This is a genomic window from Streptomyces sp. NPDC007905 (assembly GCF_042959345.1).
Lineage (GTDB): Bacteria > Actinomycetota > Actinomycetes > Streptomycetales > Streptomycetaceae > Streptomyces.
Map to the genome: position 1 here is coordinate 265,473 of NZ_JBIBKS010000005.1, position 55,705 is coordinate 321,177.

At 69.7% G+C, this 55,705-nt stretch carries 54 protein-coding genes and 2 pseudogenes (1 of these 56 running past the window's edge); 35 read left to right on the plus strand and 21 right to left on the minus strand.

Annotated features, from left to right (window positions below; translation table 11 throughout):
- From ACFZDC_RS11710 to rfbD, 3 genes and pseudogenes are all read left to right on the plus strand, one after another.
- Positions 1–759: pseudogene (locus tag ACFZDC_RS11710) on the plus strand (collagen-like protein); the annotation flags it as partial.
- A 215-nt stretch (positions 760–974) separates the two neighbouring features.
- Positions 975–1,949 (plus strand): dTDP-glucose 4,6-dehydratase, encoded by a 975-nt coding sequence (gene rfbB / locus ACFZDC_RS11715; protein ID WP_391322641.1) that lies wholly within the window; start codon positions 975–977, stop codon positions 1,947–1,949.
- Positions 1,946–2,863 (plus strand): dTDP-4-dehydrorhamnose reductase, encoded by a 918-nt coding sequence (gene rfbD / locus ACFZDC_RS11720; protein ID WP_391322643.1) that lies wholly within the window; start codon positions 1,946–1,948, stop codon positions 2,861–2,863. The genes rfbB and rfbD overlap by 4 nt, the downstream gene beginning before the upstream one ends.
- Positions 2,864–2,954: 91 nt before the next feature.
- On the opposite strand, the gene ACFZDC_RS11725 is transcribed toward rfbD, so the two are convergent.
- From ACFZDC_RS11725 to ACFZDC_RS11735, 3 genes are all read right to left on the minus strand, one after another.
- Positions 2,955–4,229: a glycosyltransferase gene (locus ACFZDC_RS11725; RefSeq protein ID WP_391322645.1), complete on the minus strand. Its 1,275-nt coding sequence runs from the start codon at positions 4,227–4,229 to the stop codon at positions 2,955–2,957.
- Positions 4,226–4,846, minus strand: a complete 621-nt coding sequence (locus ACFZDC_RS11730; RefSeq protein ID WP_391322647.1) for a tetratricopeptide repeat protein — start codon at positions 4,844–4,846, stop codon at positions 4,226–4,228. The genes ACFZDC_RS11725 and ACFZDC_RS11730 overlap by 4 nt, the downstream gene beginning before the upstream one ends.
- A gap of 257 nt (positions 4,847–5,103) precedes the next feature.
- Complete coding sequence (locus ACFZDC_RS11735; protein WP_391322649.1) at positions 5,104–6,315, minus strand: aminotransferase class I/II-fold pyridoxal phosphate-dependent enzyme; 1,212 nt, start codon at positions 6,313–6,315, stop codon at positions 5,104–5,106.
- 127 nt (positions 6,316–6,442) lie between these two features.
- On the opposite strand from ACFZDC_RS11735, the gene ACFZDC_RS11740 reads away from it, so the two are divergent.
- Complete coding sequence (locus tag ACFZDC_RS11740; RefSeq protein ID WP_391322651.1) at positions 6,443–7,153, plus strand: hypothetical protein; 711 nt, start codon at positions 6,443–6,445, stop codon at positions 7,151–7,153.
- A gap of 142 nt (positions 7,154–7,295) precedes the next feature.
- On the plus strand, positions 7,296–8,129 hold the full coding sequence (locus ACFZDC_RS11745) for a trypsin-like peptidase domain-containing protein (protein ID WP_391322652.1): 834 nt from the start codon (positions 7,296–7,298) through the stop codon (positions 8,127–8,129).
- Between the two features lie 15 nt (positions 8,130–8,144).
- On the opposite strand, the gene ACFZDC_RS11750 is transcribed toward ACFZDC_RS11745, so the two are convergent.
- Together ACFZDC_RS11750 and ACFZDC_RS11755 are read right to left on the minus strand one after the other, a co-directional pair.
- The gene (locus ACFZDC_RS11750; protein WP_391322654.1) at positions 8,145–9,755 is read right to left on the minus strand and encodes an amidohydrolase family protein; all 1,611 of its coding nucleotides are present in this window, start codon (positions 9,753–9,755) and stop codon (positions 8,145–8,147) included.
- 8 nt (positions 9,756–9,763) lie between these two features.
- Positions 9,764–11,041, minus strand: coding sequence for an alanine racemase (locus ACFZDC_RS11755; RefSeq protein ID WP_391322656.1), 1,278 nt, complete (start codon positions 11,039–11,041; stop codon positions 9,764–9,766).
- Between the two features lie 138 nt (positions 11,042–11,179).
- Here ACFZDC_RS11755 and ACFZDC_RS11760 point away from each other — a divergent pair, with 138 nt between their 5' ends.
- From ACFZDC_RS11760 to ACFZDC_RS11785, 6 genes are all read left to right on the plus strand, one after another.
- Positions 11,180–12,403, plus strand: a complete 1,224-nt coding sequence (locus tag ACFZDC_RS11760) for a PfkB family carbohydrate kinase (RefSeq protein WP_391322658.1) — start codon at positions 11,180–11,182, stop codon at positions 12,401–12,403.
- A complete protein-coding gene (locus ACFZDC_RS11765; protein ID WP_391322660.1) occupies positions 12,400–13,164 on the plus strand; it encodes an IclR family transcriptional regulator C-terminal domain-containing protein in 765 nt (254 codons plus the stop codon). Before ACFZDC_RS11760 ends, ACFZDC_RS11765 begins: the two co-directional genes overlap by 4 nt.
- Positions 13,161–13,571 carry a Rid family hydrolase gene (locus tag ACFZDC_RS11770; RefSeq protein ID WP_391322662.1) on the plus strand — a complete coding sequence of 137 codons (411 nt, stop codon included), beginning with the start codon at positions 13,161–13,163 and terminating at the stop codon, positions 13,569–13,571. The genes ACFZDC_RS11765 and ACFZDC_RS11770 overlap by 4 nt, the downstream gene beginning before the upstream one ends.
- Before the next feature lie 108 nt (positions 13,572–13,679).
- Positions 13,680–15,155 carry a gluconate:H+ symporter gene (locus tag ACFZDC_RS11775; RefSeq protein WP_391322664.1) on the plus strand — a complete coding sequence of 492 codons (1,476 nt, stop codon included), beginning with the start codon at positions 13,680–13,682 and terminating at the stop codon, positions 15,153–15,155.
- 13 nt (positions 15,156–15,168) lie between these two features.
- Positions 15,169–15,411 (plus strand): hypothetical protein, encoded by a 243-nt coding sequence (locus ACFZDC_RS11780; protein ID WP_391322666.1) that lies wholly within the window; start codon positions 15,169–15,171, stop codon positions 15,409–15,411.
- A 68-nt stretch (positions 15,412–15,479) separates the two neighbouring features.
- A complete protein-coding gene (locus ACFZDC_RS11785) occupies positions 15,480–15,986 on the plus strand; it encodes a hypothetical protein (protein WP_391322668.1) in 507 nt (168 codons plus the stop codon).
- 3 nt (positions 15,987–15,989) lie between these two features.
- Here ACFZDC_RS11785 and ACFZDC_RS11790 read toward each other — a convergent pair whose 3' ends face one another.
- From ACFZDC_RS11790 to ACFZDC_RS11815, 6 genes are all read right to left on the minus strand, one after another.
- Positions 15,990–17,333 carry a M14 family zinc carboxypeptidase gene (locus ACFZDC_RS11790; protein ID WP_391322670.1) on the minus strand — a complete coding sequence of 448 codons (1,344 nt, stop codon included), beginning with the start codon at positions 17,331–17,333 and terminating at the stop codon, positions 15,990–15,992.
- Positions 17,334–17,539: 206 nt separating this feature from the next.
- On the minus strand, positions 17,540–18,796 hold the full coding sequence (locus ACFZDC_RS11795) for a DUF1266 domain-containing protein (RefSeq protein ID WP_391322672.1): 1,257 nt from the start codon (positions 18,794–18,796) through the stop codon (positions 17,540–17,542).
- Between the two features lie 205 nt (positions 18,797–19,001).
- On the minus strand, positions 19,002–19,514 hold the full coding sequence (locus ACFZDC_RS11800) for a lamin tail domain-containing protein (protein WP_391322674.1): 513 nt from the start codon (positions 19,512–19,514) through the stop codon (positions 19,002–19,004).
- 334 nt (positions 19,515–19,848) lie between these two features.
- Complete coding sequence (locus ACFZDC_RS11805; RefSeq protein ID WP_391322676.1) at positions 19,849–20,523, minus strand: hypothetical protein; 675 nt, start codon at positions 20,521–20,523, stop codon at positions 19,849–19,851.
- The gene (locus ACFZDC_RS11810) at positions 20,523–20,726 is read right to left on the minus strand and encodes a DUF397 domain-containing protein (protein WP_391322678.1); all 204 of its coding nucleotides are present in this window, start codon (positions 20,724–20,726) and stop codon (positions 20,523–20,525) included. Before ACFZDC_RS11810 ends, ACFZDC_RS11805 begins: the two co-directional genes overlap by 1 nt.
- Positions 20,727–20,735: 9 nt before the next feature.
- Positions 20,736–21,554, minus strand: coding sequence for a Scr1 family TA system antitoxin-like transcriptional regulator (locus ACFZDC_RS11815; RefSeq protein WP_391322680.1), 819 nt, complete (start codon positions 21,552–21,554; stop codon positions 20,736–20,738).
- A gap of 123 nt (positions 21,555–21,677) precedes the next feature.
- On the opposite strand from ACFZDC_RS11815, the gene ACFZDC_RS11820 reads away from it, so the two are divergent.
- Positions 21,678–22,085, plus strand: coding sequence for an ATP-binding protein (locus tag ACFZDC_RS11820; protein ID WP_391322681.1), 408 nt, complete (start codon positions 21,678–21,680; stop codon positions 22,083–22,085).
- 33 nt (positions 22,086–22,118) lie between these two features.
- The gene (locus ACFZDC_RS11825) at positions 22,119–23,039 is read left to right on the plus strand and encodes a hypothetical protein (protein WP_391322683.1); all 921 of its coding nucleotides are present in this window, start codon (positions 22,119–22,121) and stop codon (positions 23,037–23,039) included.
- 46 nt (positions 23,040–23,085) lie between these two features.
- Here the strand turns inward: ACFZDC_RS11825 and ACFZDC_RS11830 are convergent, their stop codons facing one another.
- From ACFZDC_RS11830 to ACFZDC_RS11850, 5 genes are all read right to left on the minus strand, one after another.
- Positions 23,086–23,439: a hypothetical protein gene (locus tag ACFZDC_RS11830; protein WP_391322840.1), complete on the minus strand. Its 354-nt coding sequence runs from the start codon at positions 23,437–23,439 to the stop codon at positions 23,086–23,088.
- Positions 23,440–23,826: 387 nt separating this feature from the next.
- Positions 23,827–24,234 carry a hypothetical protein gene (locus ACFZDC_RS11835; RefSeq protein ID WP_391322685.1) on the minus strand — a complete coding sequence of 136 codons (408 nt, stop codon included), beginning with the start codon at positions 24,232–24,234 and terminating at the stop codon, positions 23,827–23,829.
- Positions 24,235–24,268: 34 nt separating this feature from the next.
- Complete coding sequence (locus ACFZDC_RS11840; protein WP_391322687.1) at positions 24,269–28,963, minus strand: putative T7SS-secreted protein; 4,695 nt, start codon at positions 28,961–28,963, stop codon at positions 24,269–24,271.
- Positions 28,963–29,544 (minus strand): hypothetical protein, encoded by a 582-nt coding sequence (locus tag ACFZDC_RS11845; protein WP_391322689.1) that lies wholly within the window; start codon positions 29,542–29,544, stop codon positions 28,963–28,965. Before ACFZDC_RS11845 ends, ACFZDC_RS11840 begins: the two co-directional genes overlap by 1 nt.
- Positions 29,545–29,927: 383 nt before the next feature.
- Positions 29,928–31,640 (minus strand): glycosyl hydrolase family 18 protein, encoded by a 1,713-nt coding sequence (locus ACFZDC_RS11850; protein WP_391322691.1) that lies wholly within the window; start codon positions 31,638–31,640, stop codon positions 29,928–29,930.
- A 349-nt stretch (positions 31,641–31,989) separates the two neighbouring features.
- On the opposite strand from ACFZDC_RS11850, the gene ACFZDC_RS11855 reads away from it, so the two are divergent.
- The 14 genes and pseudogenes from ACFZDC_RS11855 to ACFZDC_RS11920 all read left to right on the plus strand — a co-directional run bounded on the left by ACFZDC_RS11855 (position 31,990) and on the right by ACFZDC_RS11920 (position 43,087).
- Positions 31,990–32,817 carry a hypothetical protein gene (locus ACFZDC_RS11855; protein ID WP_391322833.1) on the plus strand — a complete coding sequence of 276 codons (828 nt, stop codon included), beginning with the start codon at positions 31,990–31,992 and terminating at the stop codon, positions 32,815–32,817.
- 60 nt (positions 32,818–32,877) lie between these two features.
- Positions 32,878–33,582, plus strand: a complete 705-nt coding sequence (cpaB, locus tag ACFZDC_RS11860) for a Flp pilus assembly protein CpaB (protein WP_391322693.1) — start codon at positions 32,878–32,880, stop codon at positions 33,580–33,582.
- Between the two features lie 12 nt (positions 33,583–33,594).
- Entirely contained in the window at positions 33,595–34,827 is a 1,233-nt protein-coding gene (locus tag ACFZDC_RS11865) for an AAA family ATPase (protein ID WP_391322694.1), read from the plus strand.
- Positions 34,828–34,834: 7 nt separating this feature from the next.
- The gene (locus tag ACFZDC_RS11870; RefSeq protein ID WP_391322696.1) at positions 34,835–35,218 is read left to right on the plus strand and encodes a TadE/TadG family type IV pilus assembly protein; all 384 of its coding nucleotides are present in this window, start codon (positions 34,835–34,837) and stop codon (positions 35,216–35,218) included.
- A 1-nt stretch (position 35,219) separates the two neighbouring features.
- Positions 35,220–35,567, plus strand: a complete 348-nt coding sequence (locus ACFZDC_RS11875) for a TadE/TadG family type IV pilus assembly protein (protein WP_391322698.1) — start codon at positions 35,220–35,222, stop codon at positions 35,565–35,567.
- A gap of 18 nt (positions 35,568–35,585) precedes the next feature.
- On the plus strand, positions 35,586–36,923 hold the full coding sequence (locus ACFZDC_RS11880; protein ID WP_391322700.1) for an ATPase, T2SS/T4P/T4SS family: 1,338 nt from the start codon (positions 35,586–35,588) through the stop codon (positions 36,921–36,923).
- An 8-nt stretch (positions 36,924–36,931) separates the two neighbouring features.
- Entirely contained in the window at positions 36,932–37,876 is a 945-nt protein-coding gene (locus ACFZDC_RS11885) for a type II secretion system F family protein (RefSeq protein ID WP_391322701.1), read from the plus strand.
- Positions 37,877–37,889: 13 nt separating this feature from the next.
- Positions 37,890–38,777: a DUF5936 domain-containing protein gene (locus ACFZDC_RS11890; protein ID WP_391322703.1), complete on the plus strand. Its 888-nt coding sequence runs from the start codon at positions 37,890–37,892 to the stop codon at positions 38,775–38,777.
- 7 nt (positions 38,778–38,784) lie between these two features.
- Positions 38,785–40,167: a histidine kinase gene (locus ACFZDC_RS11895; RefSeq protein WP_391322704.1), complete on the plus strand. Its 1,383-nt coding sequence runs from the start codon at positions 38,785–38,787 to the stop codon at positions 40,165–40,167.
- Positions 40,168–40,180: 13 nt separating this feature from the next.
- Positions 40,181–40,939 carry a response regulator gene (locus ACFZDC_RS11900; RefSeq protein WP_391322706.1) on the plus strand — a complete coding sequence of 253 codons (759 nt, stop codon included), beginning with the start codon at positions 40,181–40,183 and terminating at the stop codon, positions 40,937–40,939.
- 113 nt (positions 40,940–41,052) lie between these two features.
- Positions 41,053–41,247 carry a Flp family type IVb pilin gene (locus ACFZDC_RS11905; RefSeq protein ID WP_391322708.1) on the plus strand — a complete coding sequence of 65 codons (195 nt, stop codon included), beginning with the start codon at positions 41,053–41,055 and terminating at the stop codon, positions 41,245–41,247.
- An 11-nt stretch (positions 41,248–41,258) separates the two neighbouring features.
- Positions 41,259–41,840 (plus strand): annotated as a pseudogene (locus ACFZDC_RS11910) (pilus assembly protein TadG-related protein); the annotation flags it as partial.
- A 34-nt stretch (positions 41,841–41,874) separates the two neighbouring features.
- A complete protein-coding gene (locus ACFZDC_RS11915) occupies positions 41,875–42,456 on the plus strand; it encodes a hypothetical protein (RefSeq protein ID WP_391322710.1) in 582 nt (193 codons plus the stop codon).
- Positions 42,457–42,463: 7 nt separating this feature from the next.
- Positions 42,464–43,087: an OmpA family protein gene (locus tag ACFZDC_RS11920; protein WP_391322711.1), complete on the plus strand. Its 624-nt coding sequence runs from the start codon at positions 42,464–42,466 to the stop codon at positions 43,085–43,087.
- 74 nt (positions 43,088–43,161) lie between these two features.
- Here the strand turns inward: ACFZDC_RS11920 and ACFZDC_RS11925 are convergent, their stop codons facing one another.
- Positions 43,162–43,530: a DUF192 domain-containing protein gene (locus ACFZDC_RS11925; RefSeq protein WP_391322713.1), complete on the minus strand. Its 369-nt coding sequence runs from the start codon at positions 43,528–43,530 to the stop codon at positions 43,162–43,164.
- An 89-nt stretch (positions 43,531–43,619) separates the two neighbouring features.
- On the opposite strand from ACFZDC_RS11925, the gene ACFZDC_RS11930 reads away from it, so the two are divergent.
- Both ACFZDC_RS11930 and ACFZDC_RS11935 read left to right on the plus strand, forming a co-directional pair.
- A complete protein-coding gene (locus ACFZDC_RS11930; protein ID WP_391322715.1) occupies positions 43,620–44,492 on the plus strand; it encodes an LLM class flavin-dependent oxidoreductase in 873 nt (290 codons plus the stop codon).
- Between the two features lie 62 nt (positions 44,493–44,554).
- The gene (locus ACFZDC_RS11935; protein ID WP_391322835.1) at positions 44,555–45,028 is read left to right on the plus strand and encodes a GNAT family N-acetyltransferase; all 474 of its coding nucleotides are present in this window, start codon (positions 44,555–44,557) and stop codon (positions 45,026–45,028) included.
- A 133-nt stretch (positions 45,029–45,161) separates the two neighbouring features.
- Here ACFZDC_RS11935 and ACFZDC_RS11940 read toward each other — a convergent pair whose 3' ends face one another.
- Positions 45,162–45,674, minus strand: a complete 513-nt coding sequence (locus tag ACFZDC_RS11940; RefSeq protein WP_391322837.1) for a DinB family protein — start codon at positions 45,672–45,674, stop codon at positions 45,162–45,164.
- A gap of 52 nt (positions 45,675–45,726) precedes the next feature.
- On the opposite strand from ACFZDC_RS11940, the gene ACFZDC_RS11945 reads away from it, so the two are divergent.
- The 5 genes from ACFZDC_RS11945 to ACFZDC_RS11965 all read left to right on the plus strand — a co-directional run bounded on the left by ACFZDC_RS11945 (position 45,727) and on the right by ACFZDC_RS11965 (position 52,180).
- Complete coding sequence (locus ACFZDC_RS11945) at positions 45,727–46,512, plus strand: methyltransferase domain-containing protein (protein ID WP_391322717.1); 786 nt, start codon at positions 45,727–45,729, stop codon at positions 46,510–46,512.
- 607 nt (positions 46,513–47,119) lie between these two features.
- On the plus strand, positions 47,120–47,893 hold the full coding sequence (locus ACFZDC_RS11950; protein WP_391322719.1) for an isoprenyl transferase: 774 nt from the start codon (positions 47,120–47,122) through the stop codon (positions 47,891–47,893).
- 383 nt (positions 47,894–48,276) lie between these two features.
- On the plus strand, positions 48,277–49,602 hold the full coding sequence (locus ACFZDC_RS11955; RefSeq protein WP_391322721.1) for a PhoH family protein: 1,326 nt from the start codon (positions 48,277–48,279) through the stop codon (positions 49,600–49,602).
- A 414-nt stretch (positions 49,603–50,016) separates the two neighbouring features.
- A complete protein-coding gene (locus tag ACFZDC_RS11960; protein WP_391322723.1) occupies positions 50,017–50,709 on the plus strand; it encodes a transglycosylase SLT domain-containing protein in 693 nt (230 codons plus the stop codon).
- Between the two features lie 157 nt (positions 50,710–50,866).
- On the plus strand, positions 50,867–52,180 hold the full coding sequence (locus ACFZDC_RS11965) for an AI-2E family transporter (protein WP_391322725.1): 1,314 nt from the start codon (positions 50,867–50,869) through the stop codon (positions 52,178–52,180).
- A gap of 27 nt (positions 52,181–52,207) precedes the next feature.
- Here ACFZDC_RS11965 and ACFZDC_RS11970 read toward each other — a convergent pair whose 3' ends face one another.
- Together ACFZDC_RS11970 and ACFZDC_RS11975 are read right to left on the minus strand one after the other, a co-directional pair.
- On the minus strand, positions 52,208–52,741 hold the full coding sequence (locus ACFZDC_RS11970) for a carboxymuconolactone decarboxylase family protein (protein WP_391322727.1): 534 nt from the start codon (positions 52,739–52,741) through the stop codon (positions 52,208–52,210).
- Between the two features lie 3 nt (positions 52,742–52,744).
- Entirely contained in the window at positions 52,745–53,299 is a 555-nt protein-coding gene (locus ACFZDC_RS11975) for a redoxin domain-containing protein (protein WP_391322728.1), read from the minus strand.
- Between the two features lie 134 nt (positions 53,300–53,433).
- On the opposite strand from ACFZDC_RS11975, the gene ACFZDC_RS11980 reads away from it, so the two are divergent.
- Positions 53,434–54,387, plus strand: a complete 954-nt coding sequence (locus ACFZDC_RS11980; protein ID WP_391322730.1) for a LysR substrate-binding domain-containing protein — start codon at positions 53,434–53,436, stop codon at positions 54,385–54,387.
- Positions 54,388–54,525: 138 nt separating this feature from the next.
- Here the strand turns inward: ACFZDC_RS11980 and ACFZDC_RS11985 are convergent, their stop codons facing one another.
- Positions 54,526–55,705: the 3' portion of an FtsX-like permease family protein gene (locus ACFZDC_RS11985; protein WP_391322732.1), read on the minus strand. Its footprint extends 1,121 nt past the window's final position; 1,180 of the gene's 2,301 nt are visible here — the last part of the coding sequence; the start codon falls outside the window, past its right edge — the gene reads right to left on this strand; the stop codon is at positions 54,526–54,528.

The window sequence follows — 55,705 nt, forward strand, 5'->3', positions numbered from 1 at the left end:
CAGGGTCCGCAGGGCTTCCAGGGTGACCTGGGTGTGCAGGGTCCGCAGGGCTTCCAGGGTGATCTCGGTGTGCAGGGTCCGCAGGGCTTCCAGGGTGACCTGGGTGTGCAGGGTCCGCAGGGCTTCCAGGGTGATCTCGGTGTGCAGGGTCCGCAGGGCTTCCAGGGCAACACGGGTGCCACGGGTGCCACGGGTGCCACCGGTCCGGTGGGCCCGCAGGGCGCCACGGGGTCGACCGGCCTGACTGGTGCCACCGGTCCGGCGGGCCCGCAGGGCGCCAACGGTGCGACCGGGGCCACGGGTCCGACGGGCGCACAGGGCGCCACGGGGTCGACCGGCCTCACGGGTGCCACCGGTCCGCAGGGTTCGCAGGGCGCCACCGGCGCCACCGGCCTCACCGGTGTGCAGGGTCCGCAGGGTGCGCTGGGTCCGCAGGGCTTCCAGGGTGCCGTCGGGGCCCAGGGTGCTACGGGGGCCCAGGGTGCCACCGGGGCTCAGGGTGCCGTCGGTGCACAGGGTGCAGTCGGTCCGCAGGGCACCCAGGGTGCGCAGGGTGCGGTCGCCACCACCGTCGTGACCGGGGCCCCGGGAGTCACGTCGACGGCCACCTGCCCCGCGGGCCAGTCGGCACTGGGTGGCGGGTACCAGGCCGCTGCCGGCTCCGCCGCGAGCGAGAACGAGCCGATCGGCACCACGGGATGGCAGGCGACCAGCAACGACGGCACTGTCCTCACGGCCTTCGTGATCTGCAGCCCGTGACCGGATATCCGGCCGCGCCATGAGCGACGGTGCCCCGAGGCCTCGGCCTCGGGGCACCGCCCACGTTCGGCCCGCCCAGCGGAATGCGACGACATCTGCCGGGAATCGGTTCGGCTTGCCGGGAACGTGCCGCGGCCTTGAGTAGCGTGGGGGCAGGTTCCGGCGGCCGGGAAAACCCCGGGTCCGAACGCGGGCGATAATAAAATCGGAGAATCATGCGTATCCTTGTGACCGGCGGTGCCGGATTCATCGGTTCGGAATACGTCCGCCGGCGGCTGAAATCCGACCCGACGGCACGGATCACCGTTGTCGACAAACTGACCTATTCCGGGGTCGAGGCCAATCTCGCGCCGGTGTCGGAACACCCCGGTTACTCCTTCGTCCAGGGCGACATTGGTGACCCCGACGTAGTCGATCAGGTGATGGCGGGCCAGGACGCGGTGGTTCATTTCGCCGCCGAGTCGCACGTGGACCGGTCGATCGACGGCGCCGGCCCCTTCGTCCGTACGAATGTGCTGGGGACCCAGGTGCTCCTGGACGCGGCCCACCGCCACCGCGTCGGCCGCTTCCTCCAGGTGTCCACCGACGAGGTGTACGGCTCGATCCGCGAAGGCTCGTGGACCGAGGCATGGCCGCTCGCGCCCAACTCCCCTTATTCCGCCTCGAAGGCCGGATCCGACCTGCTGGCGCTCTCCTACCACCGCACTCATGGCCTGGATGTGGTGATCACCCGGTGCACCAACAACTACGGGCCGTACCAGTTCCCCGAGAAGGTCATCCCGCTCTTCATCACCAACCTGCTCGACGGGAAGACGGTCCCCCTGTACGGGGACGGCCGGAACATCCGGGACTGGCTGCATGTCTCCGACCACTGCCGGGGCATCGACCTGGTGCTGCACGGTGGCACGGCCGGGGAGGTCTACCACATCGGCGGCGGGACCGAGCTCAGCAACCACAAGCTCACCGGCCTGTTGCTGGACGCGGTCGGCGCGGACTGGGACCGGGTCGAGCGCGTGGCCGACCGCAAGGGCCACGACCTGCGCTACTCGCTGGACGACGGCAAGATCCGCGAACAACTCGGTTACGCCCCGCAGGTCGACTTCGCCGAGGGCCTGGCCGGCACCGTCGCCTGGTATCGCGCACACCGGTCGTGGTGGGAGCCGCTCAAGGAGAGGGCCACGCTGCGATGAGCACCGAATGGCTGGTGACCGGTGCTCGCGGGCTCCTGGGGCAGGCGGTGCTGGCCGAACTCGCCACCGCCCCGGACGTCGTGGCGACCGCACTGGCCCGGGACCAGCTGGACATCACCGATCCGACCGCCGTGCGAGAAGCCGTCGAGGGCCGCCGTGTGGTCGTCAACTGCGCCGCCTGGACGGATGTCGACGGCGCCGAGCGGTCGGAGGCGGCGGCCACTGCCGTGAACGGCGCAGGCGTCGGCCACCTGGCACGAGCCTGCGCGGACAGCGGCGCGCTGCTACTGCACGTCTCCACCGACTACGTGTTCCCCGGCGACAACCGCCGACCCTATCCCGAGGACGCCCCGACGGGGCCCGTCAACGCGTACGGGCGCAGCAAACTGGCGGGGGAGCGGGCCGTCGCCGAACTGCTGCCGCACACCGGCTACATCGTGCGCACCGCCTGGCTCTACGGCGCGCACGGCCGCAACTTCGTGGCGACCATGCTCGAACTCGCCGCCCGGCGCGAGACGTTGGACGTAGTGGCCGACCAGCACGGCCAGCCCACCTGGTCCCGTGTGCTCGCCCGGCAGCTGACCGCTCTCGGCCGTGCGGCCCTGGCCGGGCGGGCACCCGCGGGCGTCTACCACGGCACGGCAGCCGGCCGGACCACATGGTACGGACTGGCGCGGGAGACCTTCCGCCTCGCCGGCCTCGATCCGGAGCGGATCCGCCCGGTGGGCGCGGAGAAGTTCCCGCGCCCCGCCGCCCGCCCGGCGTTCGGTGTCCTCGGCCACGACAACTGGGCGCGCTGCGGACTCGTACCGCTGCCGCGCTGGGACGACCAACTGACCGCGGCCCTCGCCGAGCCTCCCTTCGCCGCCCTGGCCGCCGTGGCGCGCACGAACAGCGCACGTCTGCGGGTTTGACCGGGGTACGGCCGGCGCCGGCACGGGCCCGAACGCCGAGGCGCCCTGCGGGACCTGACGGTCCGCAGGGCGCCTCCGTGGCGTACGGGCCCTAGACCAGCAGCGGACCTCCGCACCGCTCGGCGCCCTCCTTCATCGCGATGAGGTTGGCGACGACGTAGGAGATGTTGTTCTGGGAGTGCCACTCGGTGGGGAAGTAGGTGACCAGCCGCGACGACTGGAACTTGGCCTGGATCTCGGGCACGAACGTCCGGTACTGGTCGTCCGTGTAGTACCAGAACGAGTTCTCGTTGTAGAAGGCGACGTGGGTCGGGTCCTGGTACGCGCCGCGGCCGTCGGAGCTGGGCGTCATGGTCAGGAGCATGCCGCCCGGGGCCAGCAGCCGGTACAGTTCGTTGATCAGCGGCACCTTCGCGGGCACGTGCTCCAGGAAGTCCACCGCCCGCATCAGGCCGACGGAGTTGTCGGGCAGGTCCAGCTTGTCGGGCAGGGTCGCGACGATGTCGACGCTGTCTCCCGGGTACTGGTCCACGCCCAGATAGCCCGGCGGCTTCCGGTGGGCCGCGCCCAGGTCCAGCGCGAGCAGTCCGCGCCGGTGCGTCCAGGCGAGGGCGTTGGCCTCGATGTACTTGTCGTACAGGGCGACCGTCTCGCGCTGGATGTGCGCGTTGATCTGCGGGTCGCGCTGGGTGTTCGCGGGGTGCATCCGCTGCAGGTACAGACAGCGGGGAATGTGGTGGAAGTCGCCCAGGTGGAACAGCCGGCACATCAGGTCCTGGTCGTCCAGCACCGTGCGCGTGGCGTCGTACCCGCCGACCTTCTCGTAGCTCTCCTTGCGGAAGGCCCGGACGTGGTTCGGCGCGTACCAGATGTAGGAGACGTTGTGGGGCGTCGGCTCCATGGAGAGCGCCTGGAGCAGCTTGCGGCCGTCGACGCGCACGTCCTCGTACTTCCAGCCGTGTGCCTCGTTGAAGCGGGTGTCGTCCCGCTTGCCGTCCTCGGTGATCTGTGCGGTGTTGCTGTAGGCGAAGACGACCTCGGGATGCGCGTCGAACGCCTTGGCCAGCTCCGCCAGGCACCCCTTCGCCAGGAGGTCGTCGTGGTCGAGTTCGACGAGGATCTCGCCGCGTGCCAGTTCGCAGGCCCTGCGTTTGGCCGCCCCGACGCCGCGGATGTTGTCCGCGATCTCCACCCTGACCCGGTCGTCGTGCCGCTCCGGCCGCCACCGGGCGCCGCTGTTGAGCAGCACGACCCACTCCCAGTCCGCAAAGGTCTGCGCCTGCAGGGACTTGAGGCACTCGTCGAGGAAGCGGGGCTGGTGGCTGGGGGTGAAGACGGAGAACCTGGGTGTTGCAGTCGACGTCATTTTGTGGCACCTGCCTGGCTCGATGTCGGTGAGGGGCTTACGTCGTCCCGGTAGGGCTCCGGCACCTGGGAGTGCAGCGAGGGATCGGCCGCGACGGCACGGCGGAACTCGTCCTCGGCCTCGTCGTCACGGTCCTTGCTCGCCAGGATGAGGCCGAGCTGGAGATGTGCCGTGGCGGCCTTGGGGGTGGCGGTGATGGCACGCTTCAGGAGTTCGGCGGCCCGGTCGGGGTCGCTCGGCTTCAGCAGGACCGCCTCGTTGTAGAGGGCCGAGGCGTACTTGTGGTCGATCTGCAGCGCCTTGTCGTAAGCCTTGAGCGCGTCGGCGGTCTTGCCCTGCTGGTGTGCGACAACCCCCAGGTCGTACCAGGCGACCTTGTTGCGCGGCTCAATTGCCAGCACCTGTCGGAAGGTTCGGGTGGCCCCGGCGAAATCGTGGTACTGCGCCTGCAGATTGGCGGCCCGCAAAAGCGTGGCCACCTGTTGGGGTTTGGGGGTCGCCGACGTGTTACTGGCCACCGGGGACGCGGCCGGGTGGGCCAGCATCACCCAGACGGTCACCCCGGTGGCAAGCGCTGCGGTTCCGGCCAGTCCTGCCCACAATTTCCTACGTTTCACTTTGTCACATTTCGCGGCTGGGGAGGGACGGTTGGATGGGGCTGATCTCACCCTCATCCAGGCCGACGTTACGAGCCCGCTGCGGTGACACGGCCATTCGGCAGGTACTTGGAGCTGTGAACCACTCGAATGTACGCAAGGGAAATGTTTTTCCGGCCGGAGTCGATTCCTCAACCCCGAGTTCTCACCGGTTATTGAGCCCCCCGTCTCGGCAATTCTGCGGGGCTGCTCATCAATTCACCCGCCGGCGGTGGTGCTCAGGTCTGGCCGTAGCCGTCCAGGAAGCTCCCGATCCGGGTCACCGCGTCCCTGAGGTCGCCCGCGCTCGGCAGCGTCACCACCCGGAAGTGGTCGGGCTCGGGCCAGTTGAAGCCGGTGCCCTGGACGACCATGATCTTCTCCTGGCGCAGCAGGTCCAGCACCATCTGCCGATCGTCCTTGATCTTGAAGACCTTGGGGTCGAGACGCGGGAAGAGATACAGCGCGCCCCTGGGTCGTACGCAGCTGACGCCCGGGATTTGGGTGAGCAGCTCGTAGGCGACGTCCATCTGCTCCTTCAGCCGGCCGCCCGGCAGCACCAGGTCGTTGATCGACTGGCGTCCGCTGAGCGCGGCGACGACTCCGTGCTGGCCCGGCATGTTGGCGCACAGGCGCATGTTCGCCAGGATCGTCAGGCCCTCGATGTAGGAGTCGGCGTGGGCGCGCGGCCCGGAGATCGACATCCAGCCGACGCGGTAGCCCGCCACCCGGTAGGCCTTGGACATGCCGTTGAAGGTGAGGGTCAGCAGGTCGGGGGCGATCTTCGCGGTCGGGGTGTGCGCGGCACCGTCGTAGAGGATCTTGTCGTAGATCTCGTCGGAGCAGACCAGCAGGTTGTGACGGCGGGCGATGTCGGTCAGGCCCTTCAGCATCGCCTCGTCGTAGACCGCGCCGGTGGGGTTGTTCGGATTGATGATGACGATCGCCTTGGTGCGGTCGGTCACCTTGCGTTCGACGTCGGCGAGGTCGGGCATCCAGTCGGACTGCTCGTCGCAGCGGTAGTGGACGGCGGTGCCGCCGGAGAGGGAGACGGCGGCGGTCCACAGCGGGTAGTCCGGGGCCGGTACGAGCACCTCGTCGCCGTCGTCCAGCAGCCCCTGCATCGCCATCACGATCAGCTCGGACACGCCGTTGCCGATGAAGACGTGCTCGACGTCCGTCTCGATGCCGATGGTCTGGTTGTGCATGACGACCGCGCGGCGGGCGGCCAGCAGGCCCTTGGCGTCACCGTAACCGTGCGCGGAGGAGACGTTGCGGAGGATGTCCTCCAGGATCTCCGGAGGGCACTCGAAGCCGAAGGCGGCGGGGTTTCCGGTGTTCAGCTTCAGGATGCGGTGACCGGCCGCCTCAAGCCGCATCGCCTCCTCGAGCACCGGACCCCGGATCTCGTAACAGACGTTGGCGAGCTTGGTCGACTGGATCACCTGCATGCCCGTGAGCTTACGGCCCGGTAACGCCTCATGGGTCGTGTTATCCGCCACGTGAGACACGGAGATTTGCGTCGTTATCGCCGGTAGCTGTCTCAGCAGTCACTTGCGTCTCTAACAATTCCCGCCCATGTCCACCGAACGCGACCAAGGGGCGGGGGCGCACGGAGCGCACGGAGCGGGTGGCGAGCCGGGGATCCTGCCGAACGTGTACCACCCGCAGGCCGTCCCGGCCCCGTCGTTCGACGAGTACGCCGATCCCGCAGCGGCCCACGGCTGGCAGAACGCCTACGACGAGACCCGCGAGCTGCCGTCGGTGCCGGCGCTCCCCGTGCTGCCCGAGCCGCGTGATCCCGTCGAGGGGCGTGGCAGGGCCGATCTCAGGCGCCGGCGGAAGCGGGGCGGGCGCCGGCGGGTGGCGGTCGTCGCCGGGGCCCTCGGTGCCGCCGGTGGCGTCGCGGTGATCGCCGCGCTGGCGGGCTCGGGTTCCCCGGCCGGACGGCAGCACCCGGCGAGCGGGGGCCGTGTCTCCCCCGGCTCCGCGTCCGCGCGGCCGGACACCGCCTCGCCGACCGCCACGGCCGCCGCCGGCGCCCCCGGCAGGGCGTCCGCGTCGTCCCGCGCTCCCGTGCGCACGGCCACCTCGGCTACCGGTGCGGCAACCGTGACGGCCGGGTCGGCGACCGCGTCGGCCGGTGAGCCGACGAGCGGGGCCACCTCGCCGGAGGCCTCGACGTCAGCCGACCCCGAGCCGACAGTCACGAGTGCGTCGGCGACCGCTCCGCCCCCGGGTGGTCCCAGCCGGGGACATGGCCGAGGTGCCACCAAGAAGCCCCGCTGACCCATGAGTTGACGTTCCGTCGGGAAAACCGTTCGCATACAACTGCTTGCCCACCCATGCCCCTCTCGTGAGAATGCTCATGACAAGACAACGGGCGACCGGAAGATCTCCGGTCGCTTGCGTCTGCAGAGGGGACCCCCACATGAACAAGCCTCTCCTGGCCGCACTCTCCGCCCTGGCGATCGCCGGGGTCGGTGCGGCACCCGCGGTCGCCGCGCCGCAGGCCAAGGCGGTCAAGGCGGTGACCGTCAACTTCGCCGGGACCGTCTCGCTCAGCAACTGCTCCGGCTCGGTCATCCGCTTCCCGAACTCCGCGGACAGCGACCCGGCGCTCGTGCTGACCAACGGTCACTGCCTGGAGACCGGCTTCCCGGCTCCGGGCGAGGTCATCACCGGCCAGTCCTCCAGCCGCAGCTTCGGCCTGCTGAACTCCTCGGGCAGCCGGGTCGGCACGCTCCGCGCCAACCAGGTCGTCTACTCGACCATGACGGACACGGACGTCACGATCTACCGCACCACCACCACGTACGCGGCGATCAAGAGCTCGTACGGCATCAGCCCGCTCACCGTGCAGGACACGCACCCGACGGCCGGCAGTGCCATCAAGGTCGTCTCCGGCTACTGGAAGCGCATCTACAGCTGCGACATCGACGGCTTCGTGTACCGCCTGAAGGAGGGCGACTGGACCTGGAAGGACTCGGTCCGCTACACCTCCGCCTGCAACACCATCGGCGGCACCTCGGGATCGCCCGTGATCGACACCGCCACCGGCAAGGTGGTCGCCGTCAACAACACGGGCAACGAGGACGGCGAGCGCTGCACCGAGAACAACCCCTGCGAGGTCGACGCCAACGGGACCGTGACCGTCCGCCAGGGCATCAACTACGCCGAGGAGACCTACCTGATCCCGGCCTGCTTCACGACCGGCAACAAGCTGAACCTGAGCGCGGCCGGCTGCACCCTGCCCAAGCCGTAGTACCGGGCCGGGCGGTCACACCGGTGTCCGGCGGACCGCCCGGCCCGCCAGTACGTCCGTCCGGCGGCCGTCCTCGATGACGAAACGGCCGTCGATCAGGACGTACGGAATCCCGGTCGGGAGCGTGCGGGGCGCGGCGAAGGTGGCGCCGGGCCCCACCGTCGCCGGGTCGAAGAGCACCAGGTCGGCCCGGTGGCCCTCGCGCACCAGTCCGCGGTCCGGCAGCCGCAGCCGGGCCGCGGGGCGCCCGGTGAGGTGCGCCACGCACTGCTCCAGCGTCAGCACGCCGAGCTCCCGCACGTAATGGCCGAGATAGCGGGGAAAGGTGCCATAGGCCCGGGGGTGCGGCTTGGCGCCCCGCAGGATGCCGTCCGAGCCGCCCGTGTGGGCGCGGTGCCGCATGATCGCGCGGACGTTCTCCTCGTGACCGACGTGCTGCAGGATCGTCGTACCGAGCCGGTCCTCGACCAGCAGCCGGCGGGCGGTCGTCCAGCAACTCTCGCCGCGCAGCTCCGCCGACTCCCGGACGCTGCGGCCGACATGGTCCGCCAGGGCCGGGGCGGTCACGCCGGAGATCTCGATCGTCTCCCACTCCACGGGCACGCCGTGGCAGCCGTCCGAACCGGTCACCTCCAGATCGTGCCGGATCCGCTCGGCCGTCGCCGGGTCGGTGAGCCGGGCCAGGACCTCCTCCGGGCCGCCCTCGCTCGCCCAGCTCGGCAGCAGCGCGGCCAGGGTGGTGCAGCCGGGGGTGTAGGGATAGGTGTCCAGCGTGATGTCCGCGCCCAGGTCCAGCGCCTCGTCGAGCAGGGCCAGGAGCTCGGGCGCCCGGCCCTTGTTCACCCCGAAGTTCATCGTCGCGTGCGCCAGGTGCAGCGGGCAGCCCGCCTCCCGGGTCAGCGCCACCATCTCGGCGTAGGCCTCCAGGGCACCGGCGCCGTAGGAGCGGTGGTGCGGGCAGTAGTAGCCGCCGTACTCGGCCACCACCCGGCAGAGTTCGGTGAGCTCCGCGTCCTTGGCGTACACGCCGGGCGTGTAGGTGAGCCCGGAGGACAGGCCGACCGCGCCCTGCTCCAGGCCCTCCGCGACCAGTCGCCGCATCCGGTCGAGCTCCTCGGGGGTCGCCTCGCGGTCCTCCCAGCCGACGGCGAGCGCGCGGACCGTGCCCTGCGGGACGAGGTAGGCGGCGTTCACGGCGATCCCGCGGTCCAGCCGGTCCAGGTACTCGCCCACCGACCGCCAGTCGATGTCGATGTCGTCGCCGTACCCGTTCCAGCCGGTGATCGCCCGGCGGACCTCCTCCAGCGTGCGGTCGTCGACCGGCGCGTACGACAGGCCGTCCTGGCCGAGGACCTCGAGCGTGACCCCCTGCGCGGCCTTCGCGCTGTGGTCCGGGTCGCGCAGCAGGGCGAGGTCGGAGTGGGCGTGCATGTCGATGAAGCCGGGGGAGAGGACGAGCCCCTCCGCGTCCAGCTCCCGCCGCGCACGGGGCCGCTGACAGCCCGCCGCCGCTGCCTCCTTGACGATGGAGACGATCCGGCCGCCGTCGACCACCACATCGGCGCGGTAGGAGTCCGCGCCGCTGCCGTCGACGACGTCCGCGTCCCGGATGACCAGGCCCTCCATGGCACTCCCTAGAAGAACGTACGGATGTAGTCGACGACCGTCCCGTCCGCCTCGGCCACCGGGATCAGCTGCCACTTGTCGAAGGACGTGCACGGGTGGGACAGGCCGAACCCGATCCAGTCGCCCACCTCCAGCTCCGCCTCCGCCGTCGTGCGCAGCCAGGCGTGCTGGTCGGACAGGCCGGTCACCGTCACACCGGTGGCCGGGCGCTCGGTGCCGTCCCGGCGCACCACCTGGGCGTCGGGGAGGTCGAGGTCGTAGGCCGCGTCGCGCTTGCCCGCGTTGGCGAAGGCCTGCTCGGGGGAGGGGCGGGAGACGACCTGGGCCCACAGCCGGAAGGCGGGCTCCAGAGCCCCCTCCTCGGGGACCCGGGCGAAGGGGGTGAGCCTGCGGTAGTGACCGTCGTCGTGCGAGACGTACGCGCCCGAGCGCAGCAGCTGCAGGACCGGCAGCGAGAGTTCGGGAATCTCCGCGAAGGCGTCGGCCACCGCGTCGAACCAGGCGCTGCCGCCCGCGCTCACCACGATCTCGTCCGCCCCCGCGAACCGTCCGCCCTTGTCGAAGTCGGCGGCCAGTGCCGTCAGCCGCCGCAGATAGGCCGTCACCCGCTCCGGGTCGGCCTGCGGCACCTCGCCCTCGTAGCCGGCGACCCCGACCAGCCGCAGCGTCGGTACGGCGGCCACGGCGTCGGCGACGGCCGCGCACTCCGCCTCCGTGCGCACGCCGGTGCGGGCACCCTCGCCCGCGGCCAGCTCCACCACGACGTCCACCGGGCGGGCGGCGCCGCGCAGCGCCGCGTCCATCAGCTCGACCCCGCGCACGGAGTCGACGTAACAGACGAAACGGAAGCCGGGGTCGGCCGCCAGGTCGGCGGCGACGCGGCGCAGGGCGGCCGGGTCCACGAGTTCGTTGGCCAGGAAGATCCGCTCGATCCCGAACGCCCGGGCCACCCACACCTGGTGCGGCACCGCGAGTGTGATGCCCCAGGCGCCGTGCTCGAGCTGGCGGTGGAAGAGCTGCGGGGCCATGGAGGTCTTGCCGTGCGGGGCGAAGGCGAGGCCGTGCCGGACGGTGTACGTCTCCATCAGCGCCAGGTTGTGCGCCAGGCGCTCGGCGGACAGGGCGAGGACGGGGGTGGTGAAACCGTCGGTGAAGAGGTTGCGGCGCTGGCCGGCCAGCTCGGCGACGGTCAGGCCCATGGCGTCCGGCGGAAGGCCCTTGAAGCGGTGGTCGACCCGTTCCTCGGCGAGGTGGGCGAGCGCTTCGGTGCCGGTGTCACGGGCCATCTCAGCCTCCTGATCTGCCGTGTTGCGTTATATGCAACGTGCATTGCGTATGTCGCTAACTGCTGTCTAACATCTCGGCCAACACCGGGTCAACGAAGCCGCCGCCGACCCCAGGACCGACGAGGAGCCTCCACCATCGTGACCGCCGACGGCCACCCCAGCGCCGCCCCCGACGTCGTGGACGTCGTCGCGCTCGGCGAGTCCATGGTCACCTTCCTGCCCACCCGGCCGGGCCCCCTCGCCGACGTGCCCACCTTCGAGCGGGGCATCGGGGGAGCGGAGTCCAACGTGGCCTGCGTCCTCGCTGCCGCCGGACATTCGGCACGGTGGGTCAGCCGGGTGGGGGCGGACGGCTTCGGGGACCACCTGGTGGAGACGGTCGGGTCGTACGGCGTCGACGTCTCTCACGTACGACGCGATGCGGCCCGCCCGACCGGGGTGTACTTCCGCACGGCGGGGGACCGGGCGACCGATGAGCACGAGGTGGCGTACTACCGGGCGGGCTCGGCGGCCTCCGGGATGAGTACCGGGAACGTGGACCTGGCCGCAGTGCGTGCCGGCCGCATCCTGCACCTGTCCGGAATCACGGCCGCGCTCTCCGATGCATGCCTGGAGCTGCTGCGCACGCTTACCGCGCCCGCTCCCCGCCGGCCCCTGGTCTCCTTCGACGTCAATCACCGCCCCGGGCTGTGGCCCGACCCGGCCGGGGCCCGGGTGCTGCTCGACCTCGCCCGGCATGCGGACCTGGTGTTCGTCGGCGAGGACGAGGCCGAGCAGGCGTGGCGGATCAGCGGTGGACCCGAGGCGATACGGACAGCGCTGCCCGAGCCGCGCGTGCTGGTGGTCAAGCAGGGGGCCGGAGGCGCAACCGTTTTCGAACGCGAGGATGTCGACGGTGCTCAGCCCCCCCGCCCGGCCGCGGGCAGTCCTGCCTCCGGGGCGAGGGTGGTGCCCCGGCGCGAGCGCAGCCGAGTGTGGCGAAGGGCGGGCGCGGGCGGCACCCCGCGAGCGCCGGGCCGCGCGACCGGCCCCCGGCCCACACCGACACCGGCCACCGCACGGCCGACCATGTTCGTCCCCGCGCCCGAGGTCGACGTCGTGGCAACGGTCGGCGCCGGCGACGCCTTCGCCGCGGGCTTCCTCTCGGCCACCCTGCGCGACCTCCCCCTGCGCGACCGCCTGCGCCACGGCCACCTCATGGCGGCAGCCGCCCTCACCGTCCCCGGCGACCTCGCCACCCCTGCCTCCCGGAGCCACTCCGACCGGCTGGCGGCCCTGGACGACGAGGCATGGGGGAGACTTCGACTCGGCCCCGGCTGGACGCAAGCCGATCGGGCCCCGGAGGAGGCGAACACCCCATGAGTCAGACCGTCGACCGCGCCCTGAGCATCCTGCCGCTGCTCGCCGAGGGCCCCGCCGACCTCGGCCAGGTCGCCGACCGCCTCGGCGTCCACAAGTCCACGGCCCTGCGCCTCCTGCGCACCCTGCACGAGCACGGCCTGGTCTACCGCCAGTCCGACCAGCGCTACCGCCTCGGCGCCCGCCTCTTCGCCCTCGCCCAGGAGGCGATGGAGAACCTCGACATCCGCGAGATCGCCCACCCCCACCTCGTCCACCTCAACGAGCGATGCGGCCACACCGTGCACCTCGCCGTCTACGAGGAGAACGAGGTCCTCTACATCGACAAGGTCGAGAGCCGCTACCCGGTCCGCATGTACTCGCGGATCGGCAAGCCCGTCGCCATCACGGTCGCCGCCGTCGCCAAGCTCCTCCTGGCCGACCTGCCCGAACCCGAGCGCCGCGCCGTCGCGGACAGGCTCGACTACCCCCTGTACACGGCCCGTTCCACCCCCAACGCCGCCGCGTTCCTGCGGGAGTTGGAGCAGGTGCGCGAACAGGGCTGGGCCACCGACCTCGGCGGCCACGAGGAGTCCATCAACTGCGTCGCGGCCCCCATCCGGGGCGCCGACGGCCGGGTGGTCGCCGCGATGTCGGTGTCCGCGCCGAACGTCGTCGTCACCGCCGACGAACTCCTCACCCTGCTCCCGCAGGTGCGCCGTACCGCGGACGCGATCAGCGGCGAGTACTCCGGAAGAACCCCAGTGAAGGACCCCACCGTATGACCGACAAGATCGCGCTCACCCCGAAGACCCACACCACCCCGCCCGCGAAGTTCTCCCACGGCGTGAAGAAGGGCAACATCCTCCAGGTCGCCGGCCAGGTCGGCTTCCTGCCCGCCGAAGAGGGCAAGCCCGCGACGCCGGCCGGTCCCACGCTGCGCGAACAGACCCTGCAGACCCTCGCCAACGTCAAGGCGATCCTCGAAGAGGGCGGCGCGAGCTGGGACGACGTGATGATGATCCGCGTCTACCTGACGGACGTGGACCACTTCCCGGAGATGAACGAGATCTACAACGCCTACTTCGAGGAGCAGGGCCTCACCCAGCCGCCCGCCGCCCGGACCACCGTCTACGTCGGTCTGCCGGCCGGCCTCCTCGTCGAGATCGACGCACTCGCCGTCCTGAGCTGACGGCACCTCACCTCCCGCACGTCCCGCACGGCGCGGCGTCCCCCTCGGGCGCCGCGCCGCGATCCCCCCTGCCCGAAAGCACCATGCATGTACGAAGAGGACCCCCGAATGTCCCATCCGCTCGCCGCAACCGCCCCCACCGCCCCACCCCACACCGGAGGCCTGCTCCTCCTCCTCGACGGCACCGCGGGGCTGCTCACCGTCGCCGCCATCGGCATAGCCCTGCTGCTCTTCCTGATCATCAAGGTCCGGCTGCAGCCCTTCGTCGCCCTCCTCGCCGTCTCCATAGCCGTCGGCCTCCTCGGCGGCCTCTCGGTCACCGAACTCTTCGGCACCGTCCAGCGCTCCGACGCCGTCTCCACCATCGAGTCCGGCATGGGCGGCATCCTCGGCCATGTCGCGATCATCATCGGGCTCGGCACGATGCTCGGCGCGATCCTCGAGGTCAGCGGCGGAGCGGAGGTGCTGGCCGCCCGGCTGCTCGGCCTGTTCGGCGAGCGGAGGGCCCCCCTCGCGATGGGTCTGACCGGCCTCGTCTTCGGCATCCCGGTCTTCTTCGACGTCGGCATCTTCGTCCTCGCGCCCATCGTCTACGCGGCCGCCAAGCGCGGCGGCAGGTCGATCCTGCTCTACTGCCTGCCGCTGCTCGCCGGCCTGTCCATGACCCACGCGTTCCTGCCGCCGCACCCCGGCCCGGTCGCCGCCGCCGGACTGCTGCACGTCCAGCTCGGCTGGGTCGTCCTCATGGGCATCGTCTGCGGCGTCCCGGCCGTCCTGGCCGCCTGGGCGTTCTCCGCCTGGATCGGCAGGCGGATCTTCGTCGCCGTACCGCAGGACATGGTCGAGGCGGCCGCGGAGGCCAAGCTCGCCGTACTCGAGGAGCGGCGGCAGGCCGGGATCGAGCCGCAGGAGAAGCCGGTGCCGCTCGGCACGGTCCTCGGCATCATCGGTACGCCCCTGGTGCTGATCCTCGCCGCCACCTTCTCCTCGATCGCCCTCGATCCCTCACGGGGCCGTTCGGTGCTGGAGTTCTTCGGCAGCCCCTTCGTCGCCCTCACCCTCGCCCTGCTGCTCGCCTACTACCTGCTCGGCATCCGGCGCGGCTGGTCCCGCACGTCGCTGGAAACGGTGTCGACCTCCTCCCTCAAGCCGGTCGGCAACATCCTCCTGGTGGTCGGCGCGGGCGGGGTCTTCGGCGCGGTCCTCAAGGCGAGCGGGGTCGCGCAGGCCCTCTCCGACACCTTCAACGGCGTCGGCCTCCCGGTCATCGTGCTGTCGTACCTGATCTCGCTGGTGCTGCGCGTCGCCCAGGGTTCGGCCACGGTCGCGATCGTGACCACCGCGGGCATCGTGGCGCCCCTGCTGACGGAGGACCACCACTCCCAGGCCTTCGTAGCCCTGGTCATCATGGCCATCTCCGCCGGCTCCATCTTCGCCTCCCACGTCAACGACGGCGGCTTCTGGATGGTGGCCAAGTACTTCGGCATCAGCGAGCGGGACACCCTGCGCACCTGGACGGTGCTGGAGTCGGTCCTGTCGGTGGCGGGGTTCATGGTGGCGGGAGTGGTGAGCGTGTTCGTGTAGGCAGTATGGGTACGTGACCTCCTCCTCCGACCTCCCCGCCCAGCCGGCCGACCCGCTCGGTGACCTCACCGCCGAACGGGACGCCGTACTCGACCAGTTGGCCCGGTTGTCCCCGGACGACCCGGAGGCGCCCGCAGCAGATCGAGGAGATCCGCGCCTGGGGCCGCGAGCGCGCGTACCGGCGGGCCGGGCGGCGGTGACCCCCGTACCGGGGGACGGCGGCCGGACCCGACGGATCGTCTTCATGGACGAGTGACCTGGGCGAACCCAAGTGAAAGGTGGGCTGACTGGTTCCGGCACAGGAATGTCGTCCATACTTCCGCCGTGGACCAGCGCATAGGATCGAGCAGCCAGCCCGTGAAGGGCCAGCCCGTCAAGGGCGCCGGTTTCGACCCGGCCTTCATCCCCGGGATCACCGCGCCGGCGGCGGAACCGGAGCCGGAGGACGCGAAGCCGACGGAAGAGGCGGAGCAGCGGCCGGAGACCGCGCCCGCCGAGGAGCCGGAGGCGCCCCAAGCGTCGGAACAGCCGTCGGAGGAGTCCTCCGAGGACGGCCCCGTCTTCGAGGCCTCCGACCGCCGGGCCAGGTTCGTCGCCGACCACCGCGGGGTCCGTCTCAGCCTGGACGAGGAGAACTGCGAGTTCCGCTGGGACGAGATCGCCGCTGTGGAGACGGAGTCCCCCCGCTTCGGCAGGCGTTTCACCATCACGGTGCACACCCCTGACCGCCGCTGGTACCCGATCGAGATCGAGGCGGCGGCCAGGGCGCGCTTCAAGGAGTGGGAGTCGGAGCTGGACGCGGTTCTCGACGCCTACTTCGAGGAGGCCTAGCCGCTAGCTGCAGTACTGGGCGGCCTTCCCGATCGCCCGGTACATGCAGTCGGCGTTCTCCAGGAGCTGCAGCACCGCGTCCTTGTTCCGGGACGTCTCCCGCTCGATGACCTCGTCGGGCGGGTAGAACCCACCCCCGGAGGCGGACGTCGGATACATCTCGAAGGTGTAGTCGAAGATCTTCTGCGTACCCCACAGATAGTCGTCGATCGACCCGTCCGTGATGTACAGATCGCTCGACTGCTCGGGGGTGTACCCGTTGCTGGCGGCCATCTTCCGCCCCACGGCCTTGAAGGCGGCGGCATCGTCGGCCGTCATCCCGGTGGCCGTGTCCGAGTACGTGTACCCGAACGGCCACAACACCAGTTCGCTGTAGGTGTGGAAGTCGATCCCGGCCTTGATCTGCTGCTTGTCCCCGACGACCCGGCTGCGCACGAAGTCGGCGACGACCTTCACTTCGGGCGCGGACTCGGCGGCGGAGCCGCGATAGGTCTCGGACGAGGTAGACCCCGAGGACCCTCCACAGCAACCCCACTTGTAGTTCCAGTTCCGGTTGAGATCGGTGCCGACGTACGACGACCCCGAGTTCGGCTGCCGGTTCTTGCGCCACGACCGGTACGACCCGGTGGCGATGTCGTACTCGCCGCCGTCCGGGTTGAGGTCCGGAACGATCCAGATCTCCCGGCTGTTGACGATGCCGGTGATCCGCGGGTCGGAGCCGTACCCGGCGCCGAGCTCCCGCAGCAGGTACAGCGCCATCTCCACGGTCAGATGCTCGCGAGCATGCTGATGGAAGGTGAACAGCACCTCCGGCTCGTCCTCGTCGGTACCGACGTTGTCGCTGACCTTGATGGCGACGATGTCCCGGCCCTGGTACGACTTCCCGATCACCCGCTTGCTCATGATGCCCGGGTAGGCGGCGAGCCGCTGGTCGATCTCGGCGTTCATCTCGGCGTAGTTGTGGTACTTCGAGTCGGCGGTGGGGAAGTCGTAGAGCCGCGTCCCCGACCGCCGCGGCGCGGAGCCCAGCGCGGTCACGTCGTACCCGAGCCGGCGCAGCTTCCGTACCTGATCAGCTCGCCCGGAGACGACGACGGTCTCCTCGTCGGACTCGTCCACGGTGACGCCGGACGCCTGAATGGCCGTACGGGTCACGGGATTGGTGCGCTGGTGGATCTCGTACTGCCGGATGTCCTCGCCGGACGAGGGGGCCTTCCGGGCGCTGTCGGCGGTGGCGTGCGTGGCGGTGGCCGACACGGGGGCGGCGAGGGCGAGGGCCAGCAGCGCGCCGAGAGCGGCGGTACGCCTGCCGCCGCGCGCGCCGGAGCCGCGAACACGAAGTCGCATGAACTCTCCTTGAGTCTCCAGGAAGTCCGGGGTCGCCGGATGTGGGGAGTGGAGCAGGGAGCCGGTGGGTGCGTCAGTGCGACGTGCGGGTGCGGGTGTGGAGATGCGGTGCTTGTCGCTGCGCTTCTTGCTGTGAGTCCCCTGTGCGGGGTTGGCGCTCATGGTGCGGGCATGGCATGGTCAGGTCAAGGACGCGTCAAAGCCGATTACCGGAAGGGAACGGTGAGCCAGGGACTCCCGGGGTCGGACATCAGGATCCGGTGGACATCGACCATGTCCGTGTACCAGGTGCCGAACTCTTCGTCGTCGAAGTGCAGACAGCGCCCGAGAATGTACCCGGCGGCGAAGTCCTGCCAGGACTTGTACGACCGCGCGGCGGCCCGGCCGGCCGCGATGACGGCGGACTCGGCCTCCGGCAGCGAGCAGTACCGCGCCCCCAGCCCCCAACGGGCCATGCCCGAGGCCCGCCCGAAGTTCCAGGCGTCCACGGAGGTGACGAACCGGTTCTCGTCGAGGATGCCGTCGGCCCGGAAGCGCGCCTCGTACCGGGTGATACGCCCGACGAGATGCTGCACGCCCTTGATCCGCGCCTCGGTCTCCGCCTCCGGCACGGTGGGCCTGGTGGTGACCCCGTCCGGGGTGATGACGGTCTCGCCGCCCGCACGGGCCCGCAGCACCAGGGCGACCGCGTCGCGCCAGTAGGCGGTGTCGACATGGCCGCCGAAGTCCCGGGCGATGGTGCGACGAAGGTTCAGGGCGAACTCCCAGACGGGGTTGGCTCCGTCCGGGTCGAGCAGGTCGCGCTGCTGGACCTGCCACTCCTCGCGGCTGGTGACGCCCCACCACTCCCGGAGCAGCCGGCGCTCCTTGGGGTAGCCGTGGCCGTGGTAGGCGAGGGCGTTCCAAGGATGCCCACAGCGCACGAAGAGCAGAGAACCGCAGGCCAGGCCGTGGGCCACGGCGCCTTGCAGCGGTCCACCGACCTGCAGGGTGCGCAGCCCCGGACCGCACGAGGGCACGCCCAACCGCTCGGCGTGCTGGGCCCAGGCCCCGGAGTACGGCGGGGCGGAGGGGAGGAAGGCCTCGCAGGGGCTGCCGGGATTGACCACGATCCACGGCGGATCCGTGGGCTCCCATCCCCGCGAGAACCACCCGAGCGACTTACGGTCGAACACCCGGTGCGGCTCCGGGGCGGGCAGCAGTCCCTCGGTGTACACCGCCCACACGCGACCACCGGCAACCCGAGGATCGTGCGCGAAGACGGGATGGACCTTGTCCGGATCGGCATCCGACCTGTCGCGCCGTATCTCGAAGTACAGGAGGCTGCGCGCGAGGGTGTCGAAGTAGGCCGCCCAGTCGTTCCGCGACTTCGCCTCGAAGAGGGTCCGCTCGATCTCGGTCGGCGGAGTCCAGGCGGGCAGCGCCTCAGGCCTGAACCCTGCGGGTGGCGGACCGAACGACATGCTTCGCCCTTCTCAACTTGTGTGCTTGTGCGACCACTTGGCCCGAGTGGCCATGCTATGCCACCCAAAGGGACGGCCCTTTGCCGGGGCGGGACGGGCGCCCTGCGCCGCATGCCGACAGCGCGCCACTCCAGGGGAAGTGGCGCGCTGCCGGACAAGGGCTGCTGTGCCGGTCCGTGCTCACCGGCACACGGGCGGGCGTGGGTCAGCGGTGACGACCGTGCCATCCGCCGTCACGGTGGCCACGGTGGTCGTAACCCCAGGAGGCGGAGTCGACGAAGCGGCCGTATTCGTTGCGCAGGGTCGCGGTGTCGTGGCGGTCGTCCCACACGGACGTACGGCGGTCCTGGTACAGGTCGTTCCGGCTGTCCCGGCCGTAGCCGGTGTGGACGCGAACGGTCGAGCGGCCCTCCAGCCGGTAGTGCCGGAAGGTGTAGGTGTTGCCGTCCTCGTCCGACAGCGTCCACCCGTCCAGGTTCAGGTCCCGGCGGCCCTGGTTGGTGACCTCCACCCACTCCCTGTTCAGGGAGCGGTCGTAGCGGGCCGACGGGTGCTGGACGCCACCGATGACCACCTGCGAGCGATACGAGCGGCCGTGGTCGTGGTCGTGGTCGTGGTCGGCGGCCGAGGCCGGCAGCGCCACCGCGCCCACGACGGCAGCGGCCGCAACGGCGGCGGCAGCGACACGGCGAACGGTTGCAGAAACGGAAGCGGACACGAAGTCCCCCTTTGCAAGGGTTGTGCACACCCCGCTGATCGCGGCCCGGGGCCGCGGGCAGGGGGTGCGGTGTGCATGCGGCCGGTCGGCCGCACACACACCTTGGTGCCGCCGGGAGGGACTGATCGGCGAAACACGGGCGCTGTTACGAATCATGGACATATCTGTAACTGGCGGATGGAATGTCCATTTATGGGATGAATGCAAGATTTACTCTTGCATCGCCTGTATCTACCGCATGCGAGGCATGCACCTCTCCGCCCCTCGCCCGAAAGTGTGTAACAGCCAACGAGGCCGCGCCGGGGGTGCGGTGCGCCACGGGGCGACGACCGAATCAGCGGCCCGGGAAGTCCAGGACGGCGGTGATGACGGCACCCTTCTCCAGCAGGGCCACGCCCTCGCCCGTCAGGTGGACCTTTGCGCTGTGGGGCGGATCCACGAAATCCAGCGGCCGCTCGTACTTGAGAATGCCCCCGAGGGCCACCACGGGCGCGCCATCTCCTCTGCCGCCGTCCGGGCCGACACCGAACCGCTGCCCGACGCGTACGACACCACTCACGCACCGGACGATGCACGTGGCGGTCACCGCGTCCCGCTCCTCAACCGAGTGGATCCGCAACCTCGCGTCGGCCCGCGTGACGAAGAGGCGTTCCTCGTGGTCCAGGACGAGGACCCGGTCGTCACCGTCGATGATCACCAGGTCGTCCTGGCTCGGGTACCAGAGATCGCCGATCCGTTCGAGCACGGCCCGGTACGCCACCCGCACTGCCGTACGATCGGCCGGCCAGGCCGCCCAGACGTCCTGCCCCGCATCCTCGGCGGCGCTGCGCAGGGCGTCTCCGAGCTGGTCCGTGTCGAGGCCCGAAACGTCCAGGGCGACTTCGGCGCGCTGGACCAGCGCGGGGAGCCTGGCGAGTGATCCACCGAGCGCGCCGAGGAACGCTTCGTACGCGCCGGGGCCCTCGTGTGCCCCTATGGCGGTCAGGGTTTCCCGCAGGCAGGGAGGCATCAGTCCGCTGTCGCCGAGCGGGTCTCCTTCAGGGCTTCGATGAAGGGGGTGAAGGCTGCGGTGGGGAAGGTGAGGGTCGCCCTGGCGGGGGCCTTGGAGTCGCGGATGGATATGTGGGTGTCGAGGTCCGCTATTTCGACGCAGGTGTTGCCGTCGCCTCCGCCGGAGTACGACGACTTTTGCCAGCGGACGGCCTGGGTCATGCGGATGCCTCACAGTTCCTTCGTCATGCGGTGGATGAAGTCCCGTGATTCCACGGGCGGTAGCGCTGCTTTCCCCACCTTATTGAGCAAGGCCCGGAAGCGCGCCAGCTGAGATTCGGCATCGATGAAGGCAGTGCCGTGCGGAGCGTCGCGCAGCACCGTGTCCAGCTGCGGAAGCGGGCCACCCACGTACATCATCTCGATCCCGGCCCCGGCGAACCCCTCCCTGGCCAGCGGGATGACACGCACGGTGGCGTGCCCGTACTCGATCGCCCGAAGGACTTCCAGCAGTTGCGCGCGAGCGGTACGGCGATCCGACACCAGGATGCGGAGGGCCGCCTCATGGATGATCGTCTCGTAGGGAAGGGGGACGTCACGCTCCAGTACGGACCTGCGCCTCATCCGATGCTCGACCCGGGGCTTGAGTTCGCTGTCCGGCAGCTCCGGGACCATGTAGCCGAAGACGGCGCGTGCGTAGTCCGGGGTCTGGAGCAGACCGGGCACATGGCTGGTGACCACCTCATGCAGGTACGTGCCGTGGTGCTCGGTCTCGGCGACGTCCAGAAACACGGGCGGGAGCACTCCGCGGTACTCCTCCCACCAGCCCCGCGTGCGGTCGGTGACCATTGCGACCAACGCCTCGAGCAACGTCTCGTCGGCGCAGGCGTAGTGGGCGGCGAGACGTCGTACCCGCTCCTCGCTGACGCCCGCGAGTCCCGCTTCGATCTGACTCATCTGAGCCGAGGTCGAACTGAGCAGGCCCGCCACCTCGCGTGCCTTCAACCCGGCCGCTTCCCGCAGTCTGCGAAGTTCGGCACCCAGACGCACCTGCCCTACCGTCAGTGATGCGACGCGCACACAGCGGAAGCGCACCGCACCGTCCTGCCATGACGGCTGCGGCAATGCCACCGCGCGCCGAAAGCCCTCCACCCACAGCGGAGTTGATGTTGCATGCCCGAAACCTGGGACTACACCCTCTACATCCCCAACGACCTCAGAGCCGTCACCATCAGCCGCCGCACCTTGCGCCTCATCCTGACGACGCACGGGCTGACAGGGCTCGTTGACACGGCGGAGCTCCTCGCGACGGAGCTGGTCTCGAACGCAGTACGCCACACGAAGGGGCCGGCCGCGCTCAGGGTGCGCCGGACGGCGGAGGGGGTGGTGTGGATCGGGGCGTGGGACACGGACCCCGGGCCACCGGAGCCTCCACAGCCGCTGGACCAGGTGGCCGAGTTGGCGGAGGAGGGACGGGGTCTGGCCCTGATCCGTGCCTGCGCGGACTACTGGGGCTGGCGGCCATCGGCCAGGTTCGGGAATCGGGGGAAGTACGTGTGGTGCGAACTTGCGGCGGCCTAGCTCGTTGATCACGTCGGACAGGAAGGAGAGCTGATGGTCGGCTCGTCGCATGAAGCACTGCACCGGATCTTCCAGAAGGGCCCGGCACTGCTGACCCGCGCGTTACAGCGGGTGCTGCACGTCCCGTTTCCCGAACCGAGGGAGATCGCCGCGCTGAACGTGGACCTCACCGAGATCGAACCGATCGAGCGCCGCGTGGACACACTGCTGCGAGCGGAGACGGACGAGGGCACGTACCTGCTCGTGGTCGAATCCCAGGGAAAGACGGACGACCGCAAGCGGGGCAGCTGGCCCTACTACCTCTCGTTCCTGTACGAGAAGTACCGCTGTGAGCCGGTGCTCATCGTCATTACGCAGAGCAGTGCTACAGCGCGATGGGCGTCGCGCCCGATCCGGCTGGGTTTCCCGGGCTGGGAATCATTGACGGTACGACCCCTCGTGCTGGGCCCGGACAACGTGCCGGTGATCGCGGACGAGCGTCAGGCCGAACGAGACGTCCCCCTTGCGGTGCTCTCGGCGATGACACACGGGCGTGGCGCCCAGGCCCCGGCCATACTGGAATCCCTGGCATCCGCCCTGCGGACCATCGACCCCGACAGTGCCGCGGTCTTCGTGCAGTTCGTCGACTCATGCCTGGCCGATCCCCAGGCGAAGCAGATGTGGAGGGATCTGATGACAGCGATCCAGTACTTCTGGCGGCACCCGCTCGCCGAGCAGGTGCGCGAGGAGGGGCGAGAGCAGGGCCTGGAACAGGGCTTGGAACAGGGCCTGGAACAGGGTCGGGCCGAGGCCAAGGCCGAGATGGTCCTCCACATCCTGCAGTGGCGTGGCATTCAGGTGACAGGCGCGGTCCGCGAGCGGGTGGAGGCCTGCACAGACCTGGGCCAGCTTGAGGCCTGGGCCCAGCGGGCGGTACACGCGACGGATGCGGCGGAACTGTTCGCCGAGGAGTGAGGGGAACGAGAGAAGTGAGCGGGCCCGGCTCAACACCCAGCGGGGATCACCGGAAGGGAATGTTGAGCCAGGGGCTGCCGGCGTCGGACATCAGGATCCGATGGGCCTCGAGCATGTCCTGGTACCAGTCGCCGAACTCCTCCTCATCGAAGTACACCGCCCAGACAGGCCCACCAACACGCGGATCATGCCCGAAGACGGAGTACACCTTGTCCGGGTTGGCGTCCGCCTTGTCACGCTGTATCTCGAAATACAGTGGTTCCAGTGCAAGCCTGTCGAAGTACGTACCCCAGTTCCCGCGCAACTTGGCGTCGAAAAGTGCCTGCTCGATCTCGGTGGGCCCGAGCCATGTCGGCGGCACAGGGTGTCCGTGTGCGGCAAGCGATGCACCGGATGACATTGATTGAATCCTATCGATGATGTGTTTAAGTCCTCCATCGGAAGAGTCACCTACAAGCGCCCAAAAGGATCGCCCTCACGAAAATTCGTGCAGCAAAACCCAGTAATCGTCACCTTCAACGGGTACGGCGCACAGGTGGCGACCGTCAAGCGAAAATGGCGAGGCATTCGGGTGAACCGGTGGCGGCAGCAATGCGTGAAGGCAGGTGTTCACCGATCGGATCGACGACACCCACCCATCCGATCTCAACTTCCACCCGAGACGGATAGGAGGATGAGGAACTCACCTTTATTGTCGCAGACTGAACTGGCCGAAGCGCAATGATGCTATTTGCCATCCAACGCGGGAACGACCGCGGTCGCCCCCTCCAGTTTTTCCCTTATAGTCTCATTCACTCTCTCGAGCATCGACTTCAGATGATTCTGGTCGATGTGAGGAGTTTCCGTATAGGAGTTGCCGCAGACGTTTCACCTCCTCGATGAGTTGCGGTACTACCTCTCTGGCCATGGCAATGAAGGCCGCATTCTCATCCCAGCGACCATCAGCGCAGTCTACGTAACGGGGATGTTGCACCAGAGTCGCCGCAATCATCTCTTCGTGAGAGAAGTCAGGCCACCTCTCACCCTGCCCTGTATCCATCACCGTACTAACCGCTACGAGGCTCATGGCGTGATCATCGTCGAGATTCCTCACGAACCATGGCCCCGGCGTGGCCGCAGAACACAACTCGTCGATCTCATCGAGATCAATCCCACTCACCTTGTCCCCACTGGACAGGTTCCGTTCCTTGCTCATGCTCACCCTTTCCACTTGAGAGGTGAACCCTACCCTAATATCCCTCTATCAGGTGGCCGAGTCGCCGGGCGTTTTTGGCGAACTGCTTGTCATTCGTGATGATCGACAAGCCTTCTTGCTCCGCACTATGCAAGACCATAGCGTCGTGATCACGAAGCATCGGATTGAAGGACTTCCCCTTCCACATCGCCTTGAGCCTTCCTTGAATATCTGCCACACCTTGCGGTGTAGCATCGGGACCCATTCGGCCGCCTCGTTCCGAGAGCCACTTATTAATTTCCTCCGGGGCGTGCCCGCCTTCAAGGAGTTCACGGTACGCCTGTGGCGAAAGAACAGGTGATCTACCCTTCAAAGCAGCGTCTACTTCGGCAGGCGCAATCCCGTGCAATGCGTCGGTAACGGGGTTGGTGTCAACAGCGACATACTCGGGTGCGAGACCCAGAGGGTCGGTCCACCGATATGGGTTGACCGTGTAGGTGACCGGATTGGGAGCCGCATCCAGGCCGAGAGGGTCCGGGGTCAGATACCGGGCGGCTTCAGGGTTGTAATGGCGGAAGTAGTTGTAGTGCAGGCCGGTTTCTGGGTCGTAGTACTGGCCCGGGAAGCGTAGAGGCGTATAGGCGGTGCTGTCGGCCGCCCACGCCGTCGTCCCCCACAGGGTGCTGCGAGTACGCCAGGCGATGTCGCCCCACTCGTCGATGAGTTCGCTGGGGGTGCCGACGAGGTCGGTGATGATGGCGAAGAAGCGGGAGTCGATCTCGTCCTGGGGTGCGTCGGCCGCGGTGATGCGTTCCGTCTGGGCGAGGGGGCGCAGGCCCTGGTGGTCCCAGGTGAGGGTGACCGGGTTGGGGAGGTCGGGGGATGTCGTGGTCTGTTCGCAGAGGGTGGTGCCGTCCCAGGTGAAGTCGATGCGCTCGACCACCGTTTCGCCGTGTGCCGCGAGGCGGAGTTTCGCCGTGCGGCGGCCCAGGGGGTCGTAGGTGTAGCGCCAGCGGGTTCCGTCGGGGGTCGTCACCGAGGTGAGGCGGTCCTCGGCGTCCCATTCGTAGCGCCAGGTGTCCGGCTTGCGGGACAGGCGGGTCTTCTGGCGCAGGGTGATACGGCCGAGAGCGTCGTGTTCGTAACGGACGTTGCCCGCTCGGGTGATGCGGGTGCCCATATAGGCGCGCGGTCCCGTCGCCTCTCCGCCCGGGTGGTTCGCCGGCCACTCGGCCTGAGTCTGGTTTCCTGCCTCGTCGTAGGCGTAGCGCTCTGTCCAGCCGGCCGCTTGTACCGCCGTCACTCGGCCTGCCGCGTCCAGCTCGAAGCGGCGGGAGCCGGACAGGTGGTCGTCGATGCCGATCAGGTTGCCGTCGGCACGGTAGGTGTACGCCCGGTGCTGTACCGTGCGGTCGCCGCCCGTCACCGACTGAGTGGTCAGGCGACCCGCGGTGTCGAAGCCGTGCTCCAGCCTGATCGTTTCGCCGATTCGGCGGGACAGTTCACGGCCCGCCTGGTCGTACGTGAAGTCAATGGCGTGGCCGGAGGCCGCCACCATGCCGGTGCGGCGCCCTGCGGCGTCGTACGTCCAGGTCGTCGTGGCCCCGGTCGGAGTGGTGCGGCCCGTGCGGCGGCCCAGCACGTCGTGCGCGTAGGTCAGGGTGCGGCCGTTGACCGTCTCCGAGTGCAGGCGGCCGTGGCGGTCGCGCAGCAACGTGAGCGTCGTGCCGTCAGGGCCCGTCGCCTGGGCAAGTTGATCCGTGAAGTCGTAGTCGTAGGTGGTGATCTGGCCGGCCGCGTCCTTGCGGGTCACCTGGCCCAGTTCGTTGCGCTCGAAGGACACCACATCGCCAAGAACGTTTCTGCGGGAGGCCAAGCGGCCTGCCGCGTCATGCGTGTAGGTGAGGGTGCGGTTGTCGAAGTCGGTCTCGGTGACCAGGCGGCCTGCCGCGTCGTACTCGTACGTCCAGGTCAGGCCCTGCGGGTTGGTGACCTTCGTCAGGCGCAGTTCCATGTCGTGGTCGAACTCGTAGCGGACCCCGTCCGGGCCCGTGCGGGCGGTCAGCAGGTCGAAGTGGGTGTACTCGAAGCGGGTGACGCCACCAATGGGGTCGGTGTGGGCGGTGCAGTTGCCCTCGCCGTCGTATGCCCAGGTCTCCGTCGTGCCGTCGGGTGCCGTGCGGCGGGTGAGGTGGCCTTCGACGGTCCATTCCAGGTGCGTTGTGGCACCTGTGGGGTCCGTGATTGCGGTCGGGCGGCCGAGGGCATCGCGTTGGTAGCGGGTCGTTGCGCCCAGCGGATCCGTGATCTCCAGCGGGAGCCCGGCTCGGTCGCAGACGACCGTTGTCGCGTTGCCCAGCGGATCGATCACGGAGGCCAGGTGGCCGGCCTCCGTGTAGGTGAAGTAAGTAGTCTGGCCCGCCGGGTCCGTCACCGATGTGCGGTTCCCGTGCTCGTCGAAGCCCTGGCGGATCACCGTACCGTCGGGATTCACCACCTTCACCGAAAGGCCGAGTTCGTTGTACTCCGCCCTCGCCTCGCGGCCGTCCGGACGGACGACCGACGTGAGGTTGCCCTCGTCGTCGTAGCCGAACGTCGTCGCGTGGCCCAGCGGGTCCGTCTGGGAGAGCAGGCGGTTGTAGCGGTCGCGGTGGTATCGGTTGGTCGCACCGAGGGCGTCGGTCTCCGCGACCACCTGCCAGGCGCTGTTGACCAGGTAGCGGCGGGTGTGGCCCTCGCCGGTCGTCGCGGTCGTGGTCCGCAGGCCGGTTTCCGGATCCGGATCCTCGTACGTCAGGCGCAGCGCCATGTGGCCCGCCGAGCCGCCCTCGGCTATACAGCGGTCCTGGTCGTCATACTCGTACGTGTAGCTACGGTCGTTCGTGTCCGTCCAGGAGGTGATCCGGCCCGCTTCGTCGTAGGTGAAGCGGAGCGGCTGGCCGGAGGAGTTGACGACCTCCGTCAGGTTGCCGTCCGTGTACCCGAAGCGTTTCAGCTCCTGGCCGGTCGCCACCAGGTGGTAGGCCGTGACACGACCCGACTCCGTCGTGATGCGGACTCCCTGGCCTGCGCTCGTCACCACGGCTAGCGGCGTGCCCTCCGCGTCGTACTCGAACGTGATCCAGTTACCGTTGCGGTCGTCGATCTGTTCCAGGACGGCCAGGTTTTCGCCCCGGTCGGCGAAGTGCCAGGTGCGGAGCGTGCGCGGGTCTGTGATCGTGTAGCCGCCGTCCACCCGGTCCAAGGGCCAGCGGGGGCCGTGGGACGGGAGGGTGGGCAGGCCCGGGGCCGGGTGCGGGTACGCCAGGAGCAGGCCGTCCTCGGTGACGAAGACGACTCCCTCCGCGTCGATCTCCAAGCGCTGGTCCAGCGTGGAGGACCAGGACGGGCCGAACCAGCGGCCCAGGTGGTAGCCGGACTCCACTCGTCGCTTCAGGACCAACGGCAGCACGCTGGGGAGGGTGACGTCCGTCTGCGGCAGGTACATCTTGCCGGTGGCGAGGTTGATCGGGTCGGTGCCCTTGCTCTCTGTGCTGTTCTCCTCGTGCGACCTCGCCGGAGGGTCGTCGTTCACCTTGTCTCGGGCGGAATTCGCCGCTTCGCGTTCCCCGGCCGCCGCTTCCTCGGCCCCCCTCGTCCCGTCTTCCGCGAGCCGGACACCGTCCGCGGCCGCTCCCTCGGCCCCCGCCTCCGGGATGAGGAACTGGGGCAGGAGTTCACCGCCGACCCCGCCGGGGTCCTGGAGGAAGGAGTTCCAGAGTTGGTTGCCGGTCTGGGTGGGATGCGTGACGAAGTCCACGGCGCCGCCCAGGAGTTCCACCTTGGCCTGGAGCGCCTCGTAGGGATGCGTGATCGCGTACGGGTCGAGCGGGTTCGCGTTGCGGGCCAGGTTGTTCAGATCGCCCAGCCCGCGCATGAAGCCGCCGAAGAAGCGCATGTCCTCCGTCTTGGCGGCATCCCAGACATCAGCACCGTCCAGTTTGAGCTGGTTCAGGGCCGAGGGCTCGCTGGGGGCGTGCTGCAGCGCTGCTTTGACACGGTCGGCGGCCTCCGCGGCGAGATGGGTGCGCTGGCGCCTTGCGGCGGCCAGGATCTGCTCGGCCGCCTGCTTGGCCTCATCCCCCGGGTCCTGGTCCGAAGGCTTCGGACCAGGGTCCTTCTCGCCCGCCTCGACCGCGTCGTTGTACGTCTGCACCTTCTGCTCATGGGCTTTCGAGGCGGCCTTGCCCTCGCGGTACTTCGCCACCGCCTCCCGCGCCTGAGACTGCGCCCACTCCACCGTGTGCGCGAAGTTCTCCAGCGCCGAGGCCGCCTCCCCGCACGCCTCGGCCGCCTGACGCCACTTGACCTGATGCGTCGCGAACTTCTTGCGGAAGGTATCGGCCGCCTCGCCCTGGAACTCCGACGAATCCAGCTTCTGCATCCCCGACGCCACCGCGCCGAAGGACCTCGCGAAGTTCCGCAGATGCCCCGCCGTCTCCCGCAGCTTCGCCGGATTGCCGTGGATGAGTTCCTTCGGATCCTCCGTCTCGTCCAGCTGCTGCTCGTCCACGTGCGCGCCCAGCCTGGACGCGGTGGAGTCACCCCAGTCGTCGACCTTGTCGGCCGCGCCATGCGCGCCGGCCCAGTCGAGCGCGTCACCCACGCCGTGCGCGCCCTCGTCGATCACGTGGCCCGTCGCCCGCTTGACGTGGTCGTACCCGGACTTCAGCGAACCGACGGCACTGTTGAACTTGCTGGTGAACGACATCAGTTACCGTCACCCGACCCGGCCACATCCCGCACCACGGACGGCGAGACCGGGTTGCCGGGCATGCCCTCGCTCGTCTCCACGTCCGTGAGCATGCCCTTCCCGGTCTGCTTCACGGAGTTCACCAGGTTGTCGCGGTCCTGCTTGCCGTAACCCGTGGTCGCCGCGGCATGGTTGATCTGGTCCAGGCTCTCCTTCTCCACCTGCTCGTTGGAGGCGAAGGGATCTCCGACCACGGAGTTGTAGGCGACCTTCAGCGAGCCCTTCACGTACTCGTCCGTCTGGTGGAAGGTGCCGGCCGCCAGCCCCATCCCCTCCGCCAGCGCGTTGCCCTCCTGCATCAGATCGCGCACCCCCCACTGCCAGCGCTCGCAGAAGGTGTGCAGCATGGCGCCCAGATGGTCGTCACCGACGTCCATGCCGTCCATCTCCAGGCCGGTGAAACCACGCCCCGCGCCCGCCCAGCCCTTCATCCCACCCAGCGAATCCATCTCGCTCAGCGCCTTGTTGATTCCCTCGGCGATCGACTTCAGCCCCTGCACCCGCAGATCCGGCTGCCCGCCCCCACTCGGCGACGTCATTACCGTCCCTCCCCCACGTCGACTGGTTCGGCAAGGGGGCGGCTTCCGGAGAAGTCCTGTTGGGTACGTCCGTCGCAGGCATCCCCGCGTACTCGCAAAGTCGCGGCCTGCGTATCCGTCCCGCCGACTCGGCGCCACCCCCGTGTCCGGACACGCCCGGATCATCACATCAGCGCATTGCCGGATGCAACGCGATACGCGGCACAGCGACGAGGTCTGGCCGAATGCACACCACGGTGCCACCACGCCTACGGCACCCCGGGCCCACGCACATGACAACCCCCGGACCCACGCACATGGCAACCCCCGGACCCCGCACACGGCAACGCCCGGGCCCCGTCGGGCCCGGGCGTCCTCACGCCGAGGTGATCAAGAGGCTTCCGCTACGGCAGCCCGTGCACATGCGCCCCCACCGAGTTCGACCACGCGTTCCCGGAGGAAGCGTCCCAGTTGGTCGACCAGGTCATGGCGCCCCGCAGGCCGGGATAGGTCTTCGACGGCTTGAAGGAGCCGCAACCCGTTCCCTTGGCCAGGCAGTCCAGCGCGTTGTTCACCACCGTCGGTGACACGTACCCGCTGCCCGCCGCGCTCGTGGAGGCCGGCAGGCCCAGGCCCACCTGGGACGGGGACAGGCCGCCCTCCAGCTGGATGCACGCCAGGGCCGTCAGGAAGTCCACCGAGCCCTGGCTGTAGACCTTGCCGTCGCAGCCCAGCATGGAACCGCTGTTGTAGTACTGCATATTGACGACCGTGAGGATGTCCTTGATGTTCAGGGCCGTCTGGAAGTAGGAGTTCGACGTCGACTGCATGTCGATCGTCTGCGGGGCCATGGTGATGATCAGGGACGTGCCCGCCTTCGACGACAGGGAACGCAGAGCCTGCGTCATGTAGGTCGCGTTGAGACCGTTCTCCAGGTCGATGTCGACGCCGTCGAAGCCGTACGTCTGCATCAGGGAGTAGACGGAGTTCGCGAAGTTCGTCGCCGATGCCGAGTCGCTGATCGACACCGTGCCGTTCTGGCCGCCGATGGAGACGATGACCTTCTTGCCGGCCGCCTGCTTGGCCTTGATGTCGGCCTTGAACTGGGCGACCGTGTAGCCGCCGAGGCCGGCCGAGTCCAGGTTGAAGGACACCGCGCCCGGCGTCGAGGTCGCGTCCGCGAAGGCCACCGCGATGATGTCGTAGGCCGACGGGACGTCGGAGAGCTTCTGGACCGTGGCGCCGTTGTTGAAGTTCTGCCAGTAGCCGGTCACCGCGTGCTTGGGGAGAGTGCCTCCGCCGCCACCCCCGGAGGCGGACGTCGTCCCGGTCACCGTCGCCGACTTCGCCGACTCACCCGCCGAGTTGGTCGCCGTGACCTGGAACGAGTACGACGTCGACGCCGACAGTCCGGTCACCGTCGCCGATGTGCCCGTCACCGCCGTCACCTTCGTGCCGTTGCGGTAGACGTTGTAGCCCGTCGCGCCGGAGACCGCGGACCAGGACAGGGAGACCGAGGAGGCCGTCGTGCCCGAGACCGTCAGGCCGGAAGGCGCGGACGGGACGGTGGGGGCCGGGTCGCCGCCACCGCCGCCGTCGGGGCCGTAGACCGAGATGTCGTCGGCGTAGTAGGCGGCCTGGCCGTACCAGCCGTGGGTGTAGACCGTGACGGAGGTCGTCGACGCGCCCGTGGTGAAGGTGGTCGTCAGTTGCTTCCACGACGACGAGTCGGGCGTCCACGTCGAGACGTCCGTCGTCCCCGTGCCCGTCACGCCCAGGTAGGAGTACCCGCCCTGCACCCATGCGCTCAGCGTGTACGTCGAGTTCGGCTTCACCGCCACCGACTGGGTGCACTGGGCGTTGTCCTGACCGGCCGGGGTCGCCTTCAGCGCCGAGGCGCCCGAGTGGACCGGGGAGGAGACCGTCGTGCCACTGCCCGCCGTACAGGTCCAGTTGGCCAGGCCCGACTCGAAGCCCGCGTTCTTGGCGTTGTTGACGTCCGCCGCGGACGCGGGGGTGGCGGCGAGGCCCGCGATCGCGAGGGCGAGGGCGGTGGCGGCGGACCACGTGGCGATCCGTCGTCTGCGTGGTCTGGGTATGCCTGATGCGCGGTCCACTGGGGCCTCCGGTGGGGGAGTAGGCGGGGAGAGGGGTGAGGGACGGTGGCCACCGCTGGCCTACAAGTTGGTCCAGACCAATTGGGCTGTCAAGAGGTCCAGACCAAAACCATCCCCGCCACCTTGACGGTCGCCTGCTCAACCTGTCCGCTTTTGGCGGGACTTGTGCCCAGAGAGTTCCACACGAGCTACACAAACGCTGTTCTCCGGCCATTGAGGCGTGGATACAGTGCTCGGGTAGTCACGCAATGAAGTCGTCCTGGCGCACGGGAGTCACACCGGTGGGCCGAAGGACGGGAAGAGCGGGGAGCTGCGCGTGCCAACTGCCATTGCCGTGACCAGTGCCGACATGGCGCTGCCGGTGCAGGACGAACGGACCATGCCCGCCGTCGTGCTGCGCGACATCGGCCGGCGCCCGCTGGAGCACGCCCTCGCCGAACTTCATGCCCTGACCGAGCAGTACGGGTATGTGGTCGTGGTGTGCTCACGGGCGACGCCGGAGTCCGTCGTACGGCGGCTGTACACCCTGCGGTCCTTGCTGGAGAGCGACCGCATCGCCCTGTTCCGGCCCGCACTGCCCCCGCTCGGCATCGCCGTCCTCGCCCGGCAGCTGCGGCAGCTCGCCTCCTGCGATCTGAGCCCGGGCGTGCTGGCCTCCGCCGGGCGGCTGCTCACCCACTACATCCACGCCGGCGCCGTCCTCGGCTCGGTCGCCAGGCTGGACCGGGTTCCGGTCGGACTCAAGGCGCACGCCAAGTCGTGGGTCCCGGGGAGTCAGTTCGCCGTCGTCGCCCACCCCGAGCCGCAGCTCGTCAAGGTCGCCCCCGGCGCCACGCTCAAAGGGCCGGAGTTCAGCACCTGGATGCTCGTCGCCAGGGGGCAGTTGCAGACCGACTGGATCGCGGGCCTCGCCAAGGAGTGGACCGCGCACGGGCTGCGCGAGACCCCGCTGCCCGCCGAGTCGCCCCGCTGGTGGGGGACCGGTCGCGTGGTGGAGTTCTGCAGCTACCTCGCCGATCTGTCGGTCCTGTACCAACTGGTCACCTCGGTACGGCAGTCCAGCTGCCACTGGTGCGGCCTCGACGTCATAGGCGACCTGTGCGTCTTCTGCTCCGCCACCCCGCCCGTGTACGAGCCCCCGGCCCCACGCGCGCTGGAACAGCGAACGCCCGCCTGACCCGCACGCACGTGACCCACATCCCGCTCGACCGATTCCCCCAATGAGGTTGCACGGTTCATGAACTCCCGTCAGCGCCGCGGCGTGATACTCCTGATCCTGTCGGTCCTGTGCGCTCTCGGCGCGTTCGCCGGCGTGCTCTCCGTCGTCCACGACGCGCAGTCCAAGCTCGGACCCGAGGTCAGCGCCTATCGGGTCAGGTCCGACGTGAAGCCGTACACCGCGCTGGACACGAGCCAGTTCGAGAAGATCAAGATGCCGGAACGATGGCTGTCCGGGAACGCCGTCACCAACCTCCGGCAGATTCAGGGCAAGATCGCCGTGACCACCCTGCGCGCCGGCTCCCTGCTCCAGACCGACATGGTCGTCGACCAGCCCGCCCTCCAGCCGGGCCAGCAGGAGGTCGCCATCATGATCGACGCGGCGACGGGTGTCGCGGGCAAGATCACACCCGGCGCCCGCGTCAACGTCTATGCCACCTTCGAGGGGAAGAAGGAAGGCGACCCCGACCAGTCGAAGATCATCGTCACCAACGCCCGGGTCCTCGACGTCGGCCGGATCACCGCCCTCGACCCCGACAACAGCAAGAACCAGCAGCCCACCGAGGCCGTCCCGATCACCTTCGCGCTGTCCACCCTCGACGCCCAGCGCATCACCTACGCCGAGTCCTTCGCCCAGCGCGTCCGGCTCGCCCTGGTGGCCCCGGGCCGCGAGACCAGCGTCCCGGACAAGGACCGCACCTACGAACTCGCGACGGACAAGTGAGAGGCGGCCCGCATGCCCACCAGGATCCTCCCGGCCGGCGCGGACCCGGACGCCGTCCGCTCCCTCACCACGCTGCTCAGCCAGCTCCCCGACGCCGAACCGCAGCCACCCGTCGGTGACTCCACCCAGCTGGTCGACACCCTCGCCCGCCTCGCCGCCGAGTCGGTGGACGAACTGCCCGAGGTGGTCGTCGTCCACGAGCGGATCGGCCCGGTTCCGGCCCTGGAGCTGATCCGCGAGGTCGCCCTGCGCTTCCCGGCCGTCGGCGTCATCCTCGTCACGACCGACGCGAGCCCCGGCCTGTTCGCCGCCGCCATGGACTCCGGCGCCCGCGGCCTGGTCGCGCTCCCGCTGTCGTACGAGGAACTCGCCAGCCGCGTCCAGGCCGTCGCCCAGTGGTCCACCGGCGTACGGCGCCACCTCGGGCACGGCGCCGACGTGTTCGGCGGGGCCGGCGGTACCGTCGTCACGGTCAGCGGTGCCAAGGGAGGCGTCGGCGCCACCCTGGCGGCGATCCAGCTCGCGCTCGCCGCCCAGGCCTCCGGCCGACCCACCGCCCTGGTCGACCTCGACCTGCAGACCGGCGACGTCGCCTCCTACCTCGACGTCCAGTTCCGCCGCTCGGTCGTGGACCTCGCCGCCATCACCGACATCTCGCCACGCGTCCTCGCCGACGCCGTCTTCCGCCACGACACCGGCCTCGCCCTGCTCCTCGCCCCCGGTGAGGGCGAACGCGGCGAGGAGGTCACCGACCGTGCCGCCCGCCAGATCGTCAGCGCCCTGCGCTCCCGGTACGAGGTGGTCGTGGCCGACTGCGGCGCCCAGCTCGGCGGGGCGAGCGCGGCCGCCGTGGAGATGGCCGACACCGCCCTGCTGGTGACCACCCCGGACGTGGTCGCCGTACGCGCCGCCAAGCGGACCGTGCGCATGTGGGACCGGCTGCAGATCCGCAAGGCCGAGGAGACGACGGTGGTCGTCAACCGCCATACCCGCAGCACGGAGATCCAGCCGGCGCTGGTGCAGCGGATCACCGGTACGGCGGTGGCGCGTACCGCCGTACCCGCCAACTTCAAGGAACTGCAGGGGGTGGTGGACGCGGGGCGCCTGCACGAGCTCGACAGCAGGAGCACGGTGAAGCAGGCCCTGTGGGCGCTCGCCGGAGAGCTGGGGCTGGTGAAGGCGGCCGAGGGGGCGCACCGGGGCGGGGGCCGCGGATCGGTCGGCTTCCGGCGGCGGAAGGAGTGAGGGGCCGATGAGACGCCTTGGAGGGGACGACCGGGGGCAGGTCAGCATCGAGTTCCTCGGGATGACTCCGCTGATCATCCTGACCCTGGTGCTCATGTGGCAGTGCGTGCTCGTGGGGTACGCCTACACGCTCGCGGGGAATGCTGCGGACGAGGGCGTACGTGCGGGGACGGCGGCGCATCGGGGGGAGCGTTTCGGTGTGTGCGAGCAGGCTGCGCTGAAGCATCTGTCGGGGGCGTGGCGAGGGGGTGCCGGCGTGGACCGGTGCGACGGGACCGGTTATGTGACGGCGGACGTCTCGATCAAGGTCCCCGTCCTGTTCCCCGGCTCGATCGACTTCCCCGTCACGGTGCACGGTCACGCCGGCGCGGTGGAGGAGGTGAAGGACTGAGATGTCGTACCGCCGTGGACGCGACGCGGGTCAAGTGGCCATCGAGTACCTGGGGTTCATCCCGGTCCTGCTGATCGTCGGGCTGGCCGGTATCCAGATCGGGGCGGTCGCCTACGCGGCCGAACAGGCCGGTACGGCGGCGCGGGCGGGAGCACGGGCGGCGTCGCTGGGACAGAACGCCCAGCAGGCGTGCGCGCAAGCCGTCAGCGGAGGACTGACGGTGCGGTGCGACCAGGCGCCGGGCGGCGACTCGGTCACCGTCATCGCCACCGTCGACATCCCGCGGATCGTCCCCGGCTGGCACTTCGACCCCGCCCGGAAGACCGCCACCATGCCCCTCGACCACTGACCGAGGAGAAGCGAACCCATGAGCCTGCGGGCACGCATCAGCACTCCCGAGGAGCACGGCAGCCGGGGCGAGGACGGGCACCTGGTCGCCTCCTACCGGGCCAAGCTGCTGGAGGAGATCGACCTCGCCGAGATGAGCTCCCTGGCCGCCGCCGAGCGCCGCGCGCGCCTGGAACGGGTGCTCGGGCACATCATCAGCCGCGAGGGCCCGGTGCTCTCCACCGTGGAACGCTCCCAGCTCATCCGCCGGGTGGTGGACGAGGCCCTGGGCCTCGGCATCCTGGAACCGCTGCTGGAAGACGCCTCGATCACCGAGATCATGGTCAACGGACCCGACGCGATCTTCGTCGAACGCGGCGGCCGCGTCGAGCAGTTGCCGCTGCGCTTCGTCTCCGCCGACCAGCTCATGCAGACCATCGAGCGGATCGTGTCGACCGTCAACCGGCGCGTCGACGAGTCCAACCCGATGGTCGACGCCCGCCTGCCCTCAGGCGAGCGTGTCAACGTCATCATCCCGCCGCTGTCGCTGACCGGCCCCACCCTCACCATCCGCCGCTTCCCGCGCTCCTTCACCCTCCAGGAGCTGATCGGCTTCGGCTCGCTCGACGAGCAGATGGTGTTCCTGCTGGCCGGTCTCGTGCAGGCCAAGTTCAACATCATCGTCTCGGGGGCCACCGGTACCGGCAAGACGACCCTGCTCAACGCGCTCTCCGGACTCATCCCCGCGCACGAGCGCATCATCACCATCGAGGACTCCGCCGAACTCCAGCTCCAGCAGACCCACGTGGTCCGGCTGGAGTCACGGCCGCCCAACGTGGAGGGCAAGGGCCAGGTCACCATCCGCGACCTGGTGCGCAACTCGCTGCGCATGCGCCCGGACCGGATCGTGGTCGGTGAGGTCCGCGGCGGCGAGTCCCTGGACATGCTGCAGGCGATGTCGACCGGCCACGACGGCTCCCTGGCCACCGTCCACGCCAACAGCGCCGTGGACGCCCTGACCCGCCTGCAGACCCTGGCCTCCATGTCCGACGTCGAGGTGCCCTTCGTGGCCCTGCACGACCAGATCAACAGTGCCGTCGACGTCATCGTCCAGCTCACCCGGTTCGCCGACGGCGCGCGCCGCATCACCGAGATCGCGCTGCTCGACAGCCACGGCGGCGAGCCCTACCGGCTGGCGACCGTGGGCCGCTTCCACGCCCGGCCCATGACCCCCGACGGCCGGGTGTACGGCACCTTCGAGTACTTCCCGCTCCCACGCCGCACCGCGGACCGCCTCTACATGGCCGGCCAGCCCGTCCCGCAGGCCTTCGGCGTCGCCCACTCCGCCGACCAGCTCGCCACCCGAGAAGCCAGGTAGGCCACCCCATGGAACTCCACGACCTCGTCCAGCTCACCACCGGTGTCGCACTGCTGACCTGCGTCCTGGCGGTCGTCGGCGTGCACGTCTACGCCTCGGGCCGGGCCCAGCGGGCCGCGCTGATCGACCGCCTCTCGCACACCGGCGCCGTCCCGGGCGGCGGCCGCCGGCGCCGCTTCCGCGACCTGGACCGCCGGCTGCGCCGCACGACGCTCGGCCGGAAGCTGGAACTGCGACTGGCGGCCACGGGCCTGGACGTCACCCCGGGCGAGTTCTTCGTCTACATGCTCGCCACGGTCGCCGCGCTGTGGCTGATCGGCCAGGCCACCCTGGCCCCCTTCTTCGGCCCCCTCGCAGGCCTGCTCGGCATCTGGGCGGCGCTGCAGTTCCTCAACTGGCAGCGCCAGAAACGCATCGAGCGCTTCATCAACCAGCTCCCCGAACTGGCCCGCATCCTCGCCAACGCGACCCAGGCCGGCCTGGCGCTGCGCACCGCGATCGGCATGGCGGCGGAGGAGCTCGAGGCACCCGCGGGCGAGGAACTGGCCAAGGTTGCCGACCAGTTGGCGATCGGCCACTCCCTGGACGACGCGCTCGGCGAGCTCGCGGACCGGCTCCCGTCCCGTGAGCTGGTCGTACTCGTCACCACCCTCGTCCTGTCCAACCGGGCGGGCGGCCAGGTGGTCAGCGCGCTCCGCAACCTGACCGAGACCCTGGAGGAACGCAAGGAGACCCGGCGCGAGATACGCACCCAGCTCTCCCAGGTGACGATGACGTCGTACGCCGTCCCCGTCCTCGGGATCGGCGCCCTCTTCCTGATGAACGGGGTCAAGGACGGCGCCCTGGAGCGCATGACCGGCTCACCGGTCGGCCAGGCCTGCGTGATCACCGCGTTCGCCATGTACGCCGTCGGCTTCGTCCTCATCCGCCGGATGAGCCGGATCGACGTGTGAGGGGGCGGATCCGATGGCATTCCTGCTCGCCCTGCTGATGGGCCTCGGCGTCTGGGGCGCCTTCGCCGGCATCCGGATGTACCGGGCGGACGCGAAGCTCCCCGGTGATCTGGCGGTCGCCCTGGAGGTCGGCGCCACCCGCACCGGTGCGGTGGACTCGGTGATCGACCGCATGGGCATGCGCTACGCCCCCGCGGTGCTGCGTCTGATGGGCCCCCGCACGGTGGCCAAGTACCGCCGCAGGATCGACCTCGCGGGCAACCCCGGCGGCCTGACCATCGACCGCTACGCGGCCCGCCGCGCGGTGTACGGGGCGCTCGGCGGCGTGGGTTTCCTGGTCTTCCTGCTCCGCGGCCAGTGGTTCGTGGCCCTGCTGCTCCTCCTCTTCGGGGCGTTCTGGACGGAGGTCGGCATCTGGTCGGCGATCCGCGTCCGCAAGGACGTGATCGAGCGGACCCTGCCCGACTTCCTGGACGTGCTGGCGGTGGTGGTCAGCGCCGGACTCGGCTTCCGCCAGGCCCTGGACCGGGTGGCCTCGCGCTACGAGGGCCCCTGGGCGGACGAACTGCGCATCACCCTGCGCCAGATGGACCTCGGCATGAGCCGTCGTCAGGCCTTCGCGGAACTGCGCCGCCGCAACGACTCCGAGCAGGTGGCGATGTTCGTGACGGCGTTGCAGCAGGGGGAGGAGCTGGGCGCCCCCATCGTGGACACCCTGGTCGCCCTGGCCAAGGACATGCGCCGTACGGACGCCCAGAACGCCCGCCGCAAGGCCGCCCGCGCGGTCCCCAAGGCCACGCTGATGATCACCACGTTCATGGTCCCGGCGACGATGCTCCTGCTGGGCGCCGGCCTGTTGCTGGGCTCCGGCGTGGACTTCGGCTCACTCACGGGGAAGTGAGCGGCCGATGACGGCGATGGGAGCGACCGGACCGGGCGGGCGCCTGTCCCTGCGGGGGGCGGTGAGGGGGCGGCTCGCGTTCTTCGCGCGTCCGCGCCCGAAGCGGCCGGCGGCGCTGTCCCGGACGGAAGCCGCTGTTCCCGAGCCCTCCGAGAAGATCCAGGTACGCGCCCTCCAAGCGATGTGCCGCCAGGTCTTCGGCTTCCGGCTGGCGATGATCGTCCTCGCCGCTCCCGCCGCCCTGCTCAACGCGGCCCCCGGTCTGGGCGTCCGCCTGGTGGGCGCGGCGGTCGTCGTCACCTTCATGGTGTCCTACGTCCTCTTCCGCGACTGGGAGCGCTTCGGCCCCCTCCTCCTGCGCCACCCCAGCCTCCTCGCGGCCGACACCCTCTTCGGCTCCCTCCTCCTCATCTCGGCGGGCCCGGACACCACCCTCGCCTACGTCAGCGTCTGCACCCCGCTCCTGGCAGGCCTGGTCTACAGCTGGCGGGGCGCCGCCTGCTTCGCCTCCCTGCAGTCCCTGATCCTGCTGCTGGTCCACGCCACCCTGAAGTCGGACCGCCAGGCGGGCGTGGCCGAATCCCTCCTCCTGCCCGGCCTGTGCGTCATCGCCGGCGCCATGGGCTCGACCCTGCGCAACCTGATGCTCCGCTTCGGCGCGGCCACCCAGGCCCTCACGGCGGTCCAGGCCCGCCTGGCGGCGACGGAGGCGGTGCACGCGGAACGCGCGCGCCTGGCCCGCGAGATGCACGACTCAGTGGCCAAGACCCTCCACGGCGTCGCGCTCGCCGCCGACGGCCTGGCCGCGACGGCCGCCGCCGAGGCCCCCGACCCGGCCCGCATCCGGCAACAGGCGGACCTGGTGTCCCGCTCGGCACGCAGGGCGGCGGCGGAGTCCCGGGAACTGCTGGAGGACCTGCGACGGGACGAGACTCCGTCGCGGCCGGCGGACGTCTGGGCAGAACTGACGGCCAGGGCCCGTGACTTCAGCGCGCGCACGGGCATACGAGCCGTCTGCCGCCGCACGGGAAAGGACCGCCTTCCGCCCATCCCCCCGGCTCTCGCCCGCCCCCTCCTGGCCATCGCCACGGAGGCACTGGAGAACGCCCATCGGCACGCCTCCCCGACCCGGGTGGAGCTGACCGCGGGGATCCACGGCGACCAGCTCCGGCTGACGATCCACGACGACGGCGACGGCCTTCCCCCGGACACCACCCTCGAACGACTGCGCCACTCCGGCCACTTCGGGCTGCTGGGCATGGTCGAACGGGCCGCCTCGGCGGGGGCCCGCATCCGCGTCGGCCGCGGCGAGCGTGAGCGGGGCACGGAGGTCAGAGTGGAACTCCCCCTGCGGGCCCTGACATGCGACGTCCCGTCCGAGGAAACCTGAGAGGAGGCACCCGATGCAGCAACCCCAAAACCCCGGCCAGGACTTCCCTTCACCGACCGCCACGGTCCCCCTCCGCCTCGTGGTGGCCGACGACAACCCCGTCATCCGCGCGGGCCTCACGGCCCTCCTCTCCGACCGCGAGGACACCACGGTGGTGGCGGAGGCGGCGGACGGCCGCGAGGCGTACGAGGCGGCACTGCGGCACCGCCCCGACGTCATCCTCCTCGACGTCCGCATGCCCGGCGTCGACGGAATCTCGGCGTTGCCCCACCTGGTCCGGCTCGCCCCGGTCATGATGCTCACCTACAGCCACGAGACGGAGACGGTGCGGGAGGCGTTGCGGCTGGGGGCGGGGGGCTATCTGGTGCACGGGGAGTTCACGACGGAGCAGCTGGTGAGGGCGGTACGGGATGTCCGGGAGGGCCGGCCGCACGTGACGCCGGGGGCGGCGAAGGCGTTACTCACCCACCTCCATCCCAGTGCACCTGCACATGTCGGTACGGAACTTCCCCCGGTTTTAGGTCAAATTCCACCCGAAAACCTTTCGCAACTGCAATCTGATGTGGGACAGTCGTTCCGGTCGCGGTTCCAACTGAGCACCAGGGAGGCGGAGATCATGGACCTCATCGCATCCGGCATGACCAACCGGCAGATCGCCGCCACCTGCTTCATCAGCGAGAAGACCGTCAAGAACCACATCAACCGCATCTTCGCCAAGCTCCAGAGCACGAGCAGGTCGCAGGCGGCCGCGAAGTGGCTGGGGGTGGCGTGAGATGGCTCCGCGAGGGAGGTGTTGGGTCCGGGAATGGGTCCTGGGGCCCTCTGGGGGGTGGGGTGTTGCGCCTTACGTTGTCCGGATCGGGGGTGAACCTGGAGGGGAAGACCATGAGCAACTGGTTCAACACCACTGTCGCGTACCTGCAGGCCCGCGCTACCCGCAACGACAAGGGCCAGACCGCGGTGGAGTACCTCGGCATCATCGCGGTGGTTGTGGCGATCGTGCTGGCGATCACGGGTACGAGCATCGGCCAGTCGATCTTCGACGCGATCAGGACGAAGATCGCCGAGGTCACCGGCTAGTACGCCTCCGTAGGCACAGCGACGCAGGGCAGGCCTTCCCCATCTACATCACGGTGGTGGCGGGTCTGCTCTTCCTTGCGTTCGCCTACCTCGCGGTCGGCCAGGCCGCGGTGAATCGGAGCGGCGCCCAGACGGCCGCTGACGCGGCGGCGCTGGCGGCGGCCCAGAACGCCCGTGATCAGTTGGCGGCCAAATGGTGGGACGACCTCCAGGACCCCACGGCGTGGCAAGAAATCTTCCACGGCAGGGTGCCGATCGCCGACCCGTGCTGGCGAGCGGAACAACTTGCCGGGCAGAACGATGCCGAGTTGTTGCCCCCTTGTTCCTCACCCACGCCGCTGAGCTACAAGGTCAAGGTAAAGACCAACAAGTCCGTCGGTGATTCCGTCGTACCCGGGACAGAGGACATCAAGTCAACGGCTTCTGCCACCGCTGAGATCAAGCCGCTCTGCACCATCCCCCCGGGCGGCGACGCGGGAGGCCGTACTTTGCCCCAACTCAACTGCAACGGCAAGGTCTGGGAGCCGGATCCGGATGACCAAGCCAGCCTCCCGAAGCCCGAAGACCTTTTCGATGTCCACTTGGCCGGATGAAAAGCGAACGATGACTGATGAAGGAAGCGGAGCGATGAGCATTCGGTTCTCTGCGAAGACCCGCAGGGGGATGGTCGCATTGACCGTTGCGGCTGGTCTGGCTGTCGGTGTGGCCGGCTGCAGTGGGGGTGGCGGCGACGACAAGAAGCCGCACAGTTCGGCATCCGCTTCCAAGACCGACGGCTCCGATCCGAGTGCCCAGGAGGGGCAGTCGGACGAGCCCCTTGCCGAACTGAGAGGTTCGGACGGCCTGCTCCTCCAGATCACCTCCGCACAACGTGATTCCGGTGGCTTTGTCACCGTGAACGGCACTTTGAAGAACGACGGGGCCAAGAGTCTCCTCGTCCCATCCGCTCTGAGCGGCAATGAAACCGAGATCATCAGGAACGGCACGTCTCTGGGCGGTGCCACACTGATTGATCCCAAGGGAAAGAAGCGGTACTACGTCCTGCGCGACACGGAGGGGCGCCCGCTGACCACCACTGGTTTTTCGACACTCAAGGCCGGTGACAGCTTGGCGGTCTTCATGCAGTTCCCGGCGCCCCCTGCGAACACGACCGAGGTGGACTTCCAGCTGCCGACGTTCCCGGCCGCCACCATCAAAATCTCCGGGTGAGGCCAAAGTGACCACCACACCCCGCCTCACCCTCACCCTCACCACCGCAGCCCTCCTCGCGGCCACCAACCTCTCCCTGGCCCGGGCCGATGACACGGGTCCCAGTGAACCGCCGGGGACGGAACCCTCCGCCACCGCCCCCGTCAAAATCGACCCCACCGACCCGGACCTCAAGCTCCCCGAGGGCGCCACGCTCGCGGATCCCAAGGTGCTGGACATCAAGTCGGTCGTCGAAGACCAAAGTGGGGACGAGCGCCGGGAGGACACCAACGCGGACGTGACGTTCGCCCTGCAGGCCGAGGTGCTGTTCAGCAAGGACAGTGCCAAGCTCGGCGGCGAGGCGAAGGCACGCATCGCGACGATCGCCGAGGAGATCAAGAAGCAGAACGCGACCCAGGTCCGCGTCTTCGGCTTCACCGACAACCTCGGGTCCTCCGCCCACGGCGACGTCCTGTCCAGGCAGCGCGCGAACGCCGTACAGACCGTCCTGGACCAGGACCTGAACTCCCCGGACATCACCTTCGAGGTTCGTGGCTACGGCGAGCAGTACCCGATCGCCGACAACTCGACGGAGGCGGGCCGGAAGAAGAACCGCCGGGTGGAGGTCTCCTTCCCCCGCACCGAGCGGTGAACACGGAGCCGCCTACTCAACCGTGAACGTCCCTGAAGCTCGCATGCCCGGCTGCTGGACAGCACCACCGACAGTCACCCGGACTCGACGGTCACCCGCACCCCCGCCCGCACGCCCCATTCCGCCATGGCTCCGGCCGCCGCCTCCAGCACATGCCGGGAACGCAGCCGGGGCAGGCCCAGGCGGCCAGGCCGCATCGTGCGTACAGCCAGGACGGTGAGGCCGCGGTCGAGGTAGGCGACATCGATGGGGATGCGCATACGGAAGGTGTGCACACCGTTGGCGGGGGAGAGCAGGATGGCCCCGTCGACCGAGTCGCGGCCCAGCAGGCCTCTGGTGCGCGCGCGGTACGACGTCGCGATCTCCAGCGGCACGGTGATGTCGGTCCCGCCGCCGCCCCGGGGGATCAGCAAGCTCCCGCGACCGTCCCGCCAACGCGCCATTCCCACGCCACCTCCGCGGTGACCGTACCCACTGCGCCGCGTGCGTAAAGGAGTTGTCCCACTCGGCGTGGCCCCATTAGGAAGAGCGCATGACTGGACTCGGCGTCGTGTTCCGACCCCAGCTCCCTCCCGAGCGTCTGCGCGCGGTGGCCCGGCTCGCGGACGAGGTCGGGCTGGAGGAGTTGTGGTTGTGGGAGGACTGTTTCCTGGAGGGCGGTGTGTCCACGGCCGCGGCCGCTCTCGCCTGGACCGAGCGGGTGCGGGTCGGTATCGGGCTGTTGCCCGTGGCGCTGCGGAACGTCGCCGTCACCGCCATGGAGGCCGCCTCGCTGGAGCGCATGTTCCCCGGCCGGGCCGTCCTGACCGTGGGGCACGGTGTGCAGGACTGGATGGGCCAGGTCGGTGCGCGTGCCGCCTCGCCCCTCACCCTCCTCGGTGAGCAACTCGACGCTCTGCGCGTCCTGTTGCGCGGCGAGCGGCTCAGCGTGCGGGGTCGGTACGTCCGGCTGGACGACGTCGGCCTCGACTGGCCCCCGCAACGGGCGGTCGACGTGTTCGCGGGCGCCACCGGACCCCGGACGCTCTGTCTCGCCGGGGCCAAGGCCGACGGCACCCTTCTCACCGCCTCCACCTCTCCGGACGGCGTACGGCAGGCCCGCCGACTCATCGACGAGGGGCGCCGGGAGGCAGGGCGTACCGAGCCGCACAAGGTCGTCGTCCATCTCCTCGCCGCGACGGGGGCCGACGCTGCCGAGAGGCTGCGTGCCGAACTCCTCGCCGAGGGCCTGGAGTCGGTTCCGCAGGTCGGTGTCGCCGGGGACGCGGGTGCCGTGGCCAAGGCCGTGCAGCGGCTCGCCGAGGCCGGCGCCGACACCGTCGTGCTGCAGCCGACGGGGGACGAGCCCGACCCGGAGGGCTTCGTACGCTTCGCGGCGCGGGAGGTCCGGCCCCTGGTGCCGTAGCGGCAGACGCCTTGTCAGAGGCGTTGTCAGTGGGCGCTGCCACACTCGCCACCATGACGGACATGCACAGCGAGGTGGGTCTGCGGCCGGTCCTCGAGGCGGACCTCGAGCGCTTCCTCGCCTACGAGCACGACCCGGAGGCCCTCCGGCGGTCGCGGTTCACTCCCCGGCCGCGGGAGGCCTTCCTGCGGCACTGGCGGGAGCGGGTGCTCGGCGATCCCGACTGCCTCGTGCGGACGGTCACCGTCGACGGTGACGTGGCCGGGAGCGTCGTCTCCTGGACGGCGGACGAGCGCCGGTTCGTCGGCTACTGGCTCGGACGGCCGTACTGGGCCCGAGGCGTCGGTACCCGAGCCCTCGGCCTCTTCCTGGAGCAGGAGCGGGTACGACCCCTGTACGCCGACCCGTTCTCCGGCAACACCGCCTCCGTCCGCCTGCTGGAGAAGCACGGCTTCGAACGGGTGGGCACGGTACGCCACGGCGAGGACGAACATGTCCTGCTCGCCCTGCTCCGACCCGGTGAGGGCGGCCGGTGACCGCTCCTGGCGAGCCCTGGCGATTCCGGAGCCCTGGTGATTCCCCTTCGCACTCGCCCGGCAGGCCCGCCGCCTCCTGGGTGGCGGTCTGCTCGATGGGGCCGGCGTCCAGCAGACGTACGCGCCGGTCAGGTCATCTTCTGCGGGACCGGGCGGTGGTCCCCGGTCGCCCGTCCATCAGTTCGCGCAGGATGTCCATGTGGCCGGCGTGCCGTGCCGTCTCCTCGATCATGTGGACCACGGTCCAGCGCAGGGACACGGAGTGCTCCCGCCACATCGGTCGGCCCACCGCGTCCAGGGGCAGCTCGGTGATGGTCCGGTCGGCCGCGGCGCGGGCGCGGCCGTAGAAGGCGATGATCTGCTCCGCGGTCTCGTCGGGAGCGATGTGCAGGTCCTCGTTCTCGTACGGGTCGAACCACAGGGGTTCCACCTCGCGCCCGAACGTCTCCACGAGCCACCCGTACTCCACCGAGCCCAGATGCTTGACCAGGCCGAGCAGCGTCGTTCCGGTCGGGGTCATCGGTCGGCGCAGCTGCTCGTCGTCGAGTCCGTCCAGCTTCCACAGGACCGCATCCCGGTGCCGGTCCAGGCTCGCGTGGAGGGTTGCCTTCTCGCCGGCTGTGCAGCCGGCCGCGGAGGTCGTCATGGCTGCGGAAATCAGCAGGACCCACCGGCGGCGCACTGCGATCATGGCGTTCATGGCGGAGACCCGTTCCTTTGAAGCCCTCGTGGCCGAGGGGGCCGCTGTGCCCACCGAGGGGTGGGACTTCTCCTGGTTCGAAGAGCGGGCCACCGAGGCGCGGCCCTCCTGGGGCTACGCCCGGTCGGCGGGGGAGCGGCTGGCCCGGGCCGAGGGTGCGCTCGACATCCAGACGGGGGGCGGCGAGGTGCTCGACTTCACCCTGGGCCGGGCCGAGCCGGACCGCCCGCCGCTGGTCGCGGCCACGGAGGGCTGGCCGCCGAACGTCGCCAAGGCCACCGCCCTGCTGCGGCCGCGCGGAGTGGTGGTCGTCGCCGCGGCGGACGACGCGCCGCTGCCGTTCGCCGGCGAGGCCTTCGACCTCGTCCTCAGCCGGCATCCCGTACGTACGTACTGGGAGGAGGTCGCGCGGGTGCTGCGGCCCGGCGGCACGTACTTCGCCCAGCATGTCGGGCCCGCCAGCGTGTTCGAGTTGGTCGAGTTCTTCCTCGGGCCCCAGCCCGACGCCGTGCGCAGCGGCCGTGACCCCGAGCGGGAGCGGGCCGGGGCGCAGGCGGCGGGGCTCGAGGTCGTGGACCTGCGGGCGGAGCGGCTGCGGATGGAGTTCCACGACATCGCCGCCGTCGTGCACTTCCTGCGGAAGGTGGTCTGGATGGTTCCGGGCTTCACGGCGGAGGCGTACGTACCGCGACTGCGCGCCCTGCACGAGCGGATGGAGAAGGAGGGCCCCTTCGTCGCGCACAGCGCCCGGCATCTCTTCGACGTCCGGAAGCCGACGCGCTGAGGAACCGCAAGAAGGGGCACATCGCCCATCGGTTCATCCAGCGTTTGCCCACGGTTTCCACATCGTTATCGGCGACGGTTCACATCGGCCTCACCGGTCACGTAAGTTCAGACCAAGGTAATTCGCGCCAGCAAAGTCGCGCGGGCGGCACCGCGCAGTCGAGGGGGCTGCGTGGTGCTGCGATGCCGAGGGGCTCCGTAGCGGAACCGTCAAGTCGCCGTTCGCCGACCGGGTCGCCCGTCGGAGGGATCCCCGGACAACTCGCCGAGACATCCCCAAGATGGCCCAAACCCTCTCAATCTCTCCTTATGCGGACGGACTACCTGGGAATCCGCCGTGAATCAGCCATGAGATGCACCTGAATCCATCATTCCGCGCGTTCCGGGCGTCGCCAGGCGATTCCGGAGAGTAGTTGTGCCACGCCGATGCACGCGCCATCCCTTACGAAGGGTTATGGTGGAAACCCCCCCTCGGGCCGGTCCGTCTCCCCCCCACGGACCGGCCCGTTTTTTCGTCCGGAACGCACCCAGCGAAGGCCCCGACGCCTCGCCGGAGTAACCTCAAGCCCTGCGGGGACCGCAACCGCGCCTTATGGAGGGGCTCACACGTGAACCTGCGCGACAAGCTGCGCGGCCTGCTCGTCAGGCTCTACGCACGCCGGGTGGAGGGTCACCTGGACCACGCTCAGGTGCCCAAGCACATCGGCATCATCATGGACGGGAACCGCCGCTGGGCGAGGGCCGCCGGCTCCACCACGGTCCACGGTCACCGCGCCGGCGCCGACAAGATCGAGGAGTTCCTCGGCTGGTGCACCGAGACCGATGTCGAGGTCGTCACTCTGTGGCTGCTGTCCACGGACAACTTCGACCGCCCGCAGGAGGAACTGGGTCCCCTGCTCGGCATCATCGAGGACGTCGTCCGCACCCTCGCCGCCGACGGCCGCTGGCGGGTGCACCACGTCGGCACCCTCGACCTGCTGCCGGCCGGGATGCAGCGCACCCTCAAGGAGGCCCAGGAGACCACCGCCCACGTCGAGGGGATAGTGGTCAACGTGGCCATTGGCTACGGCGGCCGCCAGGAGATCGCCGACGCGGTGCGCTCCATGCTCCTCGACGCCCGGGACAAGGGCCTGTCGGTGGAGGACCTCGCCGAGTCCGTCGACATCGACATGATCGGCCGTCACCTCTACACCGGCGACCAGCCCGACCCGGACCTGGTCATCCGCACCAGCGGCGAGCAGCGGCTGTCCGGCTTCATGCTCTGGCAGACGGCGCACTCGGAGTACTACTTCTGCGAGGTCTTCTGGCCGGCCTTCCGCAAGGTCGACTTCCTGCGTGCGCTGCGCGACTACGCCGCACGCCACCGCCGTTACGGCGGCTGAGACGCACCGAAGGCACATCGAACGCCCCGCCGGCCACCATCGAGGCGGGGCGTTCCGTATACCCCGGTTGGGTGGAAGTAACGAGGAGTTCACCGGCGCGCTGTTGGCCGCTTTTGCATGGTGGCGCATGTTCGAGGGCATAAGGCAAGCAGGTCGACACCCGAACCACGGGCGTCGGATCTCAGCGGGCGGCTCGGGGCCGTCCGCCCGGGAGGCCCTTTGCACCAGCCCGACCGTGCGGTCACTGCACGGAAGCAGCCGCGGAGGTCCGGTGTCCGGCCCGCCCTGCGCGGGAGCCGGGCACCGGTCGCAATGCTCCCGCCCTCCCGGCCCGGCTTCCATCTCGTCGCTCCCCGACCTCATCCGAGGGGGTACGTCCTTCCGTGGTGACCAGCGCAAAGCGCCACAAGCCAGACCGGCGCACTTATGTTCTCGACACCAGCGTCCTGCTGGCCGACCCGAACGCCCTGACCCGCTTCGACGAGCACGAGGTCGTGCTCCCCATCGTGGTGGTCACGGAACTGGAGGCCAAGCGGCACCATCCCGAGCTCGGCTACTTCGCCCGCCAGGCGCTGCGCCTGCTGGACGACTACCGGGTGAAGAACGGTCGCCTCGACGCCCCTATCCCGATCGGGGAACTGGGTGGAACCGTTCGTGTCGAGCTCAACCACTCGGACCCCAGCGTGCTGCCCACCGGCTACCGCCTGGGGGACAACGACTCCCGCATCCTCGCAGTGGCCCGCAACCTGCAGGCCGAGGGGTTCGACGTCACCGTCGTCTCGAAGGACCTGCCGCTCAGGATCAAGGCCTCCTCGGTCGGCCTGCTGGCCGAGGAGTACCGCGCCGAACTCGCCATCACGGAGAACTCCGGCTGGACCGGAATGTCCGAACTGACGCTCTCCGGCGAGCAGGTGGACATCCTCTTCGAGGAGGGACGCGTGTACGTCCCGGAGGCCTCGGACTTCCCCGTGCACACCGGCCTGACCATCCAGTCCGAGCGCGGCAAGGCGCTCGGCCGCATCACCGCCGAGGGCAATGTCCGCCTGGTGCGCGGCGACCGGGAGGCGTTCGGCATCAAGGGCCGCAGTGCCGAGCAGCGCATCGCGCTCGACCTGCTGCTCGACCCGGACGTCGGCATCGTCTCGATGGGCGGCAGGGCCGGCACCGGCAAGTCGGCGCTCGCGCTGTGCGCGGGCCTGGAGGCGGTCCTGGAGCGCCGCCAGCACCAGAAGGTGATGGTCTTCCGGCCGCTGTACGCCGTCGGCGGGCAGGAGCTCGGCTATCTGCCGGGCTCCGAGGCGGAGAAGATGAGCCCCTGGGCGCAGGCGGTCTTCGACACGCTCTCCGCGGTCACCAGCCGCGAGGTCATCGAGGAGGTCACCGCGCGCGGCATGCTGGAGGTCCTGCCCCTGACCCACATCCGGGGCCGCTCCCTGCACGACGCGTTCGTCATCGTCGACGAGGCCCAGTCACTGGAACGGAACGTCCTGCTGACCGTTCTGTCCCGGATCGGCGCGAATTCGCGGGTCGTTCTGACCCATGATGTGGCACAGCGGGACAATCTGCGCGTGGGCCGCTACGACGGCGTGGTCGCGGTCGTGGAGAAGCTGAAGGGGCATCCCCTCTTCGCGCACGTCACGTTGACGCGTTCCGAGAGGTCCCAGATTGCGGCGCTTGTGACCGAAATGCTGGAGGACGGCCACATCTGATGCGCATCTGACGTGCCACTGAGGTCTGTTGGCGCCGTCCGGCAAAGGTCAAGAGCCTAGCCGGGCGGCGCCCTCGCGTGTGGCGGTTTCCTGAAATCCCCTGAGACAAACGAGGTGTGAGCTTTCACACGCAACTCGGAATTGCCACCCGGTGTCGGGTTACGGCAGAGTCTCACTCCTGTCAGGCCCCGCATACGACACACCTGTACCCCCAGCGGTACGGCACCACAGAAGCACCACCCTCAAACTCCATAGAGTCGTCGTATGCCGCCCGAGCACCACGTGGCGCTCCCCTCGGGGGAGTTGCCCACCGGGCCCGCGCCTCCCGTGACCCCGCAGTTGGGAGGCCAGTGTCAAGGGCACGATTGCGTCCGCCAGGGTCACCGAAGCGGGCGATGCTGGAAGGAAAACCGTGTGAGCCGGATTTCGGTCCGGGGATTCGCAGTGGCCTCGGCCACCGCGGTCACCGCCGTCGGAAGCGTCGTCGGAGTTGCCTCGGGCAGCGTCGCGCAGAACAACGACGCCGAGCCGACGGCCGCCGACACCACGCTCCTCGCGGACATACCCGCGGGTCAGCAGGCCCAGGTGCAGACCGCGTCCCTGACGCAGCAGGCCGACGCGCAGGCCATCGCCGCGGACGCGAGTGCCAAGAAGGACGCCGAGGCCGCCGCCCGCAAGGCCGCCGCCGAGACCGCCGTCGCGAAGAAGGTGGCCGCCGAGAAGGCGGCCAAGCTGGCCAAGGAGCGCGCCGACGCGAAGACCGCGGCCACCCGCTCCACCCGGGACTCCTCCAGCTTCCCCGTCCAGGGCAGCTACACGGTCGCGCAGATCCAGGCGATGGCCAGCCAGATGGTGGGCGCCGGCCAGTTCCAGTGCTTCAGCAACATCGTGGACCACGAGTCCAGCTGGAACTACCGTGCCGTCAACGCCTCCTCCGGCGCCTACGGCCTCTTCCAGGCCCTTCCCGGCTCCAAGATGGCCTCGGTCGGCGCCGACTGGCAGACCAACCCGGCCACCCAGATCAAGTGGGGCCTCAACTACATGAACAGCCGGTACGGCAGCCCCTGCCAGGCCTGGTCGTTCTGGCAGGCCAACCACTGGTACTAGGCCTGCCGACGGATCGGTGCGCCGTCAGCTCGCGCTCAACCCCGAACAGCCCCTCCCCGTCCCAAGGGGAGGGGCTTTCGCCCTGTACGGTCGTATGCGACCGACTCCAGGGGGGAGTGGTGACCGACGCCCGGGACGCGGGGGAAGAGGACGGATGATGTCGCGAGTGCCAGGGTGGCTCGGCCGGCTCGGTGCCGGGCTGACCGAGATGAGCGAGCGGCTGGACGAGCGCCGCGCGGAGGTGGAGCAGGACACCGGGTCCGAACAGGCCCCCGCCGAACGGGCCGCCGAACCGGTGGTGCCCGCGCCCCGGCCGGCCAGGCCGGCCGGTCCCCGCCCCGACCCCGCCGAGGCCGTGCCCTGGGGTGTGCGGGTCGCCGCCGAGGCCGGCTGGCGCCTGCTCGTCCTCGCCGGCACCGTGTGGGTCCTGATGCGGGTCATCAGCGCCGTACAGCTGGTGGTCTTCACCTTCGTCATCGCCCTGCTGGTCACCGCGCTGCTCCAGCCCACGGTCGCCCGGCTCAGCCGCCGCGGGGTGCCGCGCGGCCCGGCCACCGCGATGACCGCCATCCTCGGCTTCGTCATCATGGGCCTGATGGGCTGGTTCGTGACCTGGCAGGTCATGGAGAACATCGACACGCTCTCCACTCAGATCCAGAGCGGCATCGACGATCTGCGCAACTGGCTGCTGAAGAGCCCCTTCCACGTCACCGACAAGCAGATCAACCAGATCGCCAAGAACCTGCGCGAGGCCATCGGCGCCAACGCCGACCAGATAACGTCCGCGGGCCTGGAGGGCGTCCAGGTCATCGTCGAGGCGCTGACCGGCATCCTGCTGGTGTTCTTCTCGACGCTGTTCCTGCTCTACGACGGCGAGCGCATCTGGCAGTGGTTCCTGAGGCTGGTGCCCGCCGCGGCCCGACCGGGCGTGGCCGGCGCCGGCCCGCGCGCCTGGCGCACCCTGACGGCCTACGTCCGGGGCACGGTCCTGGTCGCCCTCATCGACGCCGTCTTCATAGGCATCGGCATCTACTTCCTGGACGTGCCGATGGCCGTCCCGCTGGCCGTGTTCATCTTCCTGTTCTCCTTCATCCCCCTGGTCGGCGCGGTCGCCTCCGGCGCGCTCGCGGTGATCGTGGCGCTGGTGACGCAGGGTGTCTTCACGGCCGTCATGACCCTCGTCGTGGTCCTCGCCGTCCAGCAGATCGAGGGCCACGTCCTGCAGCCGTTCATCCTGGGCCGCGCGGTCCGTGTCCACCCCCTCGCCGTGGTCCTCACCGTGGCGGCCGGCGGCATGGTGGCGGGTATCGGCGGCGCGGTGGTGGCCGTGCCACTGGTGGCGGTGACGAACACGGTGGTGAGCTATCTACGGCAGTACTCGCTGCAGATGCAGCACCAGCACGCCCCTCCACCGGCGCCGGAGGAGGAGTCCGTCGAGGAGAACACGGAAGACCCCGCCCACGAACGGTGAGCGGGGTCCCGGGAAACCGCGGCCGGACTACTCGGCGAGAACCGCCTCGGCGTCCAGCGTGACACCGACGGCCTGCACCACGGAGGCGATCTTGAAGGCCTCCTGGATCACCTCACGGTCGACGCCGGCCTTGCGCAGCACCTGCTCGTGCGAGTCCAGGCACATGCCGCAGCCGTTGATCGCGGAGACCGCGAACGACCACAGTTCGAAGTCGACCTTCTCGACACCGGGGTTGCCGATGACGTTCATCCGCAGACCCGCGCGCAGGGTGCCGTACTCGTGGTCGGACAGCAGGTGCCGGGTGCGGTAGAAGACGTTGTTCATCGCCATCACCGCGGCGGCGGCCTTGGCTGCGGTGTACGCCTCGGGCGACAGGTTCGCCTTGGCCTCCGGCTCCAGCTCACGCAGCACGATCGGGGAACGGGAGGCGATGGCGGTCGCCAGCACCGTGCCCCACAGCTGCTGCTCCGGCAGCTCGGAGTTGCCGATGACCGAGCCCAGGTTGAGCTTCAGGTCCTTGGCGTAGTCCGGGATGCGGGACTTCAGCGAGTCGAGCGACATGGGTCACTCACCAGCCAGCAGCGCGACCGGGTCGAGGGTCTCGTCGCCCTTGCTCCAGTTGCAGGGGCACAGCTCGTCGGTCTGCAGGGCGTCCAGGACCCGCAGGACCTCCTTGGGGTTACGGCCGACGGAGCCGGCGGTCACCATGGAGAACTGGATCTCGTTGTTCTGGTCGACGATGAAGACGGCACGCTTGGCGAAGCCGTCGTCGCCCTCGATGCCCAGGTCCCGCATCAGCTCGTGCTTGGAGTCGGCCAGCATCGGGAATGGCAGGTCGCGCAGGTCGTCGTGGTCCTTGCGCCAGGCGTGGTGGACGAACTCGGAGTCACCGGAGAAGCCGAGGATCTGCGCGTCGCGGTCGGCGAACTCGTCGTTCAGCTTGCCGAACGCGGCGATCTCGGTCGGGCACACGAAGGTGAAGTCCTTGGGCCAGGCGAACACGATCTTCCACTTGCCCTCGTAGGTCTTGTGGTTGATCGTCTCGAACTCCTTGCCCTTCTCCAGCGAGACGCAGGCGGTCAGTTCGAACTCGGGGAACTTGTCACCGACAGTGAGCACATGCTCTCCTTGTAGCGAGGAAAAGCCCCTTTTGGGGGCGTTTCCCTTTGGGTTGGACGCCGTCGATGTTGGCACAGGGTGCATTGATTAGTGAAATAGCTACACTCGGTCGTGTTGATCGGAGGTGGCTATCAGTGACCATCAGTAACGGCAAGCGGAGGCAACCGAGCCTCGCACAGCTGCGGGCCTTCGCCGCTGTCGCCGAGCATCTGCACTTCCGGGACGCGGCGGCCGCCATCGGGATGAGCCAGCCCGCCCTGTCGGGCGCGGTCTCGGCGCTCGAGGAGACCCTGGGCGTGACCCTCCTCGAGCGTACGACGCGCAAGGTGCTGCTCTCGACCGCCGGCGAGCGTCTCGCCGTACGGGCGAAGGCGGTGCTGGACGAGGTCGGGGCGCTGCTGGAGGAGGCCGAGGCGGTGCGGGCGCCGTTCACCGGGGTGCTGCGGCTCGGGGTGATCCCGACCGTCGCGCCGTATCTGCTGCCGACCGTGCTGCGGCTGGTGCACGAGCGGTACCCGGACCTCGACCTGGAGGTGCACGAGGAGCAGACCGCGAACCTCATGGAGGGCCTGAACTCCGGCCGCCTCGACCTGCTGTTGCTCGCCGTTCCGCTCGGCGTGCCCGGTGTCACCGAACTCCCGCTCTTCGACGAGGACTTCGTGCTCGTCACCCCGCTGGACCACTGGCTCGGCGGCCGTGAGGGCATCCCGCGCGAGGCCCTGAAGGAGCTGAACCTGCTGCTCCTGGACGAGGGCCACTGCCTGCGCGACCAGGCACTGGACATCTGCCGGGAGGCCGGGCGGGAGGACGCCCCGGTCAGCACCACGGCCGCCGGACTCTCCACGCTGGTCCAGCTGGTGGCGGGCGGCCTCGGCTGCACCCTGCTCCCGCGCACCGCCCTCAAGCTCGAGACCACCCGCAGCAACCAGCTCCTCACCGGCTACTTCGCCGAGCCCGCTCCGCGTCGCCGGATCGCCCTCGCCATGCGCACCGGCGCGGCCCGCGGCGCGGAGTACGAGGAGCTGGCGGGCGCACTGCGCGAGGCCATGAGTGGGCTGCCCGTGCGGGTCCTCGACGGCGACGGCTGAGAGGCGGCCGTCCCGAGTGCCGGGAAACCCACCCGAGTTCTGCCCCGGGCCGCGTCGGCCACGACCGGCCGGCGCACGCCCGCAGGGGCCCCTCCTGGCGGGAAGGGGCCCCTGCGGGGAGCCGGGCAGCGGGGTCGGCTACTCGGTGCGCAGGCCGTCCGGGCGCATCAGGCGCAGCAGCGGCGGCAGGCTGAGCAGGGAGACCGTGAGGACCACCGCCGCGCCCACCCCGGTCATGGACAGCACGCTCGCCCAGTCCACGGTCACCGGGGTCGCCGCCATCTTCAGCAGCACCGCACCGAGGGCGAGTCCCACCGCCGAGGCCAGCAGCAGCCCGAGGGCGATCGGGATGGCCGTCTGCCACAGCACCGACAGTCCGAGGGTGCGGCGCCGGGTGCCGAAGGCGACCAGTGACGACAGCAACTTCCGCCGCTCGCGGAGCTGTTCCAGCTGGGAGACCAGCAGGCTCGCGCCGATCAGCGCCAGGACGCAGGCCGCGCCGACGAACAGCCCGGTGCGCAGGGAGGCGTACTTCGTGGACTCCTCGCTCGCCGCCCAGCGCCACGCGTTGGAGAGGGGATCCACCCGCGCGGCCGTGTTCCGCACGTACTCCTCCGCGTCCGGCACGGACGGATCCAGGCGGAGGTAGACCTGGTTGTACAGCGTCGGCATCGCCCCGGCGGGCAGCGCGCCCGGGGTGACCAGCAGGCCGCTGCTGCCGTGCAGCAGGGAGTCCTCGCGGTTGGTCACCTGCCGCAGGCCGGCCGGCACGGTCCAGGAGATCTCGCGGCCGTGCGTGCCGTCCGAGTACGAGGCGTCGATGTAGACGTGCCGGCCGGACCGCATCAGGGCGCGTGAGGCGGCGTCGTCCGCCGTGCCGCGCAGCGCGAACGCGTCACCGTCACGGCAGGACGGCAGGTGGGCGACCTCGCGCAGGGCGGCGCAGTTGCCCATCGTCACAGTGATGCTCTGCTCGGGGTCGCGGCGCTTTTCGGCATACGACCCGTTGGCCAGGGCCACCGAGACCCGCACGCCCTTGGTGTTGTCGAACTGCTTCTCCGCGCTGGACAGCTGGGCCGCGCCGGCCAGATCGACCTGCATCTGTGCCCGGTTGGGGTCCCGGCCGGTGTCCTTGGTGTACTGGCTCTGTACGCCCGCGAACAGCATCTGCAGCGCGATCGCACCGGCCACCGCCACCGCGATGCCATTGACCATGCGGGCCGCCGTACCGCTGCTCAGCTGCAGCCGTCGTACCGCGAGCTGCCAGGACACCGCGCCCGAGCCGAGCCGAGCGACGACCGTCTCCACCAGCCAGGGC

Coding starts and splice junctions, on each gene's coding strand:
- rfbD (WP_391322643.1), top strand. CDS start 1,946: ATGAGCACCGAATGGCTGGTGACCGGTGCTCGCGGGCTCCTGGGGCAG.
- ACFZDC_RS11890 (WP_391322703.1), top strand. CDS start 37,890: ATGGCATTCCTGCTCGCCCTGCTGATGGGCCTCGGCGTCTGGGGCGCC.
- ACFZDC_RS11925 (WP_391322713.1), bottom strand. CDS start 43,530: ATGGCGCGTTGGCGGGACGGTCGCGGGAGCTTGCTGATCCCCCGGGGC.
- ACFZDC_RS11820 (WP_391322681.1), top strand. CDS start 21,678: ATGCCCGAAACCTGGGACTACACCCTCTACATCCCCAACGACCTCAGA.
- ACFZDC_RS11895 (WP_391322704.1), top strand. CDS start 38,785: ATGACGGCGATGGGAGCGACCGGACCGGGCGGGCGCCTGTCCCTGCGG.
- ACFZDC_RS11755 (WP_391322656.1), bottom strand. CDS start 11,041: ATGGCCCGTGACACCGGCACCGAAGCGCTCGCCCACCTCGCCGAGGAA.
- ACFZDC_RS11725 (WP_391322645.1), bottom strand. CDS start 4,229: ATGACGTCGACTGCAACACCCAGGTTCTCCGTCTTCACCCCCAGCCAC.
- ACFZDC_RS11945 (WP_391322717.1), top strand. CDS start 45,727: ATGGCGGAGACCCGTTCCTTTGAAGCCCTCGTGGCCGAGGGGGCCGCT.
- ACFZDC_RS11735 (WP_391322649.1), bottom strand. CDS start 6,315: ATGCAGGTGATCCAGTCGACCAAGCTCGCCAACGTCTGTTACGAGATC.
- ACFZDC_RS11915 (WP_391322710.1), top strand. CDS start 41,875: ATGAGCATTCGGTTCTCTGCGAAGACCCGCAGGGGGATGGTCGCATTG.
- ACFZDC_RS11880 (WP_391322700.1), top strand. CDS start 35,586: ATGAGCCTGCGGGCACGCATCAGCACTCCCGAGGAGCACGGCAGCCGG.
- ACFZDC_RS11775 (WP_391322664.1), top strand. CDS start 13,680: ATGTCCCATCCGCTCGCCGCAACCGCCCCCACCGCCCCACCCCACACC.
- ACFZDC_RS11830 (WP_391322840.1), bottom strand. CDS start 23,439: ATGTCATCCGGTGCATCGCTTGCCGCACACGGACACCCTGTGCCGCCG.
- ACFZDC_RS11905 (WP_391322708.1), top strand. CDS start 41,053: ATGAGCAACTGGTTCAACACCACTGTCGCGTACCTGCAGGCCCGCGCT.
- ACFZDC_RS11845 (WP_391322689.1), bottom strand. CDS start 29,544: ATGACGTCGCCGAGTGGGGGCGGGCAGCCGGATCTGCGGGTGCAGGGG.
- ACFZDC_RS11875 (WP_391322698.1), top strand. CDS start 35,220: ATGTCGTACCGCCGTGGACGCGACGCGGGTCAAGTGGCCATCGAGTAC.
- rfbB (WP_391322641.1), top strand. CDS start 975: ATGCGTATCCTTGTGACCGGCGGTGCCGGATTCATCGGTTCGGAATAC.
- ACFZDC_RS11965 (WP_391322725.1), top strand. CDS start 50,867: ATGTCGCGAGTGCCAGGGTGGCTCGGCCGGCTCGGTGCCGGGCTGACC.
- ACFZDC_RS11740 (WP_391322651.1), top strand. CDS start 6,443: ATGTCCACCGAACGCGACCAAGGGGCGGGGGCGCACGGAGCGCACGGA.
- ACFZDC_RS11835 (WP_391322685.1), bottom strand. CDS start 24,234: ATGAGCAAGGAACGGAACCTGTCCAGTGGGGACAAGGTGAGTGGGATT.
- ACFZDC_RS11940 (WP_391322837.1), bottom strand. CDS start 45,674: ATGACGACCTCCGCGGCCGGCTGCACAGCCGGCGAGAAGGCAACCCTC.
- ACFZDC_RS11790 (WP_391322670.1), bottom strand. CDS start 17,333: ATGCGACTTCGTGTTCGCGGCTCCGGCGCGCGCGGCGGCAGGCGTACC.
- ACFZDC_RS11870 (WP_391322696.1), top strand. CDS start 34,835: ATGAGACGCCTTGGAGGGGACGACCGGGGGCAGGTCAGCATCGAGTTC.
- ACFZDC_RS11810 (WP_391322678.1), bottom strand. CDS start 20,726: ATGACCCAGGCCGTCCGCTGGCAAAAGTCGTCGTACTCCGGCGGAGGC.
- cpaB (WP_391322693.1), top strand. CDS start 32,878: ATGAACTCCCGTCAGCGCCGCGGCGTGATACTCCTGATCCTGTCGGTC.
- ACFZDC_RS11865 (WP_391322694.1), top strand. CDS start 33,595: ATGCCCACCAGGATCCTCCCGGCCGGCGCGGACCCGGACGCCGTCCGC.
- ACFZDC_RS11805 (WP_391322676.1), bottom strand. CDS start 20,523: ATGCCTCCCTGCCTGCGGGAAACCCTGACCGCCATAGGGGCACACGAG.
- ACFZDC_RS11770 (WP_391322662.1), top strand. CDS start 13,161: ATGACCGACAAGATCGCGCTCACCCCGAAGACCCACACCACCCCGCCC.
- ACFZDC_RS11935 (WP_391322835.1), top strand. CDS start 44,555: ATGCACAGCGAGGTGGGTCTGCGGCCGGTCCTCGAGGCGGACCTCGAG.
- ACFZDC_RS11745 (WP_391322652.1), top strand. CDS start 7,296: ATGAACAAGCCTCTCCTGGCCGCACTCTCCGCCCTGGCGATCGCCGGG.
- ACFZDC_RS11930 (WP_391322715.1), top strand. CDS start 43,620: ATGACTGGACTCGGCGTCGTGTTCCGACCCCAGCTCCCTCCCGAGCGT.
- ACFZDC_RS11795 (WP_391322672.1), bottom strand. CDS start 18,796: ATGTCGTTCGGTCCGCCACCCGCAGGGTTCAGGCCTGAGGCGCTGCCC.
- ACFZDC_RS11970 (WP_391322727.1), bottom strand. CDS start 52,741: ATGTCGCTCGACTCGCTGAAGTCCCGCATCCCGGACTACGCCAAGGAC.
- ACFZDC_RS11765 (WP_391322660.1), top strand. CDS start 12,400: ATGAGTCAGACCGTCGACCGCGCCCTGAGCATCCTGCCGCTGCTCGCC.
- ACFZDC_RS11855 (WP_391322833.1), top strand. CDS start 31,990: ATGGCGCTGCCGGTGCAGGACGAACGGACCATGCCCGCCGTCGTGCTG.
- ACFZDC_RS11840 (WP_391322687.1), bottom strand. CDS start 28,963: ATGTCGTTCACCAGCAAGTTCAACAGTGCCGTCGGTTCGCTGAAGTCC.
- ACFZDC_RS11825 (WP_391322683.1), top strand. CDS start 22,119: ATGGTCGGCTCGTCGCATGAAGCACTGCACCGGATCTTCCAGAAGGGC.
- ACFZDC_RS11750 (WP_391322654.1), bottom strand. CDS start 9,755: ATGGAGGGCCTGGTCATCCGGGACGCGGACGTCGTCGACGGCAGCGGC.
- ACFZDC_RS11900 (WP_391322706.1), top strand. CDS start 40,181: ATGCAGCAACCCCAAAACCCCGGCCAGGACTTCCCTTCACCGACCGCC.
- ACFZDC_RS11885 (WP_391322701.1), top strand. CDS start 36,932: ATGGAACTCCACGACCTCGTCCAGCTCACCACCGGTGTCGCACTGCTG.